We start from the raw sequence: 52,833 nt of genomic DNA, 5'->3' as shown, positions 1-52,833 counted from the left end.
TCACGGGTGCGCTCGATCTCGACCTTGGAGATGCCGGCCCGCTCCATGCCCTTGCTGAGCAGCTTGCGGATCGCGACGTCTTCGCCGACGTACGCCTTGTACAGCTTGTCGGCGTACCAACGCGACTTGTGGTCGGTGGAGATGCCGAGGCGGAAGCCGTTCGGGTTGATCTTCTGGCCCATTACTTCTTGGCCCCCTTCTTGGTCTTCGCTTCGACAACGTCGGCGGGCTGAACCGCGATGGTGATGTGGCTGGTGCGCTTGTTGATCCGGGTGGCCCGGCCCTGCGCACGGGGACGCCAGCGCTTCATCGTCGGACCCTCGTCGACGCGTGCCACGGAGACGACCAGGTCGCCCGTGGGCAGGCCCTCGGTGGTCTCGGCGTTCGCGACGGCACTCTGCAGCACCTTGAAGATCGTGGTCGACGCCGACTGCGGTGCGAACTGCAGCAGAACCAGGGCGTCGGCAGCGGGCATGCCGCGGACCAGGTCGATGACGCGACGGGCCTTCATCGGGGTGACCCGGACGTAACGCGCGGAAGCGTAGGCACCCGGCTCGTCGCCCAGGATCGTCTCCCGGCGCGCGCTGGTGCGGTGGCGCTCGGTGGTGCTCATCGACGGCGCCCCTTTCGGTCTTCCTTGACGTGTCCGCGGTAGGTGCGGGTCGGGGCGAACTCGCCCAGCTTGTGGCCGACCATCGAGTCAGACACGAAGACCGGAACGTGCTTGCGCCCGTCGTGGACCGCGATCGTGTGGCCGATCATCGAGGGGATGATCATGGACCGGCGCGACCAGGTCTTGATGACGTTGTGAGTGCCCTTGTCGTTCTCGGCGTCCACCTTCTTGAGGAGGTGGCCGTCGATGAAGGGGCCCTTCTTGAGGCTGCGAGGCATCTTTCAGTTCCTTCAGCGCTTGTTCTTGCCGGACTTGCGGCGGCGAATGATCTGGGAGTCGCTGGCCTTGCGCTTGCGCGTACGGCCCTCGGGCTTGCCCCACGGGGAGACAGGGTGACGACCACCGGACGTCTTACCCTCACCACCACCGTGCGGGTGGTCGACCGGGTTCATGACGACACCGCGGACGGTCGGGCGCTTGCCCTTCCAGCGCATACGGCCGGCCTTGCCCCAGTTGATGTTGGACTGCTCGGCGTTGCCGACCTCACCGACGGTGGCGCGGCAGCGCACGTCGACGAACCGCATCTCGCCCGAGGGCAGACGCAGCGTGGCGCGGGAACCCTCACGGGCGACCAGCTGCGCGCTGTTACCAGCGGAGCGGGCCATCTTGGCGCCGCCACCGGGGCGGAGCTCGACACAGTGGATCGTCGTACCGACCGGGATGTTGCGCAGCGGCAGGTTGTTGCCGGGCTTGATGTCAGCACCGACTCCCGACTCGACGCGCATGCCCTGGGTCAGGTCCTTCGGGGCCACGATGTAGCGCTTCTCGCCATCGGCGTAGTGCAGCAGCGCGATGCGGGCGGTCCGGTTCGGGTCGTACTCGATGTGAGCGACCTTGGCCGGCACGCCGTCCTTGTCGTAGCGACGGAAGTCGATGATGCGGTAGGCCCGCTTGTGACCGCCACCCTGGTGACGCGTGGTGATGCGTCCCTGGTTGTTGCGGCCACCCTTCTTCGGGAGCGGACGCGTGAGCGACTTCTCCGGCGTGGTGCGGGTGATCTCGGCAAAGTCGGCGACCGACGAGCCACGACGGCCCGGGGTAGTCGGCTTGTACTTGCGGATAGCCATCAGGCCTGACCTCCGAAGATGTCGATGCGGTGGCCCTCAGCCAGGCTGACGATGGCGCGCTTGGTGTCCTTGCGCTTGCCAAGGCCGTGCTTGGTCCGACGGACCTTGCCCGTGCGGTTGAGGGTGTTCACCGAGGTGACCTTGACGCCGAAGATCTTCTCGACCGCGATCTTGATCTCGGTCTTGTTGGCGTCAGGGCGCACGACGAACGTGTACTTGTTGTTGTCGAGGAGGCTGTAGCTCTTCTCGGACACGACCGGCGCGATCAGGACGTCGCGGTGGTCCTTGTGCAGGGTGCTCATGCTCAGGCCTCCTTCGAACCGGCACGCTTGAAGCCAGCGGCCTCGGCGTCCTCGGCGGACTTGAAGTAGAACTCGGCGACCGTGGCGTCGTACCACTGGCCGTCGGGCTCGTGGTAGAGGCCCGAGTCGGAGTTGCCCTTGACCTCGTAGCCCTTCGGCGCGCCGCCGCTCTTCAGCGGAGCCTTCGCGCCCGTGGGCAACTCGGCGGTGACGGCCTCGGCGTCGACGAGCGCAACCGGCGCCGCCTTGGCCTTGGAGGCCTTCTCAGCCTTGGGCGCGACCTTGGTCGACGCCTTGTCGCCCGAGACGAACGCCTCGAACGCAGCCTGGCTGAAGACGATGTCGTCGCTCGCGAGGACGTCGTAGGTGTTGAGCTGGTCGACAGCCACGATGTGCACCTCGGGCGCGTTGCGCAGCGAGAGCCAGGTGATGCTGTCGGTCCGCTCGAGCACGACGAGGAACTTGCGTCGGTCCGTCAGGGCCAGGAGCGAGGTGAGCGCAGCCTTGGTCGACGGCTTCTCGCCGGTGACCAGAGCGTCGACCACGTGGATCCGCTCGTTGCGCGCCCGGTCAGAGAGGGCTCCGCGCAGGGCGGCGGCCTTCATCTTCTTGGGGGTGCGCTGGCTGTAGTCGCGCGGGTGCGGTCCGTGAACGATGCCACCACCGGCGAACTGCGGCGCGCGGGTCGAGCCCTGACGGGCGCGGCCGGTGCCCTTCTGCTTGTAAGGCTTGCGGCCACCGCCGCGGACCTCGCCCCGACGCTTGGTCGAGTGCGTGCCCTGGCGCGCGGCTGCCTGCTGGGCAACGACGACCTGGTGGATGAGGGGAACGTTGACCTCGGCGTCGAAGATCTCGGCGGGGAAGTCAACGGAAACGGTCTTGGCCATGTTGATCAGCCCTTCTTCGCGGCCGTGCGGAGGACGACGACGCCACCCTTGGGGCCGGGAACGGCACCCTTGAGGAGCACGAGGCCCTTCTCGACGTCGACGGCGTGAACAGTGATGTTCTGCGTCGTGACCGTGTCGCTACCCATGCGACCAGCCATGCGCATGCCCTTGAACACGCGACCCGGCGTGGCGCACGCGCCGATCGAACCGGGCTTGCGGTGGTTGCGGTGGGCACCGTGCGAGGCACCGACGCCGTGGAAGCCGTGACGCTTCATGACACCGGCGAAACCCTTGCCCTTGCTGGTGCCGGTGACGTCGATGACCTGGCCGGCCTCGAACGTGTCGACGGCCAGCTCCTGGCCAACGGTGTACTCGGAGGCGTCAGCGGTGCGGATCTCGACCACGTGGCGGCGCGGCGTGGTGCCGGCCTTCGCGAAGTGGCCGGCCTGCGGCTTGTTGACCTTGCGGCCTTCGATCTCGCCGAAGCCGATCTGGATGGCGTTGTAGCCGTCCGGCTCGGGCTGACGGACCTGGGTGATCACGTTGGTGCTCGCAGCAATCACGGTCACCGGGACGACGCGGTTGTTCTCGTCCCACAGCTGGGTCATGCCGAGCTTGGTGCCCAGCAGACCCTTCACGTTGCGTTCGAATGTCATCTCAACAACCTCAGAGCTTGATCTCGATGTCGACACCGGCCGGCAGGTCGAGGCGCATGAGGCTGTCGACGGTCTTCGGCGTGGGGTCGATGATGTCGATGAGGCGCTTGTGCGTGCGCATCTCGAAGTGCTCGCGCGAGTCCTTGTACTTGTGCGGCGACCGAATGACACAGAAGACGTTCTTCTCGGTCGGCAGCGGCACCGGGCCGGCGACCTTGGCACCCGTGCGGGTCACCGTGTCGACGATCTTGCGCGCCGAGGTGTCGATCACCTCGTGGTCATAGGCCTTGAGCCTGATGCGGATCTTCTGTCCCGCCATAGGTCTCTCTCGTCCTTTTCGTGTCGTACGTACCGGGCCGGTCAAATCTGTTGGCAGCTCCGACCCCCGAGGTCGGGCGTGTCGCGCCGTTTTACCGACACACACATCGTTTCTTCGCCTTGCCCAGACCTGTTGGTGCTGAGTGCTGGCATGGAGAAGCGGAGCTGTTGTTACCTGAATCGGGTCTCACCCCCGAACTTCCTGGTGGAAGATCCGGTGGCGTGCGGTGCGACCAACGTCGACGACCGAAACACGCTCGCAGCGGCACAGACCGGATCAAGGATCCGATTCACTCCGCGTGGGAGACACGATTCAGAAGTCAAGGTGTTGCTCGCACCCCGACAAACCCATCGGGGCAACCGGAACATCTTGGCAGAGTCCCCCCGGCCCCACCAAATTTACGAGGCAGGTTGCCGTCGGAGCCCGTTCCACGCCGGATGCAAGGATGTCCGCACCGCCCGATCCACCGTGCCATCCGAGGGAGAACGATGACCGACGGCCCGTCGCAGTACCCGCCTCCGGGTGCCCCGCCGCCGGAAGACCCGCTGCCGAACCACGCTGGTTACGCGCCGCCGGGAGCCGCACCCGCTGCTCCCCCGGCGGGCGCCGCAGGTTCCCCCTGGGCGACGTACCCCACCGCGGGGCGGCCGGGCGCCCCGCTCCCGGGACTCGTGCTCGGAGCCGCCCACAAGCCCGGAGCGTTCCCGTTGCGGCCGCTCACCCTGGGCAGCATCTACGACGGCGCGTTCCGGATCATCCGGTTCAACCCGAAGGCCACGGTCGGCGCGGCCGTCATGGTCACCGCGGTGGCCATGGCCATCCCGGTGGCAATCACGGCGGTCCTCACCTTCACGATCGGGCTCACGATCGACGCCTCCGCTGACACCACGGTCGACAGCAGCGTGTCCGACTTCCTGGGCATCCTCGCCGCGTACGGGTCGCTGATCCTCTCGCTCCTGCTTGCCCAGATCGGGGTGATCCTCGTGACCGGCATGATCGCCCACGTCACCCGTGCGGCGGCGGTGGGTCGTCGGCTCGGGCTCCGTGAGGCGTGGGACGCCACCCGCGGCAAGCGGTGGCGCCTGATCGGACTCGCGACCGTCATCAACCTGGCGTTCTTGCTGATGACCGTCGCCTACATCTTCCTGTGGGCGATCGTCGTGATCCTGAGCCCCAACCCCTGGCCGATCCTGGCCTGGGGCGTGATCACGGTCCCGGCCTTCGTGTGTCTCTGCTGCTGGTTGTGGGTGCGCTTCTACTACCTGCCGGTGCCGGCCCTGATGCTCGAACCCGTCGGCGTCTTCGGCGCGATCGGCCGCGGTTGGTTCCTCACCGGGCGCCAGTTCTGGCGCACCTTCGGCATCGCGCTGCTGACGATCCTGATCACGCAGGTTGCCAGCAGCATGCTGACCGGTCCGGTGACGATCATCGGCCAACTCAGCGCGATCGCCTGGGTCGACTACGCCGCCCTGATCCTCGTCCTGACGCAGGCCATCGCGCTGATCATCAGCAACGCGTTCGTCGCGCCCTTCGTCGCCGCGGTCACCTCGGTCCAGTACGTCGACCTGCGGATGCGCAAGGAAGCCCTGGACGTCGAGTTGATGCGTGAGGCAGGAATCATCACCGGATGATCGCTGTGCTCGTGGTGCCGCTGATCGGTCGTCTCGACCCACCGCTCGACCCGAGCGGTGACGAGGCGCGCGGTCAGTTGCGCCGTGAGCTGGCTCGTCCGGAGTACTACGACGCCAATCTGCTGGAGCGGATCAGCAACTGGCTTGACCGGCTGATCGACGGCAGCGTCGGCGCCGCCTCGACCTCGCCGCCGCTGACCGTGGCGGTCGCGATCCTGGTCACGCTGCTGCTCGCGACAGGAGTCATCCTCATCGTCTCCCGCGCTCAACGGACGGCCCGCGCGGAGAGCGTGCCGACGGGCGCGCTGACGGACGAAGTCATCACCGCCGACGAACTGCGCGCCCGCGCCGAGGCGGCTCTCAGGGGCGGCGACCCGGTCGCTGCACTCATCGACGCGTTCCGGGCCACCGCCGTACGCCAGATCGAACGCGGCCGTATCGACGACGTCCCGCAGGCCACCGCCCACGAACTCGCCGGCGCGCTCGCGGCCACGTTCCCCGAACACGGCCCGGCGGTACGGCGCGGGGCCGACCTCTTCGATCAGGTCTTGTACGGCGACCGGCCGGCCACCGTCGAACAGGCGCGTGACCTGCTGGCCCTCGACGACGCCCTCGCCGGACGGGCGGCTCGCCGATGAAGCGTCGTCCCCCGGGCTGGGTCGTCTTCGCCGCCGCGCTGGCGCTCGCTCTCGGGGTGGCCGTGTGGACGACCAGTGACTCCGAACTCCATCCTGCCCCGCTCGACCCGCGCAACCCCTCGCCCATCGGCGCCCAAGCGCTCGCCGAGGTGCTGGCGGATGAGGGCGTCGAGGTCGACATCGTGCGCTCGGCCGACGCACTCGACGACGCCCGCATCGACGAGTCCACGACGGTGGTCGTCACCAACACGGGCGCCATGTCGCCGAGCGTCCTCGAACGCGCGCGTGCGGATGCCGCACCGGGCACCCTGATCCTCGTCGAACCCAGCTACGCCCTGCTCCAGGAGATCGACGAGGACATCGACACGCTGACCGTCACCGACGCCCAGGTGCGGGCCGACTGCTCCAGCGCGGTCGACGGCCTCACCCTGGAGGTCGACGAGCTGGTCAGTTTCACCACGGGCGAGGGGCAGGGCTGCTTCGACGCCGGGCCGGGAGTCGCGCTGCTGGAGGTGGACGACGCCGACCTCGTCCTCTTCGGTGCGGGGAACGCACTCAGCAACGACGAGGTGACCCGCGGCGACAACGCTGCCGTCGCCCTTCGGCTCCTGGGGAGCAACGACCGGCTGATCTGGTACGTCGCTGACCACGCCGATGCATCCTCCGACGAAGCGGTCACACTCGGCTCGCTGATCCCCCGCTGGATCGGTCCGGGCATCTGGCTCGGTGCCCTGGCGGTGATGGCACTGATGTTCTGGCGCTTCCGTCGGCTCGGCCCGCTGTCGACCGAACCGCTGCCCGTGGTGGTGCGCGCGGTCGAGACCGCACACAGCCGGGGCCGGATGTACCGCCGCAGCGGCGACCGTGGCCACGTGGCGCGTGCCCTGCGCCGTGCGGCACGCGCCGACCTTGCCGTACGGCTCGGCCTCGACCGACGCACGCCGCCGGGCGCCGTGATCGAGGCGACCGCCCTGCACCTCGACACCCGTGTCGAAAACATCAACGCCCTGCTGAACGATGACCAGTTCCCCCCTGCGACCGACCACGACCTGGTCGGGCTCGCCCAGGCGCTCACCCGATTGAGAAGAGAGGTACGACGCGGATGACCTCAACCGCTGGATTCCCGGCCCCGTCCCGAACCGACGACCAGGCGGTGCGCGAACGCCTCCTGGCCGTACGCCAGGAAGTGGGCAAGGCCGTGGTCGGCCAGGACGCCGCGGTGTCCGGGCTCCTCGTCGCCCTGCTCTGCGGTGGCCACGTCCTCATGGAGGGCGTGCCCGGGACGGCCAAGACCCTGCTCGTCCGCACCCTCGCCGCGAGCCTGTCGGTGGAGACCCGCCGCGTGCAGTTCACGCCCGACCTGATGCCCGGTGACATCACCGGTTCGCTGGTCATCGACTCCACGGCGGGTGAGCTGAGCTTCCGCGAGGGACCGATCTTCACCAACCTGCTGCTGGCCGACGAGATCAACCGGACGCCCCCGAAGACGCAGTCGGCGCTACTCGAGGCGATGGAGGAGGGCCAGGTCTCCGCGGACGGCGTCACCCGCCCCCTCCCCCGCCCGTTCCTCGTGGCCGCCACCCAGAACCCCGTCGAGTTCGAAGGCACCTACCCCCTGCCCGAGGCCCAGCTCGACCGCTTCCTGCTGAAGGTCGTGCTCCCGATCCCGCCGCGGGACGACGAGATCCAGATCCTGACCCGGCACGCGGAGGGCTTCGACCCCCGCGACGTCGCGGGCGCCGGCGTGGAGCCGGTCGCCAGCGGCGCCGACCTCGAGGCCGGCCAGGCCGCGGTCAAGCGGGTCCAGGTCTCCCCCGAGGTGGCGACGTACATCGTCGACATCGCGCGGGCCACCCGCCAGTCGCCGTCGCTGTCCCTCGGCGTCAGCCCGCGTGGCGCGACCGCCCTGCTGCGCGCGGCACGCGCCTGGGCCTGGCTCTCGGGCCGCGACTTCGTGACCCCCGACGACGTCAAGGCGCTGGCGCAGGCGGCACTGGTGCACCGTCTCGGCCTCCGTCCCGAAGCCGAACTCGAAGGCGTTGACGTCGCGCAGGTGCTGGCCTCCGCCATCGGCTCCGTCCCCGTCCCCCGCTAGGCAACCCATGGTCATCTCCGGGCGCGTACCGCTCCTGCTCCTGTTGGGGCTGGGAGCGGTGATGCTGCGCCCGTTCCCGAGCACGGTCACCCTGTGGCTCCTCGGCGTCCTGCTCCTCGTGGGGATCGACCTGCTCCTGACCCCGCGGCCGCGAGCCGTCGGCATCACCCGCCGCCAGCCGGGGACCGTGCGACTCGGCGACCCGGCCTCCGCCGGACTCGTGCTGACCAACGACGGCACCCGACGTCTCCACCTGCAGGTGCGCGACGCGTGGCAGCCCTCGGCCGGCGCGACTGCCAACCGCCACCGCTTCCGCCTGGCGCCCACCGAGCAGAAGCGGCTGACGACGCGACTGCTCCCCCGACGGCGCGGCGACCTCCGAGCGCAAGGCGTCACCATCCGGTCGTGGGGGCCCCTCGGCCTGTCTGCCCTGCAGAAGACGTACGACGTCCCGGGCGCAGTCCGCGCACTGCCACCCTTCGAGTCGCGCAAGCACCTGCCTTCGCGGCTCGCCCGACTCCGTGACCTCGACGGCCGCGCCGCCATCCGGGTCCGGGGACAGGGCACCGAGTTCGACTCACTGCGCGAGTACGTCCGCGGCGACGACGTCCGATCCATCGACTGGCGGGCGTCGGCGCGCACACCGCACGTCGTGGTGCGCACCTGGCAACCCGAGCGCGATCGCCGGGTGGTGATCGTGCTGGACACCTCCCGCACCTCCGCCGGTCGGGTCGCCCGCGAAGCCGGCGCCGACGACGCCGATGGCATGCCTCGCCTCGACGCCGCAATGGATGCCGCCCTCCTGCTCGGCGCACTGGCTTCCCGTGCCGGTGACCGCATCGACTTCCTCGCCGGCGACCGTCGGGTCCGGGCCCGCCAGCGGGTCCACGGGGCCCGCGATGTCGCAGTCCGCCTGCAGGAGCAGATGGCCGACCTCGACCCCGTGCTCGTCGAAGCCGACTGGGATGCGCTTGCCGGCGCGGTCCAGGGCTTCGGTCGGCAGCGCGCGCTCGTCGTACTCCTGACGGCGCTGGAGCCGTCCGCCATCTCCGACGGCCTGCTCCCCGTCCTCCCGGTGCTGACCCGCCACCACCGTGTCGTCCTCGCGTCGGTGCGCGATCCCGAACTCAACCGGCTCGCGACGCCGAACGAGGCGCCCACCGCTGACGACGTGTACGGCGCCGCGGCAGCCGAGCACGAACTCGCTCGCCGGACGAAGATGCGTGACGTGCTCGCTCGGCTGGGGGTCGACGTCGTCGACGCGGATGCCGCGCAACTACCGCCCGCGCTGGCTGACCACTACCTGCACCTCAAGGCCCAAGGGCTGTTGTGAGAAGCGCTCAGGCCTGGGTCGCGACCCGGTCCTCGAGCAGGTCGCTGCCGATGTCTCCGGTCGCTCCGCGTGCCGCAGCAGCGCGTCCAACGACGAACACGTAGGCCAGGAACAGCACCTCGGCGAGGATGCCGATGCCGATCCGCGCCCACGTGGGGAGCGGCGACGGGGTCACGAACGCTTCGACGATGCCGCTGATGAACAGCACGACGCCCAGTCCGAGGGCGACCGTGACGGCCGTGCGGCCAGCGCGCGCCAGGGAGGACGCCCGACTGACCTGACCGGGCTCGATCCAGGACCAGAACAACCGCAAGCCGACTCCACCGGCCACGAAGACGCAGGTGAGCTCGAGCAGGCCGTGCGGAAGGATCAGGCCCCAGAACAGTTCGCCACGGCCGTGGCGGGTCATGATCGAACCCACGATCGCGACACCGGCGATGTTCTGGAACAGCAGATAGATCACCGGGAACCCGAGGATGCCGAGCGCGATGCAGAGCGCGCTGACCCACGTGTTGTTGATCCACACCCGGGTCGCGAAGGCGCTGGCGGCGTTCTCGCTGTAGTAGCTCTCGAAGTCGCTGTTGACCAGCTGGTCGACTTCCTGCGGCGAGATCAGGCTCTGCTCCACCTCGGGGTGGTGCGCGAGCCACACCATCATGATCGCGATCACGACGACATTGCCGGCCAGACAGCTGAGCCACCACCAGCGCAACCGGTACAGCGCCGCCGGGAACTGGTCGGTGAAGAACCGCGCAACGCCGCGCCAGGTCGGCACCCGCGACGCCAGCATCGAGATCCGCGACCGTCCGAGCAGCGAGGACAGATACGCGACGAGCTCCCCATCGGGCGCCGACGTACGCACGACCGAGAGGTGGGTCGCGACCTGCTGGTAGCGGTCGACGAGTTCGTCGGCCTCGGCCCCGTTGCGCTTGCGGAGCGCGACCAGTTGCTCGAGGCGCACCCACGAATACGAATGGGCCGCGACATAGGCGTCGAGGTCGATGCGGGGCACGCGCACACTTTAGTGGGGTGTCATTAGGCTGACGCCGATGAGCACGTCCGACTTCGCCACCGTCACCGCCGATGACCTGGTCACCGGCGAAGGCGTCGCGCTCGATCTGCCTGCCGCCTCGCTCGGACTCCGGCTCGCGAGCGGCATCATCGACGTCCTCATCACGCTCGTCACGTTCATCGTCCTCTACATCCTGCTGATCGTCGCGACGCTGGCGGTCGGCGACGAGGCCCTGCTGGCCGCAGCCATCGTGCTGACGTCGGTGCTGACCTTCCTGGTCATTCCGACCACCGTCGAGACGCTGACCCGCGGCCGATCGTTGGGGAAGCTCGCCCTCGGCCTGCGCGCGGTGCGCGACGACGGTGGACCGATCAGCTTCCACCACGCGCTGGTGCGCGCCCTGATCGGCTTCGTCGAGATCTACGCCTTCACCGGCGCCCCGGCGTTCTTCTCGATCATGCTGAGTACGCGGGGCAAGCGGCTGGGCGACTACGCCGCCGGGACCTACGTCGTCCGTGCCCGGGTCCCCCTGCGTCTCCCCTACCCGCCGCCGATGCCGCCCGCCCTGGCGGCGTGGGCGAAGCGCACCGACCTCGGCACCCTGCCGACCGGCACCGCGCTGGCCGTACGCCAGTTCCTCGGCCGGCTGCCCACGATCGACCCGGCGTCCCGGGCACGGGTGGGTCAGGCACTGCTGGCCGACGTACTGCCTCATGTGGCGCCGGCGCCGCCGGCGGGTGCACCGCCGGAACTGGTGCTGGCAGCGATCATCGCCGAGCGCCGGGAACGCGACCTGGCCCGCCTCCGCCGGGACGAAGACCTTCGTACCCGACTCCTCTCTGGTGGGTGAAAGTAGGTTTGGCGCATGATCGAGGCCTTCGAGTCACCCGCCACGCAATCCGGCGCCCCGCTGACCGCCGTTGAACTCGAGCACGCGACCGAGGCGATCAGCCGCGTGTCGGAGGCATTCTCGAGTCGCGTCGTCGGGCAGCACCGGGTGCGGACCGCACTGCTGGTCACCCTGCTCGCCGAAGGCCACGTGCTCCTCGAGAGCGTCCCCGGCCTGGCCAAGACCCTCGCGTCGGCGACGCTCGCGCAGGCCATCAATGCGCAGTTCGCCCGGATCCAGTGCACCCCGGACCTGCTGCCGAGCGACATCATCGGCACGCAGGTCTACGACCCGCGGCGCCACGAGTTCGAGACCCAGCTCGGCCCGGTGCACGCCAACTTCGTACTGCTCGACGAGATCAACCGCTCCAGCGCCAAAACCCAGTCCGCGCTGCTCGAAGCGATGCAGGAGCGGCAGACCTCGATCGCCGGGACGATCCACAAACTGCCCGAGCCGTTCATGGTGCTGGCGACGCAGAACCCCATCGAGGAGGAGGGCACCTACATCCTCCCCCACGCCCAGATGGACCGGTTCCTGCTCAAGGAGATCGTCGACTACCCGAGCGAGGACGACGAACTGATGGTCCTCGAGCGGATCGACGACGGCACCCTCGGCCAGCACATGACCGACATCGAGCCGGTCGTCAGCACCGCCGAGATCGCCCGCATCCAGGGCCTCGTCCGTCGTGTGTACGTCGACCCGGCGATCAAGCGCTACGTCGTCTCCCTCATCCGGGCGACCCGCAACGTGGGCCCGTTGCTCGGCCCCGAGCTCGGCAACTACGTCGACATCGGGGCCAGCCCGCGTGGCTCGATCGCCTTCTTCCAGGCCGCGCGCGCGATGGCCGTGGTCCAGGGCCGCCACTACGTCATCCCCGAGGACGTCCGCGAACTGCGGCACAGCGTGCTGCGCCACCGCATCCACCTGAGCTTCGAGGCGCTGGCCGACCGGATCCAGCCCGAGACCATCATCGACGCCGTGTTCCGGGCCGTCCCGACCCCGTGACCCAGCCATGACGGCCCACCTGACCCGGATCAAGTCCCGCCTCTCGGTGCATGCGCACCGCAAGGTGCGGGGACTCCTCGACGGTGAGTACGCCGCGATCCACGTCGGTCGGGGCATCGACTTCAACGACCTGCGCGAGTACGTCCGCGGCGACGACGTGAAGGACATCGACTGGAAGGCGTCCGCGCGGAGCCGCCAGCTGCTGATCAAGCGGTACGTCGCCGAACGCAAGCACACCGTGCTGCTGTGCGTCTCGACCGGACGCAGCATGGCCGCCATGAACGACGCGGCGGTCTCCAAGCGCGAGCTCGCGGTCTTTGTCGCCGGCGTCATGGGCTACCTCGCCGTACAGCACGGCGACCTGGTCGGCCTCGCCCACGGCGACGCGGTCCGCCAGTCCGCGCGTCCTTCCGAGGGCAGCGAACTCCACCTCGAACGACTCCTGGGCACCGTCCACGACGCCATCGCGCCGGACGGCCCGGCCTCCGACCTGACCGCGCTCCTGCGGTACGTCGCCCGCACCGTCCGCCGGCGCACGATCCTCGTCGTCATCTCGGACGAGATCACGTTGCCCGAGGCCAGCGTGGACGTGTTGCGTCGGCTGACCGCGCAGCACGAAGTGCTGTTCCTGACCATCGGCGACCTCGACCCGACCATGCCCGCCGTCGCCGACCGCCGTCTGGTCGACGTCGATGCCGGTGCCGAGGTGCCGGGCTGGTTGCGCCACGACCGCGAACTGCGGGACCAGTACGCCACGCTCGTCGGCAGCCAGGAGCAGCAGTTGCGCCGTCGGCTCGAGCAACTCGGCGTCGTCCACGAACGGGTCCGCGACACGGAGTCGGCCATCAGCGCCGTCTACCGGCTGCTGGAAAGGCATCGCCATGCCCGCCGACGATGAGTTGCCCGGCGAGTTCACTGGTCCGGTCGAGTACGCCGACTGGTGGCTGTGGCTCGCTGCGGCACTCCTCGTCCTGCTCGTCGCCTACTACCTCGTGTCGTGGTGGGTCACCCGTGCACCGCGGGTCCCGACGATCGCGCGCCAGGACGTCGACGTACCGACTGCCCAGGAGGAGCACCTCGCCCGTATCGACCGGGTCGTCGCCCAGGTCCGGGCCGGCGCGCTGCCGCCGCGTGACGGGCACCAGCAACTCAGCGAGGTGGTGCGGTCCTATGTCGCGACGGTCACCACGCTGCCCGCGCGGACCATGGCGCTGGCCGACTTCCGCGAGCGAGCACCCCAGGAGCTCGTCGACGCCATCGAGGTGATGTACCCGCCCGAGTTCGCCCCCGACGCATCACTCGCCGAGGACGCCTTCGACACGGCCGTCACACAGGCCCGAAGCCTGGTGGGCGCATGGACATGACCTGGAACAGTGGCGGCAGCGAGTTCCGCTGGCCGTGGATGTTGCCCGTCCTCATCCTGCTGGTCATCGGCCTGCTCGGGTGGTGGGCACGGACGCGCAGTCGCCCGCCGGCTGGCGCCGCGTACGTCGCCCATGCCGACCGCCTGCGCTCCCTCCCCCGCTACCAGGCGTTGGTACGACGCCAGGTGATCCTCGGGACCTGCCTGACCGTCGCCGCGCTGCTCACCTGCGCGGGAGCCATCGTGCTCTCGGGCCGGGTCCAGGAACGCCAGACGACGCAGCAGGACGACCGGACCCGCGACATCATGCTGTGCCTCGACGCGTCCGGATCGATGGCCGAGGTGGACGCGCAGGTACTCCGCGAGTTCCGCACGATCGTCAACGGCTTGAAGGGCGAGCGGGTCGGACTCACGATCTGGAGCGGCGTCGCGATCACGGTCTTCCCGCTGACCGATGACTACGACTTCGTGATCGAGCAGTTGACGGAGGCCGAGGCCGCCTTCGGAGCCGGCGGCGTCTACAGCGACGCCTATGCCGTCTACACCGCCGGCACCGTCGTCGACTGGTCGATCCAGTCCCAGCTCGGCGACGGACTCGCGTCCTGCGTCCAGCGCTTCGACCGCAAGGACGAGGAGCGCAGCCGGGCGATCGTGCTGGCCTCCGACAACGAGCCGATCGGCGACGGTATCTTCGACCTCGAGGGCGCCGCCGAGTTCGCTGTCGACGAGGACGTCGTGGTCCACGGCATTGCGGCTCCACTGACCGCCGAACGCCCGAGCGCCCTGCAGTTCTTCGACGACGCCGTGACCAGTACCGGTGGGACCTTCGCGCTCCTCGGCGAGGACGGGAGCGCGGCCGCCGTGGTCGAGGCGATCGGCAACCTCGAGGCGCGCAAGATCGACCGCCCGCCGCTGGTGCAGGTCCTGGACCGGCCGGCGCTCGGAACGGTCATCGCCGGGATCGGCGTGGGTGGGCTGGTGACGGTGTGGATCGCCGAGAGCGCGATCGCACTCCGCGGACGACGACGCGAGGAAGCGTCATGAGCCCCTCAAGGGCCACTGCCCTGGTCGTCGCGCGCCGGATCGGCATCGCGCTCACCTTCGTCCTCGTCCTGTTGCGCCCCGGCGTCGGAGAAGCCGAGGCGCCGACCCAGCTCGCCGACGTCGACGTACTCGTGGTCCTCGACCGCACCCGATCGATGGCGGCGCTCGACTTCGGCGACCGCGAACCGCGCATCAACGGCGCGAAGGCAGACCTGGTCGCGCTGGCCGACGAACTGCCGGGAGCCCGCTTCGGGATGCTCACCTTCGGCGCCGATGCCCGATTGGTGCTGCCGTTCAGCACCGACGTCACTGCGTTCGAGTCGGCCATCGACACCGTTTACCTCGAAGGCCCGCAGGACGGCGAGGGGTCGCGGGCCGACCGGCCGGTGTCCGAGTTGACCGAGGTCCTCAAGCGCGCGGAGGAGCAGCGCCCCGAACGCCGCCGGGTCGTGGTCTACGTCGGCGACGGCGAGGACACCGCCGAGAACCCGGGCCGCACGGACCCGACGTTCGAGGACGTCTCCGACCTGATCGCCGGCGGCATCGTCCTGGGCTACGGCACCGAACAGGGCGCCACGATGCCGTCCTCCAGTGAGCTGAACATCGACGAGGGCTACGTCCTGGACCCCGAGACCAACCAGAGCGCGGTCTCCAGGGCCGACCTGGAGAACCTCGAGAAGATCGCCGACGAACTCGGGGTCGCGTTCGAGCACCGCACCAGCACCGCAGGCATCGGACAGATCGCGGAGTCCTTCGAGGCGTCGTACGTCGACGGAGAAGGTGGGGACACCCGTCCGGCCAAGCACGACCTGACCTGGCTGTTCGGCCTGATCCTGCTCGCGCTGGTGCTCGCCGAACTGCGGGCCGGATGGCGCGGCGTGTGGGCGGCGCGGAACACCCTGGTGTCGCCGCCCGCCAAGGGAGCGGTCCGATGAAGCGGCCCCCGAACCCGCGCCGACGACTGCGTCGCGTGCTGCTCGTCGCCGGCATCGTCCCGACGCTGCTGGTGCTGGCCTGGTGCCTCAAGGTCGGCCTCACCCTGCAGAACAACGCGGCGGGACGCGATGCCTTCGACGACCGGGACCTGGACGCCGCGGTGGCCGAGTTCGCGGACAACCAGCGCTTCAACTGGTTCGAGCCGTGGATCGCGTCGTTCAACGAGGGTGCTGCCCTGTACGTCGACGGCGCCTGGCCCGACTCGATCACGGCCTACGAATCAGCACTCGAGGACGTGCCTCACCGCGACGAGTGCACCGTGCGGATCAACCTCGCGCTCGTGCACGAGTCGGTGGGCGACACGGCCTACGTGGCCAAGAAAACCGATGAGGCGATCCTCGCGTGGCGGGCCGGCATCGACGCCCTCGCCGATGGCTCCTGCCTGACGGACGCCGGCCGCGGCGAGGAGCAGAGCGACGACGCGGTGACCGTCGACGATCGCCTGCGCAACAAGATCCAGGAGACCCAGCCACAGGAACCGCCTCCCCAGGACCCGCAGCAGCCGGACGACGAGGACGGCGGGGACGACGACGGCAAGAAGGACCCCCGGCAGGAGCGCCTCGAGCGCAACAACCAGGAGGGCCTGGACCAGCGGCGCGGGGAGCAGGAGTTGTACGACGACGACTACAACCGCCCCAACTCCTGGTGAGCACGCCGCGGGTTCAGCGCGGGGTGCGGCGCCAGCGCAGGTGCGGCAGCAGGGCGCGCGGTGAGCGTTGGCGCAGCGCACCCCACCAGACTCCGGCTCCGTAGGCGAGGTCGTCCAGACGATGCGCCAGTCCGTAGCGGAGCGGATCCAGGTCGGGATGCACCCGGGCCCGGTCGGCCACAGCTTCGGCAACCGCTGCGACCAGGAGGGCCCGCCGTCCGCGCGGTGATCGCAGCGCCCATACCGCCGCGATCGGCCAGTGGTGACGGGTGAGCGAAGAAGCGCTCTGCCAGCACGACGCCACCGCACCTTCGAGCGCGAGCGTGCCGGCGGTGGCCACGGGACGGTCGCTCGCACCGAGTCGGCGCGTCCCCTTCGCGGTTGCGTACGCGAGCGCGGCGGCCGCGACCGGGACCGACCATCGGCGCTGCGCCAGCAGGGCGACCGACAGCACGGCCGTCGTCGGCGTCAACACCACCGGAGCGACGGCCGAAGGATGGCGGGCCGCGAGTGGCGCAGCCGAGGTGCCGTAGAAGGCCTTGCGGGCCAACCAGGGCAGGAGCCGGGTGCGGTGGTCGTGCCGTACCTCTGCTGCCGGTTCGTACCGCACCCGCCAGTTCGCCTCGAGCACGCGCCAGACCAGGTCGACGTCCTCCCCGGCCCGCATCCGCTCGTCGAACGCTCCGCCCACCGCGGGGTCGTCGAAGGCTGACCGCCGGACGACCAGGAACGCGCTGGGCAGGTAGGCGACCGCGCCGTGGATCCGGACCGCGGCGGGGTGGGGCCCGAGGTCGAGGGAGGACCGCGCCTGTTCGTAGCGGTCGAGCCAGCCGTCGCCGGACGTCGGCTCCTGTCCCCGCACCCGCGGAGCGACGACCGCCACCGACGGGTCGGCGAAGTGGCGGTGCAGGGTGCCGAGCCAACCCGTCACAGGCAGGACGTCGGAGTCGCAGAACACGACGTACGGCGTCGTGGCGGCCCGGAGTCCGGCATTGCGGGCAGCCGCTGGACCGAGATTGACGGGGAGCCGGACCAACCGTGCGCCAGCCCGCGTCACCACCTGCGCGAGCCACGACGGGTCCCGCGACCCGTCGTCGACGACCACCACCGGAAGATGCGGCGGCAGTTCGGCGAGGAGCCGGGCAACGGCGTCTGCCCGGTCCCGCGTCGGGATGACGACCGTGACGTCGTCGACCTCGCTGTCGCGCTGCGGAGGCGACGGCCACCAAGGGTCGGCCAGGCCGCGATCGAGCAACAGCCGGGCGAGGTCACCGGCACGCCGGTCGCCGCCGATGCTCAACGGTGCCTGCTCCACGAGCCGCCGCGCGGCCGGGGCCAACCGGACCACCCGACCGTCGGCGACGAGTTGCGCGCCGTCGTCACAGATCCGCACCCGGGAAGCCAGGGCGAATCCGAAGCCGGTGGGCAGGGTCACGTCCATGTCAGCCTCCCCTGGCTGCCGACGTCGAGGGCGGTCAGCTCGACGACGAGGCGGTCCACCATCTCCGCCAGGATGCGTCGACCCGCCGCTGCCGTCGCCGTCGTCGGATCACCGAGGACGCCGGTCGGCGAAACAGCGCGCACGCCCTCGCTCCGCAGCCGCGGCATGAGGCTGGCGACGGGGTCCGTGCAGCCGGGCACCAACCTGTCCCGGGCGACGGTGTCGGGTGCGAGCGCCAGCATCAACGACGTCTCCGATCGGCCGGCGTGGGCGTCGAGATCGCTCGCCCGACACGACGTCCAGGCGACGCCTCGACCCTCCTCGCGCAACTGGGTCACCGCACTCACCAGCGAGGCGACGTTCCCGCCGTGCCCGTTGACGAAGACCACGCCGGGCGCCCAGCGGCTCGCCGATCGGCCCAGCTCCAGCAACATCAGGTGCAGCGCCTCGTGGCCGATCGAGATGGTCCCCGGGAAGTCCTCGTGCTCACCGCTGGCGCCGTACGGAACGGTGGGTGCGACCACGAACGACTGGTCACCCTGGTCCAGTTCCGTGGCAGCGCGCCGAGTGACGTGCGCCGCGACGAGGGCGTCGGTGGCCAGCCCGAGGGCTGGACCGTGCTGCTCCAGCGATCCCACCGGGACCAGCACCACGTCCGGCTCGACCTCCGGCCACCGCATCGTGGCGAGGAGCCTCATGACCTGGTCATCCCACGGCGCGGCCGGGAAGGAGCGGGTTCTCGTCGCACGGACTGGAGAGACGGGTGGGTGTCAGCTCGAGTGGCACCGGTGCATTGCGCACCGGACCCTTGTGCGAGTGGTCCTGCGAACTGCCGGGGCGCTCCCTCTCGGCGGCATTCAGCGAATCCGCATGTCCCTTGACGCACTCCGGATCGGGGCCGTCGAGCGGCAGGCCGGTGAAGAACTTCGCGGCCATGCACCCACCCCGACAGGTGTCGAACGCCGAGCAGGAACTGCAGGCGCCGCCCGTCTGCGGGCTCCGCAACTCCTCGAACAGGGCGGAATGCTTCCAGACCTCGTCGAACCCTCCGGTCGACCGGACGTTGCCGGCCAGGAAGGTGTCGTGGATCGCAAAGGGACAGGCATAGACGTCGCCGATCGGGTCGACCAGGCAGACCACCCGACCCGCGCCGCACAGGTTCAGGCCGGGAAGCGCCTCGCCGTACGCGGAGAGATGGAAGAAGGAGTCACCGGTGAGCACCTTGTCGCCGTTGGCCACCAACCAGTCATAGAGCTCGCGCTGCTGCTCGGGGAGCGGGTGCAGGTCGTCCCAGACGTCGGCACCGCGGCCGGACGGACGGAGTCGGGTCAGGCGCAACTGCGCGCCGAACTTGTCCGCAATGGCCTTGAAGTCGTCGAGCTGGCTGATGTTGTGCCGGGTGCACACGACCGACAGCTTGAAGTCCGTCATCCCGGCGGCCTGCAGGTTGCCCATCGCCTTGAGCGCGGCGTCGTACGTGCCTGCACCGCGGACGTGGTCGTTGACCTCGGCCGTGGCCCCGTCGAGCGAGATCTGTACGTCGACGTAGTCGGTCGCCGCGAGCATGGCAGCCCGCTCGGGGGTGATCCGGAAGCCGTTGGTGGAGAACTTCACCCCGACGTCGTGCTGGACCGCGTAGTCGAGCAACTCCCAGAAGTCAGGCCGGATCGTCGGCTCGCCGCCGCCGATGTTGACGTAGAAGATCTGCATCCGCTGGAACTCGTCGATGAGCGCCTTGCACTCCTCGGTCGACAGTTCCCGCGGATCACGCCGGCCCGACGAGGACAGGCAGTGGAGGCACGCCAGGTTGCAGGCGTAGGTGAGTTCCCAGGTCAGACAGATGGGTGCGTCGAGGCCGTGCTCGAACTGGTCGACCAACTTGCCGACCACCGGTCGGCCGGTCGATGCGGGACGGGTCGGGGTCAAGGTCATGGGGTCTGCTCCTCGATCAGGCCGCCGCTGGCCAGTCCGGCCAGGGCAGCGATGTAGGCGGGGCGTTCGTCGTCGGCGACCTGGGCGTCCGTGAGGGCGATCCCGACCGTGGGACTGTCGCCGAGGCGTCGTACGACGTCGACCAGCGTCGGCGTCTTGAGGAAGCTCAGGCGACGGGTCGAGAAGTCATAGGCCAGTGCGCCGAACGGCTCGGGGCGCAGTGCCACCGAGCCGCTCAGGCGCCAGGCCCCGTCAACGGTGACGGGAGTGGCGGACATCAGTAGACGCCGCACATGCCGTCAATCGATACGTCCTCGACGAGCGATTCCTCGACGAGTACTTCGTCCAACTGAACTTCCACTTTCGGGTCCATCACAGCCTCCTACGGGTCGGGTGTCCTTCCCCTCGAACGCTACGAACACCGCAGCCCGGGCACACCCCTCACGAGCACGGCCCCACCTGTCGGAACGGACAGGTGCCGCCCTCCCCCACCGTCGTGTTTCCGGATCCTCGTCTGTTGCCGCGTCCATCGGACTGCCAGCGTCGATGAGGTCAGCACTCACCCCGCCCGGAGGTATCCAACGATGCAAGTCGACGAGCTGCTCAAGCCCTTCCCGATCAAGGAATTCCACCCGTTCCCGCGTGCCCTGATGGGGCCGGGGGCGCACGAGATGATCGGCCCCGAGGCCCTCAAGCTGGGGTTCCGCAAGACCCTGGTGATGACCTCGGGCCTGCGTGGCACGGACATCGTGCACAAGATCGTCGAGTCGATGAAGTACCACGGCCTCGAGGTCGTCGTGTACGACAAGGTCGAGTCCAATCCCAAGGACTACAACGTCATGGACTCGGTGAAGCTCTACCAGGAGAACGAGTGCGATTCGTTCGTCTCCATCGGTGGCGGCTCCTCCCACGACGCCTGCAAGGGCGCTCGGGTCTCGGTCGCCCACGACGGCCGGAACGTGAACGAGTTCGAGGGCTTCAACATGTCCGAGAACCCGAAGAACCCGCCGCACATCGCGGTCTCCACCACGGCCGGCACCGGCTCGGAGACCTCGTGGGCCTACGTCATCACGGACACGACGACCGACCCGGACAACCCGCACAAGTACGTCGCCTTCGACGACGCCTCGATCACCAGCCTGGCGATTGACGACCCGGTGCTGTACTTCGACTGCCCCACGGACTACACGGCCCAGTGTGGATTCGACGTCCTCGCGCACGCCAGTGAGCCGTACGTCTCCCGGATCAACTTCGAGCCGTGCCTGGGCAACGCGTTGCACGCCATCAAGCTGACCTCCGAGCACCTTCGGGCAGCGGTGTGGAACGGCCAGGACCTCAAAGGACGCGAGGGCATGATGTACGCCCAGTACATCGCCGCCCAGGCGTTCAACTCCGGTGGTCTCGGCATCATCCACTCGACGTCGCACGCGGTGAGTGCCTTCTACGACACCCACCACGGCCTCAACAACGCCATCGCACTCCCCCGCGTGTGGGCGTTCAACATGCCGGCGAACTACGGCAGGTTCGCCGACATCGCGGAGGCCATGGGCATCGACACCCACGGCATGACCAAGCCGCAGGCAGCCGACGCAGCGCTCGCTGCCTCGATCCGCTTGCTGCGCGATGTGGGGATCCCGGAGAAGTTCACCGACATCACCGCGGACAGCTACTCGAAGAACCGTCTGGGCCAGGGCCCGACGCCCTTCTACGAGAACGCCAAGGTGATCAAGGGCGACAAGGAAGACGTGGACCGCATCACCAACCACGTCCTCGGCGACGCCTGCACGCCGGGTAACGCGAAGGAATGCACCTTCGAGACGGTCCGCCCGGTCATCGAGCACTGCATGAACGGCGACCTGGACGACCTCATCTCCTGAGGCCGGTCGCGCTCTGACCTCTGGGCCGGGTGGCGAGGCAATATCGCTGCCCGGTCCGGACACCATCCCCCTTCTGCACATCATCTTCCCCCCCATCCTCGAGGGAGCATCGCGTGACCACCGACCCGCGCAACGCAGCCGGCGAAGGCGAATTCGACAACGTCCACCATGCGCTCGAGCGCTTCCGCGACGCCGGATATCTCGCCGACGACCGTCTCGCCACCACGGTGTTTCTCCAGACCCGACTGGGCAAGCCCGTCCTGCTCGAAGGCCCGGCCGGCGTCGGGAAGACCCAGTTCGCCACGAGCCTCGCGGCCGTCACGGGCCGGCGACTGATCCGGCTGCAGTGCTACGAGGGACAGGACGAGACCAAGGCCCTCTACGAGTGGGACTACGGCAAGCAGATGCTGTACACCCAGATCCTGCGCGAGAAGATCGGCCAGGTCGTCGAGGACGCCGTCGATCTCGACGAGGCCGTCGAGAGGATCGCCAAGCAGGACAGCGTGTTCTTCTCCGAGCGGTTCCTGGCACCACGTCCCCTCCTCGAGGCCATTGACTCCGAGGATCCCGTCGTCCTGCTCATCGACGAGGTCGACCGCGCGGACGAGGCCCTGGAGGCCGTGCTCCTGGAACTCCTGTCGGAGTACCAGATCTCCATCCCCGAGGTCGGCACCGTGAAGGCACGACAGTTGCCGTATGTCGTCCTCACGTCCAACAACTCCCGCGACCTGTCGGCGGCGCTGAAGCGACGCTGTCTGCACCTGTTCCTGGACTACCCCGAGGCCGAACGCGAACTCGAGATCATCAACTCCAAGGACACCGGCCTCAGCGAGGCGCTCGCCGTACGCCTGATCGAGATCGTTCGCGGACTGCGTGAGCTGGAACTACGCAAGGCACCCAGCATCTCCGAGACGATCGACTGGGCCCGCACCCTTGCCGTTCTCGGCGTGAGCGAACTCAGCGCCGACGTGCTGTCGTCGACGCTGAACGTGGTGGTGAAGTACGAGCGGGACCTCAAGAAGGCGCTGGCCGCGATCCCCCGCCTGGCCGACCCGAACGCCACGGTGCCGGACAAGCAGGACCACGGACACGGACACGGCCATGGCCACGGACACGGCCACGACGCCGATCACGGGCACGAGGACGGCGACGCGAGCGGCAAGGAGATCCGCGCCGCCAAGGACCAGCCCGGCCGACACGGCAACACGTACGGCGGTCCGGCGAACCCGGATGCCGCAGCGCCGGCGAAGGCCGTGACCGCAGGTCAGGGCGAACGCTCCTTCGCCGCCCGCTCCGCACGCAAGCGTCCGGTCTGAATCGATGGAAGGCGCCGTCCACCGGTTCATCAGATTCCTGCGCCTCAACGGCGTGCGGGTCAGTACGGCGGAAGCGATCGACGCGATGCACGCCGTCGCCCAGGCCGGTGTACTCGGCGAACGAGAGGTACTTCGTTCTGCCCTGACCGTGAGCCTGGTCAAGGACCGGCGTGACCTGGCGACGTTCGACCGGGTCTTCGACCTGTTCTTCGGCCTGCGACCGGTCTTCGTCGAGGACGTCGGCCACGGCCACTCCCACGACGACCTGACCGACGACGGCGAGGTCGAGCAGTTCACGATCTCCGACGAACCCGGCGACGTCCCCGACGACGGCCACTCGCACGGCAAGCCCGACGACATCAAGGAATTCTTCAAGCCCGAGGACATGGCGCAGCAGTTCAACCTCCACCAGGAGGCGAACAAGATCGACATGGCCGCACTGACCAACGAGATCGTGCTCTCCAACGACACCGACGGCAACGCGGGCGAGGCCGCGCGGGTGCAGATCTCCACCCAGCGGATGCACAACCCCGGCGCTCCCGGCGACCTGATCACCAGCCCCGGCATGGAGCTCGACGTCGAGCTCACCGTCGCCCAGGAGATGGCCCTGCTGAGCTGGCTCGAGGAAGCCTTGCCGGACAACGACGACGAGGACCGGGGAGCCTCGCTCGCCGCACTGCGCGCAGCCCTCGCGCCCCTCCTGACCGGCCTGCCCGAGCGCCTCAAGCAACATCTCGAGAAGCTGATGCAGGTCGAGCGCGAGATCGAGACGCGCGAAGTCCAGGCAGCCCAGACCGACCAGCTCCTCGAACACGAGCGCGCCGAACTCGAACAGGCCCTGCGCCGGTTGCTGCGCTCACTGCACGGCGCGCCGCGCCCGCGCCGCAAGGCAGCCACCCGAGGAGTCGTCGACGGAGCACGCACGATGCGCGCCAACATGAAGTACGACGGCGTCCCGTTCCGCCCGATCACCGTGAGCAAGGTCGAGGACCGCCCGAGGCTGCTCGTGCTCTGCGACGTCTCGCTGTCGGTGCGTTCGGCAGCCCGCTTCACACTCCAGCTGGTCCACAGCCTGCAGTCGCTCGCATCGTCGGTCCGCACGTTCGCGTTCGTGAAGGACCTCGTCGAGATCACCGACCTGTTCGCCGAGCACCATCCCGAGGAGGCCCTGTCCCTGGTGATGTCCGGACTGCCGGCCGGCGGGGTTCTCGATGTCGACGCGGATTCCGACTACGGCTCGGCGTTCGGAGACTTCCTCGAGGAGTTCGGCTCCGCCGTCACCCGTCGTACGACGGTGCTGGTGCTCGGCGACGGACGCAACAACGGCCGCGACCCCGGACTGGGCGCCTTCGCCGAGATCGCGCGTCGGGCGCGCTCCACGATCTGGTTGACGCCTGAACCCCGCTACTCGTGGGGTCTCGGCGGCTGCGACCTCCCGCTCTACTCCGAGCACTGTGACCGCGTCGAAGTCGTGCGGAACCTGCGCGGGCTGGACCGGATGTCGACCGCAGTGCAGGTTCCCTGATGACGACCACCGGGGAGATCGATCCGCTCGGCGCCGCGATCGGTGGCGTCTACCGCGATGCCATGGTCGAGGTCGTCGCGCAGCACGGGCTGATCTCGCGACGCGAACTGCACATGGTGCGCACGCCCCACTTCGACCTCACCTCGGCCGGACACCGGATTGCTCTCACGCACCGGCTCGGTGGTGACGAGATCGATGACGACCTTGCCGGACTGTTGGCCGAGGAACTCTTCCAACCGGGCTGGCTGCGCGGGACGGAGCTCTTCGAGCGCCTCTTCACGGGCATCGTGCTGAGCACGGACGCCGATCCCTTGATCGCCTGGGAAGGCTTCTACCGCAACACCCTCGACCGGGTGGGGACGACGCTGTCGTCGGCCGTCCCGGGGAGCGCCCACGGCACCATCGCCGACTACGCGCCCGTCTATGCGCATGCCGAGCGGCAGCTTGTTCCCGGGAACGTGCTCGAACTGGGCTCCTGCTTCGGATTCCTGGCACTCCGCCTGGCGCTGGCCGGGCGCGACGTCGTGGCCTCGGACGTTTCTCCGGGCACCGTGGCCTTGCTCGCCGCCGTGGCTCCCCGGCTGGGCATCGCATTGACGACCAGGGTCGCGGATGCCGGCCGAGTGCCGGCCGCCGACAGGTTCGCCGACAACGTGCTCGCCATCCACCTGCTCGAGCACCTCGACCCTGACCACGGCGATCGCGTGGTCGCCGAGGCCATCCGGCTGGCCCGTCGCCGCGTGGTGGTGGCCGTGCCACTGGAGGACGAGGCGGACGAGACCTGGGGCCACGTGCGCACCGTCTCGCTCGACGACCTCGCTGCCTGGGGTCGCCGTACGGGACTACCCCACCAGGTGTTCCGCCACCACGGTGGCTGGCTGGTCATCGACGTCGCCACCGCTTGAACACCCCCTGAACCCGACCGAATCGCACCCCACCACCCAAGGAGAAGCTCATGACCACCACCGCAGAGACCACGGCAGCACCGCCCTTGACCGACGTCGCCTGGGGCGACCCTTTCCCGCTCGGCCTGGCGAGCTTCGGCATCTCCGCGCTCGTGCTCGCCAGCGTGATGTCGGGGCTGATCGATGCCGCCGCGACCCCCGCCGTCCTCTCGCTCGCCCTCGCCCTCGGGTTCACGACCGAGCTGATCGCCGGCGTGATCCACTTCCGGCGCGGGGAGACCTTCCCCGGCATGGTGTTCACGGCGTACGCCGGCTTCTGGCTCAGCTACGCGCTGCTCGTGCAGTTCTACGCACCGCAGGTCACCGCCGACGGTGCCGCGATCACGGGCATGTTCCTGCTGGCGTGGGCGATCTTCTCGACGTACATGTTGTTGGCGGCACTGCGCACCAACAAGACCACGATCGCGATCTTCGCGCTGCTGACCGCGGTGTTCTACCTCGCGTCCTTCGGTGCCTTCCTGGAGAGCACCGGACTGGGTGAGCTCGCCGGATACCTGCTCATCCTCGATGCCGCCCTCGCGCTGTATGCGTCGGCGGCCATCATCGTGAACACGACGTGGGAGCGGACCGTCCTGCCCGTTCCGTGATGGCTCCCTGACCCGTTGGTCGAGCTTGTCGAGACCCGGTCTCGACAAGCTCGACCAACGGGTTCTCAGATGAAGCCCATCTTGGACGCCTCGTAGACAGCCTCGGCCCGACGGGACACACCCAGCTTGCGCAGGATGTTGCCGACGTGGAACTTGGCCGTGGTCTCCGAGATGTAGAGGCGGCCGCCGATGTCGCGGTTGGACAGCCCGCGGGCGAGCAGCCCCAGGACCTCGCTCTCCCGCGACGTCAACTTCTTCTCCTCGCCAGCCGGCGGCGCCCTGAGGCCGCGCACCATGGCCGCTGCGGAGCGGGCATCGAAGGCACTCTCGCCGCGGGCCACGTCGCGAATGGAGCGCACCAGTGCGGTCATGTCGACGTCCTTGACGACGTACCCGCGGGCACCGGCCCGCACCGCGCGCAGCACCAGTTGCTCCTCGAGGAAGGTCGTGAGGACGAGGATCGCCAACTCCGGGTACCGCGCCACGAGCTGCTCGCACAGGTCGAGCCCCTCCGTGTCGGAGGACGTCGACAGCTTGAGGTCCAGCAGCACGATCGCAGGACAGGCACGGCCGACGACGGCCAGGGCCTCCGCCGCGCTCGACGCCTCGGCCACCACGCGCAGGTCGGCCTCGCGTTCCAGGATCGCGCGCAGTCCCTGTCGAACGATCGCGTGGTCGTCGACCAGCATGATGTCGACCGTGGCTCCTGGATGATCGATCCTGCCCGGTGCCATCACCGGTGTCAGTGCCGCCATGGTTATCCCCTTCTGGGCTTGTTGATCGCTGGCCCGGCTCGCACCAGGCCAGCGATGATCCCTGGGCGCTGCGCGCCCAGCGGCAGTGGAATCCGCATCTCCACACGGACCCCGCCGATACGGGCGCGCCGGAACGCGATCGAGCCACCGAGCTCGGTGACCCGGCACTCGATGTTGACCAGGCCACGATGGCGGCCGTCGACGGACGGGCCACGCTCCATCCTCAGTAGGCGCGCCAGGACCGTCGGGTCTCCCCCGCCGTCGTCGGCCACGCTCACAAAGAGCTCATCGGGCCGATACCTCAGGCGTACGACGGCCCGGCTCGCATCCGCGTGCGTGGCGACGTTGAACAGCGCCTCCCCGACGGCGCGGGCGATGTCGTGGTCGGCGTCGGCAGACAGCAGGATCGCGTCCCCCTCCACCCGGACCGTGACGAGCAGGTGTGGCCGATGGTGCTCCGACACCTCCTGCAACAACTCGGGCAGGGAACGGACGACGTCGCTCTGCGGCTGGTGGAGGGCATAGATCGCCCGACGCAGCTGATCGACGGCCCGGGCGCTGAGGTCCTTGGCGGTCGCGAGCGTCCCCTCGATCTCCCCGCGGCCCTCGTCGGCGGCGATTCCCCGTGCCAACTCGACCGACATGCCGGCGGCGAGCACGTATTGGGTCACGCTGTCGTGGAGCTCTCGCGCGATCCTGTGCCGTTCGTGATCGAGCAGTTCGCGCTGGTGGGCGACCTGCAGGCGCTCCTCGGCCAGACGCAGCTCGGTGGTGCGCTGGGCGAGGTCACGTGCCTGGGCGGCCGTTTCGTCGTACAGGTGCTGGGCGCGCCGATGCAGGGCGAGCCCGGCCTGGTACTGCTCGGAGGTGTGCAGTGCCACCGCGGCCTCGTTCGCCAGGATCCGCAGGACCGACAGGTCTCCCGGCTCGGGGTCGTCCTGCAGCCCGTGCAACCCGACGAGACTGCCGATCCGCTCCCCGGACAGGGTCATCGGCACCCGGACCCAACTCGCGTCGTTCGGGGCTCGCGTCGCGTGGCCGGCGCGGACCGCACCCAGCTCGCGGCGGACGTTCGCGGGCAGCCGGGCCTCGTCGTCCACGACAGCATCGGCGACACCGTCGACGACGAGGAAGCGGGGGCGAGCCGCCGGCAGCTGGCCGTCAGCGAGGCCGAGGATCAGCCAGTCCGCGGTGAGATGCTCCGCGGCCGCTCGAGCGACCTGCTCGAGCAGCCCGCGCGGGCCCTCCACCGTGCGCACCAGGCCACGCGAGATCGAATCCATCGCGCGCACCGCTCGCTGCATGCGTTCGTCGGAGCGGACGTAGGCGCGGTAGTAGGAGCGCTTTCCGGACCGCACGCCGGTGAGGGTCGCGAGGTCGTGGTCGGTCGGCGGCGCCGGCGCCTCGCCGGGGCTCACAACGCCTCGAGGAACAATCGCGTGACGTCCTCGAAGGTCGCGGCCCGGGGGTTGGTCGTCAGGCAGGCGTCGTCGAGGGTGGTGCCCGCCAGGCGCGGGATGTCGGCCTCGGTGACACCCAGTTCCCGCAGTCCCTTGGGCACGCCCACGTCATCGGCCAGGCGGCGTACGTGGTCTGCGAGGAGGTCCGCAGCGGCGATGCCGGGAATGCCGTCCACGTCGATCCCGACGGCGGCCGCCAGGGCCACGAACCGCTCCGGCGTGGCACGGGCGTTGTACCGGATCACGTGCGGCAGCAGCACGCCGTTGACGACGCCGTGCGGAGCATCCAGCAAGCCGCCGACCTGGTGACTCATGGCATGAGTCGCTCCGAGGATCGCGTTCGAGAACGCGAGTCCGGCCTGGAGGCTGGCCTGCGCCATCTTCAGGCGGTGCTCGGTGTCGAGCGGAGACGTGATCGTCGAGCGCAGGTGCCCGCACACCAGTTCCACTGCGTTGAGCGCGTGGGTGTCGGCCAGCGGGTTGTGAGCCAACGAGACGAACGCCTCGATGCCATGGGTGAGCGCGTCCAGCCCGGTCGCCGCATTGAGCAGGTCCGGCATGGTGACCAGGAGCCGCGGGTCGGTGATCGAGATGTCGGGCACGAGCGCCCGCCCCATGATGGTGACCTTCACCGATCGGGCCGTGTCGGTGACGATGCAGAATTGGCTCACGTCGGCACCCGTACCCGAAGTGCTCGGAATGATGAGCAGCGGAGGGATCGGCCGGGTCACCTGGTCGACGCCGCGGTAGTCAAGGATGTCGCCGCCGTTGCCGGACAGCACCGCCACGCCCTTGGCCGCGTCCGCACACGAACCGCCACCGATTCCGATGATCACGTCGCAGTCCCACTCGAGGTAGTGGGCGAACGCTGCCCGCACCTCGTGATCGCGCGGGTTCGGCGTCACGCTCGACCAGACCACGGGGTCCAGGCCGGCGTCCCGCAGATGGCCGAGGAGTTCGTCGACCCATCCGGCCTCGATGATGCCGGGATCGGTGACCACCAACGGTCGACGAGCGCCCAGCCGGGCGGCAGCGAACCCCGCCTCGCTGAGCGACCCGACACCGAACACGATCTCGGGGGCATGGAATTTCACCAGGCCGGTCGGTTCGTGGTCCGGGCAGGTTCGTCCGCGGGTCCGCAGCGGTGTTGCCATGAGCGTCATGCAGGTCCCTTCGACGTGTGACGGACACCACACTGCTCAGGGAAGGTTGCATGGACGTTCGCCGGCACCTGTCCGTTCGGAGAGGTACGACGTCACGCCGATGCCGAGACGTCAGCCGGTGTGCCGCCCGTCGGCCGCAGCCAGAGCCGGCACCGACGAGCCGAGGTTGCGCAGGAACCCGTCCGGCAACAGCACGTCGTCCGGCCCCAGATCGTGCACCGATGCCTTGCCCATGCCGAGAAGCGCCGAGTCGATGCCTCCACGCAGCACGTCAAGGACGTTCTCGACGCCGGCCTGGCCACCCGCACCAAGACCCCACAGGGAAGCGCGGCCGATCATCACTGCCCGGGCGCCGAGTGCGAGCGCCTTGACCACATCGCTGCCGCGCCGGATGCCGCCGTCCATGACCACCTCGATCTCGTCACCGACCGCCGCAGCAATCGACGGGAGTACGCGGATCGGTGCCGGCGTGCCGTCGAGGTTGTTGCCGCCGTGGTTGGAGACCGACACGGCGGTCACGCCCGCGTCGCGGGCCGCCTTGGCGTCATCCACCCGGCAGATCCCCTTGAGCATGAACGGCCCGCCCCATTCCTTGACCATCCAGGCGACGTCGTCCCAGGTCGGCGGAGGGGTCTGCGCCCACTCCCCGTACGCACCGAAGAAGGTGGGTGCCTCCGACTCGCGGCCCGGGTCGACGAGGTTCGGCGTCTTCAGGTCCGGCAGGTCGCCGGAGCGCGCGAACTCGTAGAGCCACCGTGGGCGGCGCAGCACCTCAGGGGCGAAGCGGGCCATCGCGCGGAGGTCGAGCTTCTCCGGGATGGCCGGGCTCCCCCAGTCGCGGCCGTAGGAGAAGGACCAGTCCAGGGTGGCGATCATGCCCACGCAGCCCGCGGCACGAGCCCGGTCGAAGCGGCGCGCGATGGCGTCGCGATCACCGAGCCAGTACGACTGGAAGAACACCTGTGACGACGCCTGGGTGACCTCTTCGACCGGCTTGCTGGCGAACGAACTGAGGCCCATGGCGATGCCCCGCGCGGCCGCCGCCCGGGCCATGGCGACCTCGCCGTCGGGGTGCACGGCCTGCACTCCCGTGGGCGAGATGATCACCGGCATGGAGACCGATTGGCCCATCACGGTCGTACTCAGGTCACGCTCGGCGGACAATCCGGCGACGTGCGGTGCGAGGCCGATCTCTGCGAACGCACGGGTGTTGTCGTCGTACGACGTCCCGACCTCGGACCCTGCGAGGAGCGCACTGTACACCGACGCGGGCAGCCTCTTCTTCGCCCTGCGCTGCGCCTCGGCAACCGTTTCCATCCATGACATCCGGGTTCCTCCTCGACTCGTTCCGTCCCCTGTCGACGCTAGGAGGCGGAGGAGCCGACCGACACTCCCCGATCGGAGGGGAGGACCTGTTGGGACAGCGAGGCCGCCGCGGATGAGCCCGCGAACCCGCGGCCACGCCGAAGGTTGAGGAGCGCCGCTCACTCGCGAAGCGAGGGAGCGACGCGTTTCGAAACCCGGTCGCGAGCGTGAGCGAAGCAGCCGGGCCGTTCGCCTCCGGACAGTACGGCGCATGGCCATGGGCGAACACCGACTCGGAAGGCACCACGCCATCGTCCCGCAACTGGAGGCCCGCGGCGCCCGAGTTTCCGGTGCGCACTCGGCGGCAAGAGGGTGCGCTCGTCAGTAGGGTCGAGGCATGGGTTCCTTCACCGAGGTTTGTCTGTCGTTCGACTTCGTCGAATCAGCGCCAGAGCACGTCCTTGCTGCCTTCTCCGCGTTGGCCGAGGAGTCTCCCGGTGCGCCCGATCTCCCCGCACCGGTTGTTGAAGGCTGGGAACTGTGGGAACCGGACTGGCGCTACGCGGGTTTTGAGGAGAGGGATCCGTACGAGCATGAGCCGTGGCGTCACGACTGGGCGAACGCTGTCAGCATCGAAATGAGCGGCGGCACCACGGAGCATGGAGTCCTCGCTTGGACGGGGAGCAATTGGAACCTCGACTGCCGTTTCTCCTGGAAGATGGGCGCGGAGGAAGCCAGCGAGGCACTTGAATGGTTGGCACCGTTCGTAGAACCGCGCTTAGGCGAGTACGTCGCCGGAAGGAACGACACGGGCGGCTATGACTGGACGCCGAACCCGACACTGGTGGGATATGCCCTCGATGAAGGCCTTCCCCGGCCCTTTCTGTTCTGGATGAGGGACGGACGCTGGGAGCTGGAGGACCTCAACCCGGACGACGAGTTCCGCGACGGCTAAGCGTCAACCCGAACGCACCCAACTCGACACGACCGAGCGGATCGCGGCATGAGCGCGAATGGCTCAGGACTGTGCCGCGAGGATGGCTCGACCGAGGGTCGTTGCGCGAACCCACAGGCCACCGTCATTCCACGACCCAACCTGGTTGATGAAGTCCTGCATCTCCATCCATCGGAGTTGGCGAGTCAGCTGGACCTTGTTCAAACCACAAGTGTCGAGCAGATGCGCACCGCGTGCCTCGCCACCGCACTCCACGACCGTAGCCAGGATCTCGGCGACCTTCGAGGTCACAACTGGCTCAAAGGGCACGCGCCCATGTTGCCGTGGGAAGGCCTCGCGGCCAACTGGGTTTGCGTCTCTGCATGCCGCGTCGTGGTCGGTTAGCCCGCGCCCTGCCAGCGGCATGGTTGAAGCCGGCAACTCAGCGCCCGACAGATCGCACGGAGGGGTCGCCGCTGTGCCGAAGATGGCGACGCTTCCGGTTCATACGTCGCCGCATGAACTCGCTCGCCGCGGTCAGTACAAGACCGAAGGCCAGTAAGAGGCGCGCCCGCCACAGCAGCACTGGCTCTGTGACTTCGCCGAGCGGGACAAAGAGCAGTCGCAGCAGCGCGGCGAACGAATCCCCGCGTCTCGGCGTCCCCATGTCAACTGCAGGCAGAGTGAAGGCGAGCGCCAGCGCGCATGAACCAAGACCAAGGGCACGCAGGGCACGCAAGCGGCGACGTGCGATGCGTTCTCCTTCGGCTGTTGGCATGCCTCGAGATTCCCACACAGCATCAGTCGGCTTCATCGCGGCCTCGCGCGCCACCTCAGCACGGTCGTGAACTCGGTGCGACCACGCGCTCCGAGCGGCGCGGTCGGGCGTTCCGCTCCGACCGCGGCATGTCAGTGCGATTCACCCGGGTGCGGCAGTCCTGCCTTAGCTGGTGGATAGCCGGCGCGTGGCGCCAGGGAATCACCAGTTAGGCGCTGCCCTGCTGGGTGCTGCCGCGCACGACCATCGGCAGGAGAGGGCGTTTCCGTAAGCGTGCATTGGACAGGTTGCGAGGTGGCGCGAGCTCCGCTGGTGGGCGGGGTTCGGGGCACCGACATCACGACGCGCTGCGGCACCACCTGTGGAGAACCTCAGCGCGGCGTGAAGATCCAGCGCAGGATCGTGCGGCTCACGACGTAGCCCACACAGGCACCGATGATCACCAGGACGTTGGTCAGCCAACTCGGGCCGTCGATGGCCTTGCCTGCGAAGTAGGCCAGGCCGACGAACACGGCCAGCGTCAGGACAGGCACCAGCCCGGCCACGAGCGGCGAGACAGAACGGGCGTCTGGTTCAGGGGAGCTCACCGCGCCATCATCGCCCACTGGTCGCGGCGGCGCTGGTTCATCCGCGCCCAGCCCGAAAACGCCACAAGGCCCCCGCCGAAGCGGGGGCCTTGCAGAGGATTGCCGTGGAGGCAGGACTCAGAAGTCCATGCCACCCATGCCACCGGTCGGGTCGCCGCCACCAGCGGCAGCCTTCTCCGGCTTGTCGGCCACGACGGCCTCGGTGGTGAGGAACAGCGCGGCGATCGACGCGGCGTTCTGCAGCGCCGAGCGGGTGACCTTGGCCGGGTCGATGATGCCCGCGGCCAGCAGGTCGACGTACTCGCCGGTCGCAGCGTTGAGGCCCTGGCCGGCCGGGAGACCGGCGACCTTCTCCGCAACGACGCCGCCCTCGAGGCCGGCGTTGATCGCGATCTGCTTCAGCGGGGCCGAGAGCGCGACGCGAACGATGTTCGCACCGGTGGCCTCGTCACCCTCGAGCTCGAGCTTCTCGAACGCGGTCGCGCCGGCCTGGACCAGTGCGACACCGCCACCGGGCAGGATGCCCTCTTCGACGGCAGCCTTCGCGTTGCGAACGGCGTCCTCGATGCGGTGCTTGCGCTCCTTGAGCTCGACCTCGGTGGCCGCGCCGACCTTGATGACGGCCACGCCGCCGGCCAGCTTCGCGAGGCGCTCCTGGAGCTTCTCGCGGTCGTAGTCGGAGTCCGACTTCTCGATCTCGGCACGGATCTGGTTGACCCGACCCTCGATCTGGCCAGCGTCGCCGGCACCTTCGACGATGGTGGTCTCGTCCTTGGTGATGACGACCTTGCGGGCCTGGCCGAGCAGCTCGAGACCAGCGGTCTCCAGCTTGAGGCCGACCTCTTCGGAGATGACCTGGCCGCCGGTCAGGATCGCGATGTCCTGCAGCATGGCCTTGCGGCGGTCGCCGAAGCCGGGAGCCTTGACGGCAACCGACTTGAACGTGCCACGGATCTTGTTGACGACCAGGGTCGACAGCGCCTCGCCGTCGACGTCCTCAGCGAGGATGACGAGCGGCTTGCCCGACTGCATGACCTTCTCCAGGAGGGGCAGCAGGTCCTTGACGTTGCTGATCTTGGAGTTGGCGATGAGGACGTAGGCGTCCTCAAGGACCGTCTCCATGCGCTCGGGGTCGGTGACGAAGTAGGCCGAGATGTAGCCCTTGTCGAACCGCATGCCCTCGGTGAGCTCGAGGTCGATGCCGAAGGTGTTCGACTCCTCGACCGTGATCACGCCCTCCTTGCCGACCTTGTCCATCGCCTCGGCGATGGCGTCACCGACGGTGGCGTCGCCGCCGGCGGAGATGGTGGCGGTGGCGGCGATCTGCTCGCGCGTCTCGACGTCCTTGGCCAGGGCGAGCAGCTGCTCGGTCACGGCCGTGACAGCCGCCTCGATGCCGCGCTTGAGGCCCATCGGGTTGGCGCCGGCAGCAACGTTGCGGAGGCCTTCCTTGACGAGGGCCTGAGCGAGCACGGTCGCGGTGGTCGTACCGTCACCGGCGACGTCGTCGGTCTTCTTGGCGACCTCCTTGACCAACTCGGCGCCAATGCGCTCGTAGGGGTCCTCGAGGTCGATCTCCTTGGCGATGGAAACACCGTCGTTGGTGATCGTGGGGGCGCCCCACTTCTTCTCCAGGACGACGTTGCGGCCCTTGGGGCCGAGGGTGACCTTGACGGCGTCGGCGAGCGTGTTCATGCCACGCTCGAGCCCGCGCCGGGCCTCTTCGTTGAAAGCAATCAGCTTCGACATGTCTCTTGCGATCCTTCGCAGGTGCGTTCGTGGTGAGCCGGGCCGAAGGGCCGGTCCGGATTGGCACTCTGATCTTACGAGTGCCAGCCTCATGTTTAGCACTCGACCCCTGCGAGTGCAAGGAAAAGACGTTCAGCGAGGGTCGGCGAAGCTCCCGACCGGCACCTCTTCGCCGGGCTCCCAGCCCGTGATCCGCGAGACCCTGCGCAGATCCGCCGTGCCGACGCGCCAGGCGAGGATCCGCATCGCGTTCGAGCGGGACTGGAACAGCACCGTCTCGTCGTCGAGCCAGCCGATGACCGGGCAGCAACCCTTCCAGCGGCCGCTGTCCGGGCCGGGCATGACCAGGAGGTGCACGTTCTTGCCCTCGGTCGACCCGACCCGCGCTGCCAGCGCATCCAGGCCGCCCATCGCGCCGTCCGGGCCGCTGGCCACGTCGGCCAGGAACATGCCCTGCGCCGCACCGTCGCGATCCGAGAGCCGCACCGGCCCCCACGGCTCGTCGGAGGTGTCCCACACCCGGGGGACGTCCGGGACGCCCGAAGACGAATCGAGGCCGGACCCCGTGACGTCGTACGTCGTCCCGACACCGTCGGGCGCGCCCAACTCACCGGGCGTCCAGACCTCGGCGGAGTTGATCCAGAGGGCTTGCTCCCCCATCCGGGGCACGATCTCGTAGGTGGCCCAGGTGCCCGTCGTCAGGTCGTACACCTCGAGCGAGCTCTCCTGGATGAAGAACACGTGCCGCCCGTCCGGCGCGAGACTCTCGGCCGTCAGCGGCGACAGGACATTGCCCTCCTCGTCGGTCACGGGGTCCAGGCGCCCGACGTCGAGCGCGTGCGTCAAGCCGTCGTGGCCCACGATGACCACCCGCCCCGGCCGCGGGCCGTCGCCAGACAGCTCGTACACGGCGTGCGCCGGGACTCCGGCCGAATGCGGGGGCAGGTCGGGGGCAAGGCTGATCTCGGGCGGGTACGGCAACGATTCGAGCTCCGGCAGGTCCCCCTCCGCCGTGTCGACCGGCGCCCACCAGGTCTTCGCGCCGCGGTAGTCGCGGCCGGGTTCGACCGACGAGGACTGGACGGACTGTTCGGTGGTCGGCGTCGGGGCGGGATCGGCCGGCTCCCCACCATCGCCCTTCGTGAGGACAAGGCTTCCCGCCACGACCGCAACGGTCGCGACGGCAGCGCTCGCCACCACGGTGATCCGGCGCTGCCGAATGCGTCGCGCGCCTGCCCACGCAGCCGCGGAACGATCGGTGGATTCGAGGTCGGCCACCTGCTCGTGGAGCAGGTCGCGCAGTCGCTGGTCGGTCATCTCAACTCTCCTCTCGCAGGAGTTCGGCGAGCTCGGGCGCGGCTTCGCGCAACCGGGACAGCGCGAGGTGGGTCTGGCTCTTCACGGTGCCGACGCTGACACCGAGCGCTTCGGCAGCGGCCCGCTCGGTGAGGTCGTCGTAGTAGCGCAGCACGACCACCGCACGTTGCCGCGGCGTCAGCGTGGCCAGTGCCTCGTCGAGCAGCAGTCGGCGCTCGGAGGCAGCCGTGTGGTCGGGTACGACGACGCGTGGCACCTGGTCGACCACGACCTCACGGCGCCGCTTGCGCCAGGCCGAGATGTTGTCGCGCACGATGATCTGCCGGGCGTACCCCTCGGGGTTGTCGTCGCGCAGCCGGCGCCAGCGCAGCGCCACCTTCGTCAGCGCCTCCTGGACCAGGTCCTCGGCCCGCTGCCGGTCACCGGTGAGCAAGGTCGCCGTCCGCAGCAACGCGAGCTGACGCTCCCCCGCCCAGCGGCGGAACGACTCCTCATCGGTGCTCATACCCCATCAACGCACACCGGTGCCGAAAGGTTGGAGGGGCGCGTCAGTCGGCTACGAGATCTCGCGGCTGGTGGTGCCCGAACGGCACGGTCGCCTCGTGACCCAGTGCGAGCAGCACCGACGGCACCAGTGCCTTGGCCGTCCGCTTGTAGCCCAGCGCGCTCGGGTGGAACCGGTCCAGGCTGAACATCTCGTCGGGGTTGGTGATGAAGAACGGCCCGACGACGTGCGCGAGCGACACCGCATGCGCGCCGCTGCGTACGGCGACCTCCGCCTGCGCTGCCGCGAGCTGCTTCGACATCCGGGAACCGAGCGAACGCAGCGGTTGCGGCACCGGCCGCAGCGCGCCGAGGTCCGGGCAGGTGCCGACCACGACCGCCGTGCCCTCGACCCGCAGCCGGAGGATCGCCTCCTCGAGTTGCGCCGCCGACGTGCTGACGGGCACCCGGTGGGTGACGTCGTTGCCGCCGACCACGATCACGGCGACATCGGCGACGTAGCCCGGCGCCAGTCCGTCCAGCTGGCCGGCCAGCGCCGACGTCTCCGACCCCACGACCGCCGCGGTGTGCAGCGCCACCGGCCGGTGCAGCCGCTTCGCCAGGTCCCGGGCAATCCGGGCGCCCAGGGTGTCCTTCGGGCGTTCGGCCCCGAGCCCGGCGGCGATCGAGTCACCGAGGACCAGCAGGTGGAGAGGCGCACCGCCGTACGTCTTCTTCTTCCAGGTCTTGTCGGCGGCCAGCGCGTCCTCGCCGAGCGGCTTGCCGATCCGGGCACGGGCGATGGCGGCCTGTCGGCGCAGCAGTTCGCGACCACCTCCGGTGGTCACCCCGACGCCGGCCGCCAGGGCGCCGACAGCCAGCAGGGCGCTACGGGTGCGGCTCATGGAACCAGTTGAAACAGACCCGGCTGAACGGACAGTGGCGAGACCATGGCGAAACGCCGGACGATCCGCACCAATTCCTTTACTGTCGCCGCATGCTCCAGCGCCTTGCTCCCCTCCTGGTCGCCACCGCGCTCCTGGCGGGAGGCTGCGCAGGCGAGTCCACGTCCGACGCGGAGAAGATCCTGATCGAGTCGTCGTCCTCTCCATTGGGCCCCACGGGAGGCAAAGGAACGGCGAAGGACAAGCCCACGGCATCGACAAAGGAGAAGGAGCCCAAGCGCAAGCGGATCGTCGCCCGGCAGTCAGGCATCAGCTTCCTCGCGCCGGTGGGTGCTGCGGGCATGACTGACGGATCAGTCTCGTTCGCCGCTGACAGTCCGGAAGGCAAGGAATTCGCGAAGCGTCTGGGCATCACGGTTGAGCAACTCCGAGGGTTCCTGGCCACGTCCGACGTCTACCTCTCGGTCTTCGCCGGAGTCATCAGCGTGGGCCCGTGGGACCAGAGCGGCGTGTTCCCGACCCGGGAGAGCATCGAGTCCGAGATCGGCGACCTGGGCTACACCGTCGATGACGTCGAGGACGTGCAGACCCCGGTCGGAGACGGTCGGATCATCGCCTACACACAATCCGACTCATCGGGAGAGGCCCGCGGCGTTTCCCTCTATCTGCTGAACGGCAGCACCGTCGTCGACTTCGGCGTCATCGGCGCCGACGCACGCGCCATTCGTGCGGTCATCGACGAGATCCTTCCGACCCTCAAGCGAGCCTGATCTCCGGTTCGTGCAGCACCGGGAAGTTCACGGACGCCGCGATGAAGCAGTTGCGGCTGGCCTCACCGTGGATCTCCCGCGCGAGATCCACGTGGGCGGGATCGGTGATGGTCACCCGCGGACGCAGGGTGACCGAGGTGAAGTGCCCACCGTGACCTGACTGTTCCATCACCCCGACCGGGCTGTCGTCGTACGCGGTCACGACGATGCCGTGCAGCACGGCCGAGTGCAGGTAGGACAGCAGGTGGCACTGGGCCAGCGCGGCGAGCAGCATTTCCTCGGGATTCCAGCGGGTGGCGTCGCCGCGGAAGGTCGGATCGGCCGAGCCGAGCAGGTCCGGCTTGCCGGCCGCCCGCAGCGTCACGTCGCGGCCGTAGTCGCGGTAGCCGCTGGTCCCGGACCCGCGGTTGCCCTGCCAGACGAGATCCAGCGCGTAGTGGTGGTCGGTCACCGGACCATTCTCCCCCGAACCGCTAGCGAGAACTTGTTCTAGTTTGGCATTCTTTGCGGTGTGACCCCCACCACAGAGACCGCCGCCCGTCCGATCAACCTCGCCGATGTCATCGAGGTGATGGCGGACTCGGTACCGGACCGACCCGCGGTGTTCACCGCAGACCGCGTCTGGACGTTCGCGGAGGTCGACGAGCGGTCCACGCGACTGGCCAACCACCTGGTCGGCCTGGGCATCCAGCCGGGCGAGCACGTCGCGGTCCACGCCACCAACCGGATCGAGTGGGTCGACGCGCTCTACGGCTGCCTGAAGGCCCGCGCGGTCCCGATCAACATCAACTTCAAGTACCTGCGCGACGAGCTGGCGTACCTCTACGACAACGCCGACTGCGTCGCCGCCATCATCGCGCCGGAGTACGTCGACGCACTGGCCGAGCTGGACACCCCGACCCTGCGGCACCTCGTCGTGCTCGGTGAGGAGTACGACGCCGCGCTGGCCGCCGCGTCGCCCGAGCGCCAGATCACCGGCCGCACGGCCGACGACCACTACGTCCTCTACACGGGCGGCACGACCGGCAACCCGAAGGGCGTCGTGTGGCGCAATGAGGACCTGATCCGCGCGGCCCTCAACGCGGCTCGCTACGGCGCCCCGCTCGACTCGGTCGAGCAGTTGGCGACCGAGGCGATTGCCGTCGAGAACCCGATGGTGCTGCTGGCCTGCGGCCCGATGATGCACGGTGGCAGCCAGTGGATCCTCGGCAACGGGCACGTGGCAGGACAGACGATCGCGCTCTACACCGAGCCCACCTTCGACGCCGCGAAGATCCTCGACCTGGTCGAGAAGGCGAAGGTCGTGTCGATGACCTTCCTCGGCGACGCGATGGGGCGACCGGTGGCCGAGGCGATCCTCGCGGAGCCCGACCGGTGGGACCTCTCGAGCCTGGCGGCCGTGTCCAACGGTGCCGCTCCCCTGTCCGAAGGCGTGCGCGCCGAGATCCGCCAGGCCCTTCCCGGCCGCTTCATCCTCGACTCGTACGGCGCCTCGGAGTCCGGCGCGACCGGGTCCCGGATCGACGACGGCACCGAGGGCGCCGTCGGCGCACCCCGATTCACCGTCGATGACCGCGTGCAGGTCTTCGACACCGACCTCAAGCCGTGCCCGCCGGGAGTCGACGGCATGCTGGGCCGCTCGGGCCCGGTGCCGCTGGGCTACTACAAGGACCCGGTGAAGACGGCCGCGACGTTCAAGGAGATCGACGGCGTGCGCTGGGCGATCCCGGGCGACTTCGCGCGCCGCGAGGAGGACGGCACGGTCACCGTGCTCGGCCGCGGTTCGGTCTGCATCAACACCGGCGGCGAGAAGGTGCACCCCGAGGAGGTCGAGGCGGTGCTGCTGCGCCACGAGGACGTCTTCGATGCCGTCGTCGTCGGCACCCCGCACGAACGCTGGGGCCAGCAGGTGACGGCACTGGTGCAGCGCCGCGACGGCTCCACGATGTCCGAGGACGACGTCCGCGACCACTGCCGCTCACTCATCTCCAACTACAAGGTGCCCAAGACGGTGCTGTTCATCGACGAGGTGCCGCGCACCCCGGTCAGCAAGGTCGACTACCCGGCGAGCGCCGTACTGGCGGCCGAACTGCTCGGCTGAAAGTTTTCCGAGCGCTGTCGATTGACCGCGTGCTCGCCCGTCATACCGGTGACAGACTCCCCACCACGCCCCACAAGGAGATTCACCATGACCGAGTACGCCGTCCTGCTGACCGCTGACGAGAACCTCTGGGAGAACGCGTCCGACGAGGACAAGGTCGCAATGTTCGGCCGGCACGAGGAGTTCTCGCGCCTGCTCGCCGAGCGCGGTCACACCGTGACCGCCGGCGCCGAACTGACCCACTCGCGCCAGGCGAAGTTCATCCGTCGCGGTGCCGACGACGCCATCACCGTCACCGACGGCCCGTTCGCCGAGTCCGTCGAGCAGCTCGGCGGGTTCTACTCCGTGCAGAGCGACGACCTCGACGACCTGCTCGAGATCTGCTCCGTGCTCGCGGACGGGACCACCACGGTCGAGGTCCGCCCCGCCGTCGACCACTCGGCAGCCAGCTGACCAGCCCGGACGTATCGGCCGCTCTCGAGCGGCTGCTGCGCGACGAGTGGGGCCGACTGATCGCCCTGCTCGTCGCGCGCTACCGCCGCCTGGACCTCGCCGAAGACGGGCTGGCGGACGCGTTCGAAGCCGCGGCGCGACGTTGGCCTGCCGACGGCGTTCCCGACAATCCCCCGGCCTGGCTGCTGACCACCGCGCGGCGCCGGATCCTCGACCGGCTCCGGAATGAGTCCGTCCAGGCGACCAAGCTGCCCCTGCTCGAGGTCGATGCACGCGTGAGCGAGCGGGATCAGCACGTGATGGCGGACGGAGGCGACGTGCTCATCGACGAACGACTGCGCCTCGTCCTGCTCTGCGCCCACCCCCGCCTGTCGCGGGAGGCCGCCGCAGCGCTGACCCTGCGGCTGGTGATGGGTGTGCCGACCGAGGAGATCGCCCGCCTGTTCCTGGTGCCCACGGCCACAATGGCCGCGCGGCTGACCCGCGCCCGCAAGAAGCTCGCGGGCGCGGAGTTCACCATCCCGCCGCCGTCCGCCCTCGTGGCGCGCGTCGCGGTCGTGGCCGACATCGCCTACCTCGCGTTCACAGCCGGGTACGCCCCCGGCTCCGGCGCCGACGTACTCCGTCCCGAGCCGGCAGGCGAGGCCCTCCGGCTGGTGCGTGTCCTGCGGTCGGTGCTCCCTGCGGACGTCGACAGATCCGAGCTCGACGCCCTGCTGGCACTGATGATCTTCCAGCACGCACGCCGCGACGCACGCGTGCGGGACGGCGAACTGGTACTGCTGCCGGATCAGGACCGCGGCCGCTGGCACTTCGACGAGATCCACGAAGCCATGGCGCTGCTGACCCCACTGACGGCGGCGCCCGCCGCGCCGTACCTCCTGCAGGCGCTGGTCGCCGCCGAGCACTCGATCACCGCCTCCGCCGAGGAGACGGCCTGGGACCGGATCGTGCAGCGGTACGACGAACTGCTGGCCCTCGCCCCGACGCCCGTCACGCGGCTCAACCGCGCCGTCGCCGTCGCCGAGCGCGATGGCCCGGCGGCAGGACTGGCAGCTCTGGAAGGCGTTGCCCTGCCCGGGCACCGGCTCCCCGCCGTTCGGGCGGAACTGTTGCTGCGATCGGGCCGTCCCGCCGAGGCGCTCAAGGCGTACGACGCCGCGATCGCCCTGTGCCGCAACGAAGCCGAGCGCACCCATCTCCGGGCGCGGCGCGACCAAGCGATTTGGTGAGCCGCTCCGAATCACGGGCATGAACGCATCCGGAAAGTCCGCCAGGCCTCTTCCGAGGCACCTGCTCTCACCCCAGGAGATCGCACGATCGGCGGTCGAGAGCCGCGACGCCGACCTCACCCGCCACCACGGACAGGGCAACGGCGTGCAGGTCCACGCGGCCTACTTCGCCGCTGTGTCCCTGGTCGCCCTCGTGGGGCTCATCATTGCCGTCGCCGTGGCGACGCGCATGATGTAGCGGTCAGCAGCCACCCGCGACAGCGGGGATCACGGAGATCTCGGCGCCGTCCGGCGTCGGGGTCGCGAGGTCCTGCTCGAAGCGCACGTCGTCGTTGTTGACGTAGACGTTGACGAAGCGGCGAAGCTTGCCGTCCTCGTCCACGATCCGGCCCTTGATGCCAGCGAAACGGCCGTCGAGGTCATCCAGGATCTCGGCGACGGTGGCGCCGGTGGCGCTCACCTCGGAGTCGCCGCCCGTGTAGGTGCGGAGGATGGTGGGGATCCGGACGCTGACGCTCATGGTGTTCCTTTGCTGCGCGTGATGGGGGGACTCAGAGACCAGTGGCCTTGAAGGCCGCGTAGGTCGGAGCAATGGTGGCCGCCGCGCTGACCTGGCCGGAGATCGCGTCGAGCGTCTTCAGTCCGTGGCCGGTGTTGATCACAACGGTCTCGAGGTTGGGGTCGAGCTGGCCGGTCTCGACCAGCTTGCGGGTCACCGCGACGGTGGTGCCGCCGGCGGTCTCGGTGAAGATGCCCTCGGTGCGGGCGAGGTCGACAATGCCCGTACGGATCTCGTCGTCGGTGACCTCCTCGACGCTGCCGCCGGTGCGGCGGGCGATGTCGAGGACATAGATGCCGTCGGCCGGGTTGCCGATGGCCAGGCTCTTGGCGATCGTGTCGGGCTTGACCGGACGGATCGCGTCGACGCCGGCCTTGAAGGCGGTTGCGACGGGGCCACAGCCCTCGGCCTGGGCACCGAAGATGCGGTAGGGCTTCTCCTCGACGAGGCCGAGCTTGATCAGTTCCTGGAAGGCCTTGTCGACCTTGGTGAGCTGCGAGCCGGACGCGACCGGGATGACGATCTGGTCAGGCAGGCGCCAGCCGAGCTGTTCGGCGATCTCGTAGCCCAGCGTCTTGGAGCCCTCGGCGTAGTAGGGGCGGACGTTGACGTTGACGAACGCCCAGCCCTCCTCTTCGCCCGCGATCTCCGAGGCGAGCTTGTTCACGTCGTCGTAGTTGCCGTCGACCGCAACGAGGTTCTCGGTGAAGATCGCCGAGTTGACCTGCTTGGGCTGCTCGAGGTTGCTCGGGATGAAGACGACCGTCTTGATCCCGGCACGGGCGCCGGCGGCCGCGACCGCGTTGGCCAGGTTGCCCGTGGACGGGCAGGCGAAGACCTTGGCGTCGAGCTCGCGGGCCGCGCTCAGGGCGCAGGCCACAACACGGTCCTTGAAGGAGTTGGTGGGGTTGGTGGAGTCGTCCTTCACCCACAGGTTCGTGATGCCGAGTTCGCGTCCGAGGTTGTCGGCCTTCAGCAGGCGGGTGTAGCCCGGCTCGGTGTTGGGGCTGTCCTCGATGTCGGTCGGGACCGGCAGCAGGGCCTTGTAGCGCCAGATGTTGGCCGGGCCGGCCTCGATCTCCTCGCGGGTGATGGCCGGGAAGTCGTAGGCGATCTCCAGCGGGCCGAAACACTCCGGACAGGCGTAGAACGGGCCGAGCTCGACCTTGTGACCGCACTCGCGGCAGGCCAGGTTGGTGGCGTGGCCAAAGGCGCCAGCGCGAAGTCCGGGCTTCGCCGTCGGCTCGCTGGATTCAGCTGCTTCAGTCAGAACACTCATGGGAAATCCTCCTTCTCATCTGCCCGCGCGACTCTCGCGACGGTCGGATTTGGCACCGTTTCCGCGACGTACACACCTGCTTGCCTTCACTGACAGCTGGTGCGTACGGGGATTCGCGGCGGTTGCCGGGACTTCTCAGGGCCGTTCCCTCAGTCCCTCTGGATGAGCAGGTACAGCGTAGGGGCGAGGCGTCTGCCGGGCCGAATCGAGATTCCAACCAATGAGACGAAGGTCCACCATTTGAGATCTAGCGACGTGCGCGGGCGTCTCTGGCGAAGGTCTGGAGGAGGTCGAGTACGCCGGCCGGGCCATGCACCACGACGTCCGACATGCCGATCAGGGCGCTCTCCTCGTGCGACGCCGAACAGACGCGCAACGCCGCCATCCCCTGCTTCTCGAGGTCGTCGAGCGCCTCGAACGCCTCGACGTCGCCGAGGTCGTCACCCGCGAACAGGAAGCCCTCGGCATCGAGGACGGCCGACAGGCGCTGGACGACCATGCCCTTGTGGGAGCCGGCCGAGCGAACCTCAATCACCGAGCGGCCCGGTTCGAGGACCAGTCCGTGCACGCGGGCGAGCTCGCGCAGCGGCGGGAGCAGCCGGTCGAAGGCAGCGTCGGCGTCGGGCAACCGCCGCGTGTGCACGGCCACCGCGAGTCCCTTGTCCTCGACGAACGCGTCGGCCGCGCCCGCCGTACGCAGAGCACGGGGCAGGTCGCGCTCAAAGGTCGCTAGGCCCCGTGGGGGGCGCGCGCCCAGGATCCGGCGGCGACCCGAGCTCCACCGTTCGTTGCCGTACTGGCCGAAGACGAAGAGTTCCTTGCCCGCGGCCTGCAGGATGTCGCCGACCTCTTCGAGACCACCGAGGTCGAGGGCCTGGCGCGCAGGGCGACCGGTGATGACCGCGATGGCCGCGACCTCCTCGGCCAGTTCCACCAGGACATCCGGAGCGTCCGGGTGGATGTGGGCCTGAGCAGGGTCGTCCACGATCGGGGACAGGGTGCCGTCGAAGTCGAGCCCGACGACGGTCCGCGAAGCGACGCGCAACAGCGCGTCGTACCTCTGTTCACCCTCGATCGAACGGAACTTCACGCCTCCATCCCACCACGAGCATGATCGCGGCTGGTGTCGGGTGAGTGAACTCTCAACCGAATTGGGCGGGATGGAGCTCAGCCGGCAGCGTGGCGGGAGCCGCACGACCGGCAGCTTGCTGCCGCCATCGCGGCGGAGACACGCTCGGCCAATTCACTCAGAGGTCGCCGGTGAGGATCAGCGTGAGGTTGGTCGAACTCATGTCGGCGTCGGTGTCGGCCGGCTTGATCCGGGCCACGCCGAGGTCGAGGGCGAGGAGCTGCGCGGCAGCCTTCTTGCCCTTCGGGTAGTAGACCGTCGTGGCCGGCACGGTGCCGTACCAGTTGTCGGCGGCAGAGACGGTCCAGCCGGCGTCCTTGACCTTCTCGGACACGCGGGCGGCGAGGCCCTTGATCGAGGTGTTGTTGAAGACGACGACCGGGTGATCGTTGCGAACGACCGGCTTGGGCTTCGGCTTCTCCTGGACCGGCGTGGTCGGAGTCGACGAGGCGCCCGCCGAGGTCGCGGTGTCGCTGGGCGTCGCGGCGGCCTTGGTCGCGGAGATGTCGCGCTCAGCGGGCTCGCCGCCGCGGGTGGCGACGAAGGCAATCGCGGCCAGGGCGACGGCAAGGATGCTGAGCAGCACCACCGGAGACGGGAGGACGGCGCCGCGCTGGGTCCGGTGGCTGGTCATTACAGTTCGAAGCCGAGGCGACGCGCGGAACGCTGGCGCTGGCGCTGCGAGCGAAGGCGGCGCAGGCGACGAACGAGCAGCGGGTCGGCGGCAAGCGCCTCGGGACGGTCAATGAGGGCGTTGAGCACCTGGTAGTAGCGGGTCGCGCTCATGTCGAACTGCTCGCGGACCGCGCTCTCCTTGGCGCCGGCGTACTTCCACCATTGGCGCTCGAACTCGAGGATGGCGGCATCGCGCTCGCTGAGGCCCGCGTGGTCAACTGCGGGGACAGCCGAAGTGAGGTCGGCCCCGTGGGGGCTGCGCTCGGCGTTCATGGCGTCTCCTCGACGGTGGGGCGTACCTGCTTGACACCCACTGTAACGGGTGAATCACACGCATGTCATTCGGTCCGGCCCGGCGGGTCTCGGCATCGCACCCAGCCTCCCGCGCACAGCAGTAGGGTCGCGACCATGGCTGAAAGCGCCGACGTCATCGGGTGGGGCATTCTCGCGACCGGAAAGATCGCGCGCACCTTCGCCACCGACCTCGCCCAGGTCCCGGGAGCTCGCCTCGCTGCGGTCGGCTCCCGCGCGATCGCCCCTGCCCGTGCCTTCGCCGACCAGTACGGCGACGACGGGACCCGCGCCCACGGGACCTATGCCGACCTACTGGCCGACCCCGCGGTCGACGTGGTCTACATCGCCACCCCGCACGCGCTCCATCTCGACGGGGCACGGGCCGCCTTCGAGGCCGGCAAGCACGTGCTGTGCGAGAAGCCACTGACCCTGCGCACCTCCGATGCGGAGGAGATGGTCCGACTCGCGCGGACCCACGACCGGTTCCTGATGGAAGCGATGTGGATGGCCTGCCACCCGGTCGTGCGACAACTGCAGGGCGAGCTCGCCTCCGGCCGGTTCGGCGCGCCACGCCACCTCCAGGCCGAACTCGGATTCCGGGTCGACGCACCGCTGACCGACCGGATGTTCGCTCCGGAGCTCGGTGGCGGAGCGCTGCTCGACATGGGCATCTACCCCCTGACCCTCGCCCACCTGATGCTCGGCGAGGCCGAGTCGCTGTCCGCGGAGGCGGTCATCACGGAGACCGGCGTCGACCTCGACATCGCGATCGCCGGGCGCTACCCCGGCGGGGCGCTGGCCACGATGAACGCGTCGATGACGTCGTGGTCCTCGCGTCGCGCCGCGATCGCGACCGACCTGGGCCGGATCGAGATCGGGCCGCAGTTCCACCACCCCGAGCAGGCCGTCTTCGTCCCGGGCGCCAGCAGCGCGGAGCCGACGGTGCTGACGGGGATCGAACCGGTCCTCGGCGTCGGATACGGCAACGAGATCCTCGAGGTCGGCCGGTGCCTGCGCGAGGGACTGAGGGAGAGCCCCCTGGTCCCCCACGCGCAGACGCTCACGCTGCTGCGCCAGATGGACGCGCTGCGCGCGAGTTGCGGGATCCGTTATCCCGACGATCCCGCCTGACCTGCGCGGAGGAATCCCACCACCGCCAGCACCCGGCGGTGCGACTGGTCGTCGTCCGGCGAGAGGCCGAGCTTCGCGAAGATCCGTTGGGTGTGCTTCTCGACCGCACCCAGGGTGACCGTCAGCGCCTCGGCGACAGCCGCATTCGACCGGCCCTCGGCCATCAGCGACATGACCTCCCGCTCGCGCGGGGTCAGGGCCGTCAACGGGTCGCTGCGCCGGTTGAGCAGTTGGCGCACGACCTGGGGGTCCAACGCCGTGCCCCCGTCGGCGATCGCCGCGACGGCGGCGAGGAACTCCCCCACCTCACTGACCCGGTCCTTGAGGAGGTAGCCCACGCCGGCCTCGCCCGTCGCCAGCAGGTCGTCGGCATAGGACACGACGACGTACTGCGACAGGACCAGCATCCGCGCCTCCGGCCAGGCCCGTCGTACGGCGACAGCGGCCCGGAGGCCTTCGTCGGTGTGGCTCGGAGGCATCCGCACGTCGACGATGCCGACGTCCGGTCGCTCCCGCAGCATCGCCTCGACGTACGACGGCCCGTCGGCCACGGACGCCACGACGTCGTGCCCCGCCTCGGCCAGCAACAGTTGCAGCCCTTCGCGGAGAAGGACCGAGTCGTCGGCGACGACGATCCTCACAGGGCGACCTCGGCGCGCAGCCGGGTCGGCCCGCCGTGGGGTGAGGCGACGTCCAGCGAACCGTCGACGCCGTCCAGTCGCTGCCGCAGGCCGTCGAGTCCACGTCCTGCAGTGACGTGGGCACCGCCGCGGCCGTCGTCGTCCACAGTGATGACCAGCCGGTTCCCCGCCGCCTGCACGCCGACGTGCGCCCGCACGGCCTGGCTGTGCTTCGCGATGTTCGTCAGCGCCTCGGCCACAACGAAGTAGGCCGCCGTCTGGACGGTCAGCGGGAGGTCGTCGGGAGCTTCGACGGTGACCTCGACGGGGATCTGCTGCCCCGACGCCATGTCCCGCAGGGCGGCATCGAGGCCGCGGTCAACCAGCAACGGCGGTGCGATGCCCCGCGACAGCGCCCGCAACTCCTCGACCGCCTCGCGTGTCTGGGCCACCGCAGAGTCCAGCGTTGCCGCCGCCGTCGCCGGGTCGTCGGCCAGCTGGAGCTTCGCCCGGCCCAGGTCCATGCCCAGCCGGATCAGTCGCTGCTGCGGTCCGTCGTGGATGTCCCGCTCCAGTCGGCGCAGCGAGTGCGCCTCGGCCTGGTGGGCCGACTCACGACTGGCCTCGACCCGGTCCACCCGGGTCAGCAGTTCCGCCCGACCGCACAGCATCACCCGGGCAACCGATGCGTGCAGGGCGGCCGCAGCACGCACGACGAGCGGCAGGGCGATCAGGGCGACCACGCCGATGGCCAGGTTGAGCAACGACTCCGGCGTGCGGCCCTCGCCGAAGCCGAGGATCTCCGCGAGGCCCTTGCTCTCCTCGTCGAAGGTGATGTAGCGCTGCCAGAACCAGTAGGTCAGCCCGCCGAAGGTCAGGGACCACCACGCGACCGTCACCACGAACGCGAACACCCCGGTCACGAATCCGACCAGGCACCACAGCACGTCCAGCCAGGTCTGCACGTCACGCAGCGGCGTCAGGAACGCGCGGATCCTTCCGTCACCTGCCACCGGACGGAGGTACGACGGCTGCGGGGCCGCCACCGCGAGCATCGACCGCAGCCGGATCCGCTCCACGGTCGCGAATCCGCGGGCGACGTACGACGTCCCGACGAGGATCGCGAGGCCCACGCCCGCGACCACCAACGTGCCGACACCGGCGGCCAGCCCCGCGATCACCAGGCTGAACGCGGGGACCACGAGCAGGGGGGACGTCAGCGCGTAGCCGGAGTCGAGGAGGAGCCGTCGGAACAGGTTCATGGGCTCCACGCTAGGAACGTACGCGGCGCGCCACCATCCAGCCAGCCCGACACTTCGTGCTCCCCCACTAGGGTTGCCACGTGGCCCATGACCTCGTGATCGTCGCCAACCGCCTTCCGGTGGACCGTGTGACCGAGCGCGACGGGAAAACGACGTGGCGTCCATCGCCCGGCGGCCTCGTGTCCGCGATCGAGCCGGTGATGCGGGCCCATGACGGTGTCTGGGTCGGCTGGTCCGGCGGTTCCGAGCAGCGCCTCAAGCCGTTCAAGGTCGACGGCCTGCAGTTGGTGCCGCTGGCGCTGAGCGCCGACGAGATCGAGGAGCACTACGAAGGCTTCTCCAACGGAACCCTCTGGCCGCTCTACCACGACCTCGTGGCGAAGCCGGAGTTCCACCGTGAGTGGTGGGACTCCTACGTCAAGGTCAACCGTCGGTTCGCCGAGAAGACCGCTGAGCTGGCCGCCAAGGGCGCGACCGTCTGGGTCCACGACTACCAGCTGCAGCTCGTGCCGCAGATGCTCCGCGAGCTGCGGCCCGACCTCCGGATCGGCTTCTATCTCCACATCCCGTTCCCGCCGGCCGAGCTCTTCCAGCAGCTGCCGTGGCGGCGCCAGATCCTCGAAGGCCTGCTCGGCGCCGACCTCGTCGGCTTCCAGTTGCCGGGCGCTGCCCAGAACTTCATCCGCCTGGTGCGCCAGCGCGTGGGCCACAAGACGCACCGCGACCTCGTCTACCTGCCTGACGGCCGCACGGTGCGGGCCGCGGCCTTCCCGATCTCGATCGACGCCGCCGGCTTCGAGGAACTCGCCCGGTCCGAGGCCGTCACCGAACGTGCGGCCGCGATCCGCGACGCGCTCGGCAACCCGAGCCGGATCTTCCTCGGCATCGACCGCCTGGACTACACCAAGGGCATCTACGCCCGGCTGCGCGCGTTCGGTGAGCTGATCACCGACGGCCACCTGACCGTCGACGACGCCGTCTTCGTCCAGGTCGCCGTGCCGTCGAGGGAACGGGTCGAGCACTACCGCAACCTGCGTGACGACATCGACCGTCTGGTCGGACGGCTCAACGGCGACCTCGGCCGGATCGGTACGCCGGCGATCAGCTACCTGCACACGTCGTACCCCCGCGAGGAGATGGCCGCGCTCTATCGAGCCGCCGACATCATGGTCGTGACGCCGTACCGCGACGGCATGAACCTCGTCGCCAAGGAGTACGTCGCCTGCCGGACCGAGGAGGACGGTGCCCTCGTGCTCTCGGAATTCGCCGGGGCGGCCGACGAGTTGCGCCAGGCGTGGCTGGTGAACCCGTATGACATGAACGGGATGAAGGCAGCGCTGCTGGAGGCCTACCAGGCCGAACCGAAGGAGCTCACGCGCCGGATGAAGGCGATGCGCAAGCAGATCGCCCAGCACGACGTGAAGGCCTGGGCCGACAGCTTCATGATCGAACTCGCCGAGGACGGACAGCACTCGAAGTCGGTGCTGCCCGCCACGCGTTCCTGACGGGCCTGTCAGCCGAGTACGTCGGGCCCGGCGCCTTCGTCGTCGATCCAGTCGCTGCCGTCATCGAAGAGGTCGCGCTCGCGGCCCTCCTCGTCACGGCCCTTGCGTCCACGACCGCCCGCGCCGGCGCCCGCCGCTCCGCGGGCGCCACCGGCACCGCGACCACGGCTACCGGCCGTACCGGGAGCGCCGGCACCACCGCGACCGCCGCCTGCTCCCCCAGGTCGACCGCCACCGCGGCCGGCCTGACTGCCCGGCGCGGCGCCAACGCCGCCGGGGCGGCCACCGAGCGTGCCCGTGCCTCCGGTGCGGGTCGTCGATCCGATGGTTCCGTTCGTGGAGCCGAGGCCGCCCCGTCCGCCGAGGACACCCTTGACCGCCTTGACCAGGCCGGGGCCACCGAAGACGCCGGCCGCGAGGCCGCCGCCGATGATCGGGTTGATGCCGAGTCCGCCACCCCCACCCGAAGGAGGACCGGAGCCGGGATTGCCCAAGGTGCCGCCCACCGGCCCCGGGGAGTGCAGATCGGGGTCGGTGCCCGGTCCGGGGCCAGGTCCGGGGCCAGGTCCGGGGCCAGGTCCGGGGCCAGGTCCCGGTCCGGGGCCAGGCCCGGGCGGGTGGGGCTCCGGGAACGGCGGGCGAGGACCACCGGTCGGACCGACCGGGAACCCGCCAGGGCCCGGGTCTCCGGGCGGCGGGAGATCCTCGGGGTAGACCGGCTCACCATGGATCTTCGCGAGCACCACCGAGGCTTCGGCGTACGCAGTGTCGAGATCCTGGAGCTTCACGCGCGCCTTCTCGTCGGCGTCGGCGTAGGCGGAGACCGCAGCATTGTGCGAGGTCACCTGGTTGTTGTAGATGCGCTGGGCACGGACCGCTTCGGCTTCGTCCTCGGTGCCATAGGACGAGGGTGGCGTCGGCCGGTCGCCAGGAGGGGACTCAGGCATGTCGGCGCGGATGTTCTCCGCCGCGCGCAACTTCTGGGCAGCGATCCGGAGGGCATCGCTCGCAGACTTCATCTGGTCGCGGCGCGGAATCACGACGTCGTCCCGCAGGGTCTCGAACGCCAGACGGCCCCGAGCCGCGGTGCCTTCTTCGTCAACGGCCACGCCGTCAGCGAAACCTCGCTCCACCTCGCTTGCGGTGGTGTTGAGCGTCTCGCTCAAGATCCTGAGTGCAACGAATCCGTCGTGCCAGGCTTCCTGGGAAGCCAGCACCTGCTCGTGGCTCGACGAGGCCGTCGCCGCCAGAAGCTTCCGCACGTGCTGACCAGTCATCGGTCCTCCTCCGGGTCCAGGATCTTTCCGCCGACCGGAGTCCCCACTCGAGCGGGAACCTCCTCGCCGTGCGGGTTCTCCTCGGTGGGCACCGCGTCGGCCTCCGTGTGGACAGCCTGGTTGTAGTACTCGTCGCTGGCGTTGCCCGTCGTTCCCTCGGCGAGGACACGCGCAGCCAGCAGTCGGGAATCGTCACCAGCCTGGACATCGGCTCCGGTGATCAGTGCGCGAGCCTCGACGCAGGCAGTCCGGAACCTCTCCAGGTCCTTCTTCACGCCGATCAGGGTCGTCTCGATCACGGCGTGCGCTCGCGTGTGGTGGAGTGCGAGCTCGGGCGACCGATCCGCTGCCCCGAACGCAGACACGGGAATGAAGCCGTCGGCGCCGAACGTCTGGTGATCGAGGTTCACCAACTGGTCGTCAATCGACCTGACCGCGGCGTTGATCGCGTCCTCGACGATCGTCAGCCCTGTGGGCGACGCCTTGACCGCAGCAGCAGTGAAGGCTGCGAACTGTTCGGGCAACACGTGGGCAATCCCTCCATCCGAGAACCGCCGAAGGTGGCGGCGTCATCGCGGACATACCCGCGACGACGACAGGCAAACACTTGCCCGTCCAGATTCTAGGCCTCGCTAGGGTGATCTCGACATCTCGGAAGGTGGTGCACCGTGCTCACTCGACTCGTACTCGCTCTGGTCCTGACATCAAGCCTGCTCCTCGCAGGCTGCAAGAGCGCCGAGCGACCGGACCCTGGCACCAGCGACTCGCCGGCCACCTCGCCGTCCACGGACAGCACCCCATCGGGCTCACCATCCAGCGAGAGCACGGGCGTGGAGCCAGCAAGCGGCACCCTCGTCGAGAGCGACGAGTTCTCCTACCGGCTGCCCGCAGGTGTCGAATGGAACCTC

The 52,833-nt window shown here is 69.3% G+C and carries 60 protein-coding genes, 1 pseudogene and 1 riboswitch (2 of these 62 only partly in view); of the genes and pseudogenes, 28 read left to right on the top strand and 33 right to left on the bottom strand.

Annotated elements, in window-relative coordinates; all coding sequences use genetic code 11:
- The 8 genes in view from rpsC to rpsJ are tightly spaced (at most 12 nt apart) and all read right to left on the bottom strand, a layout consistent with a single transcriptional unit that may run on beyond the window.
- Window positions 1-182 carry the start of a 30S ribosomal protein S3 gene (gene rpsC, locus HRC28_RS08900; RefSeq protein ID WP_056708015.1) on the bottom strand. It extends 652 nt beyond the left edge of the window, so the window shows 182 of its 834 coding nt (coding positions 1-182); its start codon is at window positions 180-182; its stop codon lies beyond the left edge, outside the window.
- Window positions 182-613 (bottom strand): 50S ribosomal protein L22, encoded by a 432-nt coding sequence (gene rplV, locus HRC28_RS08895; protein WP_182379747.1) that lies wholly within the window; start codon window positions 611-613, stop codon window positions 182-184. The genes rpsC and rplV overlap by 1 nt, the downstream gene beginning before the upstream one ends.
- Complete coding sequence (gene rpsS, locus HRC28_RS08890; RefSeq protein ID WP_056708017.1) at window positions 610-891, bottom strand: 30S ribosomal protein S19; 282 nt, start codon at window positions 889-891, stop codon at window positions 610-612. The genes rplV and rpsS overlap by 4 nt, the downstream gene beginning before the upstream one ends.
- Before the next feature lie 12 nt (window positions 892-903).
- Window positions 904-1,740: a 50S ribosomal protein L2 gene (gene rplB / locus HRC28_RS08885; RefSeq protein WP_056708018.1), complete on the bottom strand. Its 837-nt coding sequence runs from the start codon at window positions 1,738-1,740 to the stop codon at window positions 904-906.
- Window positions 1,740-2,042: a 50S ribosomal protein L23 gene (rplW, locus tag HRC28_RS08880; protein ID WP_056708020.1), complete on the bottom strand. Its 303-nt coding sequence runs from the start codon at window positions 2,040-2,042 to the stop codon at window positions 1,740-1,742. The genes rplB and rplW overlap by 1 nt, the downstream gene beginning before the upstream one ends.
- A gap of 2 nt (window positions 2,043-2,044) precedes the next feature.
- Window positions 2,045-2,929: a 50S ribosomal protein L4 gene (rplD, locus tag HRC28_RS08875; RefSeq protein WP_182379746.1), complete on the bottom strand. Its 885-nt coding sequence runs from the start codon at window positions 2,927-2,929 to the stop codon at window positions 2,045-2,047.
- A gap of 5 nt (window positions 2,930-2,934) precedes the next feature.
- The gene (gene rplC, locus HRC28_RS08870; RefSeq protein ID WP_182379745.1) at window positions 2,935-3,585 is read right to left on the bottom strand and encodes a 50S ribosomal protein L3; all 651 of its coding nucleotides are present in this window, start codon (window positions 3,583-3,585) and stop codon (window positions 2,935-2,937) included.
- A 10-nt stretch (window positions 3,586-3,595) separates the two neighbouring features.
- Window positions 3,596-3,904, bottom strand: coding sequence for a 30S ribosomal protein S10 (rpsJ, locus tag HRC28_RS08865; RefSeq protein WP_007078637.1), 309 nt, complete (start codon window positions 3,902-3,904; stop codon window positions 3,596-3,598).
- Window positions 3,905-4,392: 488 nt separating this feature from the next.
- Between rpsJ and HRC28_RS08860 the strand changes: the two genes are divergently transcribed.
- From HRC28_RS08860 to HRC28_RS08840, 5 genes are read left to right on the top strand one after another with little or no spacing between them, the layout of a single operon-like run.
- Window positions 4,393-5,535 carry a hypothetical protein gene (locus HRC28_RS08860; RefSeq protein ID WP_182379744.1) on the top strand — a complete coding sequence of 381 codons (1,143 nt, stop codon included), beginning with the start codon at window positions 4,393-4,395 and terminating at the stop codon, window positions 5,533-5,535.
- Complete coding sequence (locus tag HRC28_RS08855; RefSeq protein WP_182379743.1) at window positions 5,532-6,173, top strand: DUF4129 domain-containing protein; 642 nt, start codon at window positions 5,532-5,534, stop codon at window positions 6,171-6,173. Before HRC28_RS08860 ends, HRC28_RS08855 begins: the two co-directional genes overlap by 4 nt.
- Window positions 6,170-7,279 (top strand): DUF4350 domain-containing protein, encoded by a 1,110-nt coding sequence (locus HRC28_RS08850; RefSeq protein WP_182379742.1) that lies wholly within the window; start codon window positions 6,170-6,172, stop codon window positions 7,277-7,279. Before HRC28_RS08855 ends, HRC28_RS08850 begins: the two co-directional genes overlap by 4 nt.
- Window positions 7,276-8,268 (top strand): MoxR family ATPase, encoded by a 993-nt coding sequence (locus HRC28_RS08845; protein WP_182379741.1) that lies wholly within the window; start codon window positions 7,276-7,278, stop codon window positions 8,266-8,268. Before HRC28_RS08850 ends, HRC28_RS08845 begins: the two co-directional genes overlap by 4 nt.
- 7 nt (window positions 8,269-8,275) lie before the next feature.
- On the top strand, window positions 8,276-9,601 hold the full coding sequence (locus HRC28_RS08840; protein ID WP_182379740.1) for a DUF58 domain-containing protein: 1,326 nt from the start codon (window positions 8,276-8,278) through the stop codon (window positions 9,599-9,601).
- A gap of 7 nt (window positions 9,602-9,608) precedes the next feature.
- On the opposite strand, the gene HRC28_RS08835 is transcribed toward HRC28_RS08840, so the two are convergent.
- A complete protein-coding gene (locus HRC28_RS08835) occupies window positions 9,609-10,613 on the bottom strand; it encodes a stage II sporulation protein M (RefSeq protein ID WP_237111759.1) in 1,005 nt (334 codons plus the stop codon).
- Between the two features lie 37 nt (window positions 10,614-10,650).
- Here HRC28_RS08835 and HRC28_RS08830 point away from each other — a divergent pair, with 37 nt between their 5' ends.
- From HRC28_RS08830 to HRC28_RS08800, 7 genes are read left to right on the top strand one after another with little or no spacing between them, the layout of a single operon-like run.
- Entirely contained in the window at window positions 10,651-11,463 is an 813-nt protein-coding gene (locus tag HRC28_RS08830; RefSeq protein WP_182379739.1) for an RDD family protein, read from the top strand.
- Window positions 11,464-11,478: 15 nt separating this feature from the next.
- Entirely contained in the window at window positions 11,479-12,507 is a 1,029-nt protein-coding gene (locus HRC28_RS08825; RefSeq protein WP_182379738.1) for a MoxR family ATPase, read from the top strand.
- A gap of 7 nt (window positions 12,508-12,514) precedes the next feature.
- Entirely contained in the window at window positions 12,515-13,405 is an 891-nt protein-coding gene (locus HRC28_RS08820) for a DUF58 domain-containing protein (RefSeq protein WP_182379737.1), read from the top strand.
- Window positions 13,389-13,871, top strand: a complete 483-nt coding sequence (locus tag HRC28_RS08815; RefSeq protein ID WP_182379736.1) for a hypothetical protein — start codon at window positions 13,389-13,391, stop codon at window positions 13,869-13,871. The genes HRC28_RS08820 and HRC28_RS08815 overlap by 17 nt, the downstream gene beginning before the upstream one ends.
- Window positions 13,868-14,914, top strand: a complete 1,047-nt coding sequence (locus HRC28_RS08810; protein ID WP_182379735.1) for a VWA domain-containing protein — start codon at window positions 13,868-13,870, stop codon at window positions 14,912-14,914. The genes HRC28_RS08815 and HRC28_RS08810 overlap by 4 nt, the downstream gene beginning before the upstream one ends.
- The gene (locus tag HRC28_RS08805; protein ID WP_182379734.1) at window positions 14,911-15,849 is read left to right on the top strand and encodes a VWA domain-containing protein; all 939 of its coding nucleotides are present in this window, start codon (window positions 14,911-14,913) and stop codon (window positions 15,847-15,849) included. Before HRC28_RS08810 ends, HRC28_RS08805 begins: the two co-directional genes overlap by 4 nt.
- Window positions 15,846-16,559 carry a hypothetical protein gene (locus HRC28_RS08800; RefSeq protein ID WP_182379733.1) on the top strand — a complete coding sequence of 238 codons (714 nt, stop codon included), beginning with the start codon at window positions 15,846-15,848 and terminating at the stop codon, window positions 16,557-16,559. The genes HRC28_RS08805 and HRC28_RS08800 overlap by 4 nt, the downstream gene beginning before the upstream one ends.
- 13 nt (window positions 16,560-16,572) lie before the next feature.
- On the opposite strand, the gene mftF is transcribed toward HRC28_RS08800, so the two are convergent.
- From mftF to mftA, 5 genes are read right to left on the bottom strand one after another with little or no spacing between them, the layout of a single operon-like run.
- A complete protein-coding gene (mftF, locus tag HRC28_RS08795) occupies window positions 16,573-18,000 on the bottom strand; it encodes a mycofactocin biosynthesis glycosyltransferase MftF (protein WP_182379732.1) in 1,428 nt (475 codons plus the stop codon).
- On the bottom strand, window positions 17,991-18,698 hold the full coding sequence (gene mftE, locus HRC28_RS08790) for a mycofactocin biosynthesis peptidyl-dipeptidase MftE (RefSeq protein WP_182379731.1): 708 nt from the start codon (window positions 18,696-18,698) through the stop codon (window positions 17,991-17,993). The genes mftF and mftE overlap by 10 nt, the downstream gene beginning before the upstream one ends.
- 7 nt (window positions 18,699-18,705) lie before the next feature.
- Complete coding sequence (gene mftC / locus HRC28_RS08785; RefSeq protein ID WP_182379730.1) at window positions 18,706-19,932, bottom strand: mycofactocin radical SAM maturase; 1,227 nt, start codon at window positions 19,930-19,932, stop codon at window positions 18,706-18,708.
- Window positions 19,929-20,210: a mycofactocin biosynthesis chaperone MftB gene (mftB, locus tag HRC28_RS08780; protein WP_182379729.1), complete on the bottom strand. Its 282-nt coding sequence runs from the start codon at window positions 20,208-20,210 to the stop codon at window positions 19,929-19,931. The genes mftC and mftB overlap by 4 nt, the downstream gene beginning before the upstream one ends.
- The gene (gene mftA / locus HRC28_RS08775) at window positions 20,210-20,305 is read right to left on the bottom strand and encodes a mycofactocin precursor MftA (RefSeq protein ID WP_182379728.1); all 96 of its coding nucleotides are present in this window, start codon (window positions 20,303-20,305) and stop codon (window positions 20,210-20,212) included. Before mftA ends, mftB begins: the two co-directional genes overlap by 1 nt.
- Before the next feature lie 211 nt (window positions 20,306-20,516).
- Here mftA and mdo point away from each other — a divergent pair, with 211 nt between their 5' ends.
- The 5 genes from mdo (at window position 20,517) to HRC28_RS08750 (ending at window position 26,202) form a co-directional block, all read left to right on the top strand.
- Complete coding sequence (mdo, locus tag HRC28_RS08770) at window positions 20,517-21,809, top strand: NDMA-dependent methanol dehydrogenase (RefSeq protein WP_182379727.1); 1,293 nt, start codon at window positions 20,517-20,519, stop codon at window positions 21,807-21,809.
- 113 nt (window positions 21,810-21,922) lie between these two features.
- Complete coding sequence (locus HRC28_RS08765; RefSeq protein WP_182379726.1) at window positions 21,923-23,125, top strand: MoxR family ATPase; 1,203 nt, start codon at window positions 21,923-21,925, stop codon at window positions 23,123-23,125.
- 4 nt (window positions 23,126-23,129) lie between these two features.
- Complete coding sequence (locus HRC28_RS08760) at window positions 23,130-24,650, top strand: VWA domain-containing protein (protein WP_182379725.1); 1,521 nt, start codon at window positions 23,130-23,132, stop codon at window positions 24,648-24,650.
- Window positions 24,650-25,555 carry a mycofactocin oligosaccharide methyltransferase MftM gene (gene mftM, locus HRC28_RS08755; protein WP_182379724.1) on the top strand — a complete coding sequence of 302 codons (906 nt, stop codon included), beginning with the start codon at window positions 24,650-24,652 and terminating at the stop codon, window positions 25,553-25,555. The genes HRC28_RS08760 and mftM overlap by 1 nt, the downstream gene beginning before the upstream one ends.
- Before the next feature lie 50 nt (window positions 25,556-25,605).
- A complete protein-coding gene (locus HRC28_RS08750; RefSeq protein ID WP_182379723.1) occupies window positions 25,606-26,202 on the top strand; it encodes an acetate uptake transporter in 597 nt (198 codons plus the stop codon).
- A 65-nt stretch (window positions 26,203-26,267) separates the two neighbouring features.
- Here the strand turns inward: HRC28_RS08750 and HRC28_RS08745 are convergent, their stop codons facing one another.
- From HRC28_RS08745 to mftD, 4 genes are all read right to left on the bottom strand, one after another.
- Window positions 26,268-26,957, bottom strand: a complete 690-nt coding sequence (locus HRC28_RS08745; RefSeq protein WP_237111758.1) for a response regulator transcription factor — start codon at window positions 26,955-26,957, stop codon at window positions 26,268-26,270.
- 2 nt (window positions 26,958-26,959) lie between these two features.
- Window positions 26,960-28,375: a histidine kinase gene (locus HRC28_RS08740; RefSeq protein ID WP_237111757.1), complete on the bottom strand. Its 1,416-nt coding sequence runs from the start codon at window positions 28,373-28,375 to the stop codon at window positions 26,960-26,962.
- Window positions 28,372-29,580, bottom strand: coding sequence for an iron-containing alcohol dehydrogenase (locus HRC28_RS08735; RefSeq protein WP_182379722.1), 1,209 nt, complete (start codon window positions 29,578-29,580; stop codon window positions 28,372-28,374). Before HRC28_RS08735 ends, HRC28_RS08740 begins: the two co-directional genes overlap by 4 nt.
- A gap of 111 nt (window positions 29,581-29,691) precedes the next feature.
- Entirely contained in the window at window positions 29,692-30,906 is a 1,215-nt protein-coding gene (mftD, locus tag HRC28_RS08730; RefSeq protein WP_182379721.1) for a pre-mycofactocin synthase MftD, read from the bottom strand.
- Window positions 30,907-31,282: 376 nt separating this feature from the next.
- Between mftD and HRC28_RS08725 the strand changes: the two genes are divergently transcribed.
- On the top strand, window positions 31,283-31,840 hold the full coding sequence (locus HRC28_RS08725) for a hypothetical protein (RefSeq protein ID WP_182379720.1): 558 nt from the start codon (window positions 31,283-31,285) through the stop codon (window positions 31,838-31,840).
- Window positions 31,841-31,888: 48 nt separating this feature from the next.
- Entirely contained in the window at window positions 31,889-32,224 is a 336-nt protein-coding gene (locus HRC28_RS08720) for a hypothetical protein (RefSeq protein ID WP_182379719.1), read from the top strand.
- 744 nt (window positions 32,225-32,968) lie between these two features.
- Here the strand turns inward: HRC28_RS08720 and HRC28_RS08715 are convergent.
- The 5 genes from HRC28_RS08715 to HRC28_RS08695 form a co-directional block, all read right to left on the bottom strand.
- Complete coding sequence (locus HRC28_RS08715) at window positions 32,969-33,184, bottom strand: hypothetical protein (protein WP_182379718.1); 216 nt, start codon at window positions 33,182-33,184, stop codon at window positions 32,969-32,971.
- A 117-nt stretch (window positions 33,185-33,301) separates the two neighbouring features.
- Window positions 33,302-34,933: a chaperonin GroEL gene (groL, locus tag HRC28_RS08710; protein ID WP_182379717.1), complete on the bottom strand. Its 1,632-nt coding sequence runs from the start codon at window positions 34,931-34,933 to the stop codon at window positions 33,302-33,304.
- Window positions 34,934-35,065: 132 nt separating this feature from the next.
- Window positions 35,066-36,250, bottom strand: coding sequence for a hypothetical protein (locus HRC28_RS08705; RefSeq protein ID WP_182379716.1), 1,185 nt, complete (start codon window positions 36,248-36,250; stop codon window positions 35,066-35,068).
- A 1-nt stretch (window position 36,251) separates the two neighbouring features.
- A complete protein-coding gene (locus HRC28_RS08700) occupies window positions 36,252-36,755 on the bottom strand; it encodes a SigE family RNA polymerase sigma factor (RefSeq protein WP_182379715.1) in 504 nt (167 codons plus the stop codon).
- Between the two features lie 43 nt (window positions 36,756-36,798).
- Complete coding sequence (locus HRC28_RS08695; RefSeq protein WP_182379714.1) at window positions 36,799-37,638, bottom strand: SGNH/GDSL hydrolase family protein; 840 nt, start codon at window positions 37,636-37,638, stop codon at window positions 36,799-36,801.
- Between the two features lie 92 nt (window positions 37,639-37,730).
- Here HRC28_RS08695 and HRC28_RS08690 point away from each other — a divergent pair, with 92 nt between their 5' ends.
- Entirely contained in the window at window positions 37,731-38,408 is a 678-nt protein-coding gene (locus HRC28_RS08690; protein ID WP_182379713.1) for a hypothetical protein, read from the top strand.
- Here HRC28_RS08690 and HRC28_RS08685 read toward each other — a convergent pair.
- Window positions 38,395-38,859, bottom strand: coding sequence for an OsmC family protein (locus HRC28_RS08685; RefSeq protein WP_182379712.1), 465 nt, complete (start codon window positions 38,857-38,859; stop codon window positions 38,395-38,397). The genes HRC28_RS08690 and HRC28_RS08685 overlap by 14 nt on opposite strands.
- Window positions 38,860-38,919: 60 nt before the next feature.
- On the opposite strand from HRC28_RS08685, the gene HRC28_RS08680 reads away from it, so the two are divergent.
- The 5 genes and pseudogenes from HRC28_RS08680 to HRC28_RS08665 all read left to right on the top strand — a co-directional run bounded on the left by HRC28_RS08680 (window position 38,920) and on the right by HRC28_RS08665 (window position 42,432).
- A complete protein-coding gene (locus HRC28_RS08680; protein ID WP_182379711.1) occupies window positions 38,920-40,509 on the top strand; it encodes an AMP-binding protein in 1,590 nt (529 codons plus the stop codon).
- 87 nt (window positions 40,510-40,596) lie between these two features.
- Window positions 40,597-40,962 (top strand): YciI family protein, encoded by a 366-nt coding sequence (locus HRC28_RS08675; protein ID WP_182379710.1) that lies wholly within the window; start codon window positions 40,597-40,599, stop codon window positions 40,960-40,962.
- Window positions 40,890-41,180, top strand: a pseudogene (locus HRC28_RS25745) (sigma factor); the annotation flags it as partial. The gene HRC28_RS08675 and the pseudogene HRC28_RS25745, both read left to right, overlap by 73 nt.
- A gap of 57 nt (window positions 41,181-41,237) precedes the next feature.
- A complete protein-coding gene (locus tag HRC28_RS08670; RefSeq protein ID WP_237111756.1) occupies window positions 41,238-42,194 on the top strand; it encodes a DUF6596 domain-containing protein in 957 nt (318 codons plus the stop codon).
- Between the two features lie 19 nt (window positions 42,195-42,213).
- Window positions 42,214-42,432 (top strand): hypothetical protein, encoded by a 219-nt coding sequence (locus HRC28_RS08665; protein ID WP_182379709.1) that lies wholly within the window; start codon window positions 42,214-42,216, stop codon window positions 42,430-42,432.
- Between the two features lie 3 nt (window positions 42,433-42,435).
- On the opposite strand, the gene HRC28_RS08660 is transcribed toward HRC28_RS08665, so the two are convergent.
- From HRC28_RS08660 to HRC28_RS08640, 5 genes are all read right to left on the bottom strand, one after another.
- A complete protein-coding gene (locus HRC28_RS08660; protein WP_182379708.1) occupies window positions 42,436-42,714 on the bottom strand; it encodes a MoaD/ThiS family protein in 279 nt (92 codons plus the stop codon).
- Window positions 42,715-42,745: 31 nt separating this feature from the next.
- Window positions 42,746-44,032 (bottom strand): threonine synthase, encoded by a 1,287-nt coding sequence (thrC, locus tag HRC28_RS08655; RefSeq protein ID WP_182379707.1) that lies wholly within the window; start codon window positions 44,030-44,032, stop codon window positions 42,746-42,748.
- A 12-nt stretch (window positions 44,033-44,044) separates the two neighbouring features.
- A riboswitch (SAM riboswitch) is annotated at window positions 44,045-44,201 on the bottom strand.
- A gap of 78 nt (window positions 44,202-44,279) precedes the next feature.
- On the bottom strand, window positions 44,280-45,122 hold the full coding sequence (gene otsB, locus HRC28_RS08650) for a trehalose-phosphatase (RefSeq protein WP_182379706.1): 843 nt from the start codon (window positions 45,120-45,122) through the stop codon (window positions 44,280-44,282).
- Between the two features lie 157 nt (window positions 45,123-45,279).
- Window positions 45,280-45,795: a LytR C-terminal domain-containing protein gene (locus HRC28_RS08645; RefSeq protein ID WP_182379705.1), complete on the bottom strand. Its 516-nt coding sequence runs from the start codon at window positions 45,793-45,795 to the stop codon at window positions 45,280-45,282.
- The gene (locus tag HRC28_RS08640; RefSeq protein WP_182379704.1) at window positions 45,795-46,109 is read right to left on the bottom strand and encodes a DUF3263 domain-containing protein; all 315 of its coding nucleotides are present in this window, start codon (window positions 46,107-46,109) and stop codon (window positions 45,795-45,797) included. The genes HRC28_RS08645 and HRC28_RS08640 overlap by 1 nt, the downstream gene beginning before the upstream one ends.
- A 135-nt stretch (window positions 46,110-46,244) precedes the next feature.
- On the opposite strand from HRC28_RS08640, the gene HRC28_RS08635 reads away from it, so the two are divergent.
- Complete coding sequence (locus HRC28_RS08635; protein WP_182379703.1) at window positions 46,245-47,261, top strand: Gfo/Idh/MocA family oxidoreductase; 1,017 nt, start codon at window positions 46,245-46,247, stop codon at window positions 47,259-47,261.
- Here HRC28_RS08635 and HRC28_RS08630 read toward each other — a convergent pair.
- Window positions 47,240-47,902 (bottom strand): response regulator transcription factor, encoded by a 663-nt coding sequence (locus HRC28_RS08630; protein ID WP_182379702.1) that lies wholly within the window; start codon window positions 47,900-47,902, stop codon window positions 47,240-47,242. The genes HRC28_RS08635 and HRC28_RS08630 overlap by 22 nt on opposite strands.
- Window positions 47,899-49,143, bottom strand: a complete 1,245-nt coding sequence (locus HRC28_RS08625) for a sensor domain-containing protein (RefSeq protein ID WP_182379701.1) — start codon at window positions 49,141-49,143, stop codon at window positions 47,899-47,901. The genes HRC28_RS08630 and HRC28_RS08625 overlap by 4 nt, the downstream gene beginning before the upstream one ends.
- A gap of 80 nt (window positions 49,144-49,223) precedes the next feature.
- On the opposite strand from HRC28_RS08625, the gene HRC28_RS08620 reads away from it, so the two are divergent.
- Complete coding sequence (locus HRC28_RS08620; RefSeq protein ID WP_182379700.1) at window positions 49,224-50,648, top strand: trehalose-6-phosphate synthase; 1,425 nt, start codon at window positions 49,224-49,226, stop codon at window positions 50,646-50,648.
- Between the two features lie 8 nt (window positions 50,649-50,656).
- Here the strand turns inward: HRC28_RS08620 and HRC28_RS08615 are convergent, their stop codons facing one another.
- Complete coding sequence (locus tag HRC28_RS08615; RefSeq protein ID WP_182379699.1) at window positions 50,657-51,925, bottom strand: hypothetical protein; 1,269 nt, start codon at window positions 51,923-51,925, stop codon at window positions 50,657-50,659.
- Window positions 51,922-52,452 (bottom strand): hypothetical protein, encoded by a 531-nt coding sequence (locus tag HRC28_RS08610; protein ID WP_182379698.1) that lies wholly within the window; start codon window positions 52,450-52,452, stop codon window positions 51,922-51,924. The genes HRC28_RS08615 and HRC28_RS08610 overlap by 4 nt, the downstream gene beginning before the upstream one ends.
- Before the next feature lie 141 nt (window positions 52,453-52,593).
- On the opposite strand from HRC28_RS08610, the gene HRC28_RS08605 reads away from it, so the two are divergent.
- Window positions 52,594-52,833, top strand: partial view of a hypothetical protein gene (locus tag HRC28_RS08605; protein ID WP_182379697.1) — the 5' portion only. 351 nt of this gene lie beyond the right edge of the window; the window shows 240 of its 591 coding nt (coding positions 1-240); its start codon is at window positions 52,594-52,596; its stop codon lies beyond the right edge, outside the window.

It is taken from the genome of Nocardioides sp. WS12 (genome assembly GCF_014108865.1).
In the GTDB taxonomy this organism is placed as follows: domain Bacteria; phylum Actinomycetota; class Actinomycetes; order Propionibacteriales; family Nocardioidaceae; genus Nocardioides.
The sequence above is the reverse complement of the archived record's forward strand: the minus strand, read 5'-3'. Positions and strand labels throughout refer to the sequence as shown.

Coding starts and splice junctions, on each gene's coding strand:
- mftE (WP_182379731.1), bottom strand. CDS start 18,698: ATGAGGCTCCTCGCCACGATGCGGTGGCCGGAGGTCGAGCCGGACGTG.
- mftD (WP_182379721.1), bottom strand. CDS start 30,906: ATGTCATGGATGGAAACGGTTGCCGAGGCGCAGCGCAGGGCGAAGAAG.
- HRC28_RS08760 (WP_182379725.1), top strand. CDS start 23,130: ATGGAAGGCGCCGTCCACCGGTTCATCAGATTCCTGCGCCTCAACGGC.
- mftB (WP_182379729.1), bottom strand. CDS start 20,210: ATGTCCGCCACTCCCGTCACCGTTGACGGGGCCTGGCGCCTGAGCGGC.
- HRC28_RS08735 (WP_182379722.1), bottom strand. CDS start 29,580: ATGACGCTCATGGCAACACCGCTGCGGACCCGCGGACGAACCTGCCCG.
- HRC28_RS08820 (WP_182379737.1), top strand. CDS start 12,515: ATGACGGCCCACCTGACCCGGATCAAGTCCCGCCTCTCGGTGCATGCG.
- groL (WP_182379717.1), bottom strand. CDS start 34,933: ATGTCGAAGCTGATTGCTTTCAACGAAGAGGCCCGGCGCGGGCTCGAG.
- HRC28_RS08860 (WP_182379744.1), top strand. CDS start 4,393: ATGACCGACGGCCCGTCGCAGTACCCGCCTCCGGGTGCCCCGCCGCCG.
- HRC28_RS08645 (WP_182379705.1), bottom strand. CDS start 45,795: ATGACCAGCCACCGGACCCAGCGCGGCGCCGTCCTCCCGTCTCCGGTG.
- rplD (WP_182379746.1), bottom strand. CDS start 2,929: ATGGCCAAGACCGTTTCCGTTGACTTCCCCGCCGAGATCTTCGACGCC.
- HRC28_RS08830 (WP_182379739.1), top strand. CDS start 10,651: ATGAGCACGTCCGACTTCGCCACCGTCACCGCCGATGACCTGGTCACC.
- thrC (WP_182379707.1), bottom strand. CDS start 44,032: ATGAGTGTTCTGACTGAAGCAGCTGAATCCAGCGAGCCGACGGCGAAG.
- HRC28_RS08705 (WP_182379716.1), bottom strand. CDS start 36,250: ATGACCGACCAGCGACTGCGCGACCTGCTCCACGAGCAGGTGGCCGAC.
- HRC28_RS08640 (WP_182379704.1), bottom strand. CDS start 46,109: ATGAACGCCGAGCGCAGCCCCCACGGGGCCGACCTCACTTCGGCTGTC.
- rplW (WP_056708020.1), bottom strand. CDS start 2,042: ATGAGCACCCTGCACAAGGACCACCGCGACGTCCTGATCGCGCCGGTC.
- HRC28_RS08840 (WP_182379740.1), top strand. CDS start 8,276: ATGGTCATCTCCGGGCGCGTACCGCTCCTGCTCCTGTTGGGGCTGGGA.
- rplB (WP_056708018.1), bottom strand. CDS start 1,740: ATGGCTATCCGCAAGTACAAGCCGACTACCCCGGGCCGTCGTGGCTCG.
- HRC28_RS08850 (WP_182379742.1), top strand. CDS start 6,170: ATGAAGCGTCGTCCCCCGGGCTGGGTCGTCTTCGCCGCCGCGCTGGCG.
- HRC28_RS08660 (WP_182379708.1), bottom strand. CDS start 42,714: ATGAGCGTCAGCGTCCGGATCCCCACCATCCTCCGCACCTACACGGGC.
- HRC28_RS08695 (WP_182379714.1), bottom strand. CDS start 37,638: ATGAGCCGCACCCGTAGCGCCCTGCTGGCTGTCGGCGCCCTGGCGGCC.
- HRC28_RS08625 (WP_182379701.1), bottom strand. CDS start 49,143: ATGAACCTGTTCCGACGGCTCCTCCTCGACTCCGGCTACGCGCTGACG.
- HRC28_RS08845 (WP_182379741.1), top strand. CDS start 7,276: ATGACCTCAACCGCTGGATTCCCGGCCCCGTCCCGAACCGACGACCAG.
- rplV (WP_182379747.1), bottom strand. CDS start 613: ATGAGCACCACCGAGCGCCACCGCACCAGCGCGCGCCGGGAGACGATC.
- HRC28_RS08700 (WP_182379715.1), bottom strand. CDS start 36,755: ATGAGCACCGATGAGGAGTCGTTCCGCCGCTGGGCGGGGGAGCGTCAG.
- HRC28_RS08815 (WP_182379736.1), top strand. CDS start 13,389: ATGCCCGCCGACGATGAGTTGCCCGGCGAGTTCACTGGTCCGGTCGAG.
- HRC28_RS08675 (WP_182379710.1), top strand. CDS start 40,597: ATGACCGAGTACGCCGTCCTGCTGACCGCTGACGAGAACCTCTGGGAG.
- mdo (WP_182379727.1), top strand. CDS start 20,517: ATGCAAGTCGACGAGCTGCTCAAGCCCTTCCCGATCAAGGAATTCCAC.
- mftM (WP_182379724.1), top strand. CDS start 24,650: ATGACGACCACCGGGGAGATCGATCCGCTCGGCGCCGCGATCGGTGGC.
- mftC (WP_182379730.1), bottom strand. CDS start 19,932: ATGACCTTGACCCCGACCCGTCCCGCATCGACCGGCCGACCGGTGGTC.
- HRC28_RS08690 (WP_182379713.1), top strand. CDS start 37,731: ATGCTCCAGCGCCTTGCTCCCCTCCTGGTCGCCACCGCGCTCCTGGCG.
- HRC28_RS08800 (WP_182379733.1), top strand. CDS start 15,846: ATGAAGCGGCCCCCGAACCCGCGCCGACGACTGCGTCGCGTGCTGCTC.
- HRC28_RS08805 (WP_182379734.1), top strand. CDS start 14,911: ATGAGCCCCTCAAGGGCCACTGCCCTGGTCGTCGCGCGCCGGATCGGC.
- HRC28_RS08745 (WP_237111758.1), bottom strand. CDS start 26,957: ATGGCGGCACTGACACCGGTGATGGCACCGGGCAGGATCGATCATCCA.
- rplC (WP_182379745.1), bottom strand. CDS start 3,585: ATGACATTCGAACGCAACGTGAAGGGTCTGCTGGGCACCAAGCTCGGC.
- HRC28_RS08635 (WP_182379703.1), top strand. CDS start 46,245: ATGGCTGAAAGCGCCGACGTCATCGGGTGGGGCATTCTCGCGACCGGA.
- rpsJ (WP_007078637.1), bottom strand. CDS start 3,904: ATGGCGGGACAGAAGATCCGCATCAGGCTCAAGGCCTATGACCACGAG.
- HRC28_RS08615 (WP_182379699.1), bottom strand. CDS start 51,925: ATGACTGGTCAGCACGTGCGGAAGCTTCTGGCGGCGACGGCCTCGTCG.
- rpsS (WP_056708017.1), bottom strand. CDS start 891: ATGCCTCGCAGCCTCAAGAAGGGCCCCTTCATCGACGGCCACCTCCTC.
- HRC28_RS08855 (WP_182379743.1), top strand. CDS start 5,532: ATGATCGCTGTGCTCGTGGTGCCGCTGATCGGTCGTCTCGACCCACCG.
- HRC28_RS08810 (WP_182379735.1), top strand. CDS start 13,868: ATGACCTGGAACAGTGGCGGCAGCGAGTTCCGCTGGCCGTGGATGTTG.
- HRC28_RS08665 (WP_182379709.1), top strand. CDS start 42,214: ATGAACGCATCCGGAAAGTCCGCCAGGCCTCTTCCGAGGCACCTGCTC.
- HRC28_RS08720 (WP_182379719.1), top strand. CDS start 31,889: ATGAGCGCGAATGGCTCAGGACTGTGCCGCGAGGATGGCTCGACCGAG.
- mftF (WP_182379732.1), bottom strand. CDS start 18,000: ATGGACGTGACCCTGCCCACCGGCTTCGGATTCGCCCTGGCTTCCCGG.
- HRC28_RS08825 (WP_182379738.1), top strand. CDS start 11,479: ATGATCGAGGCCTTCGAGTCACCCGCCACGCAATCCGGCGCCCCGCTG.
- HRC28_RS08750 (WP_182379723.1), top strand. CDS start 25,606: ATGACCACCACCGCAGAGACCACGGCAGCACCGCCCTTGACCGACGTC.
- mftA (WP_182379728.1), bottom strand. CDS start 20,305: ATGGACCCGAAAGTGGAAGTTCAGTTGGACGAAGTACTCGTCGAGGAA.
- HRC28_RS08725 (WP_182379720.1), top strand. CDS start 31,283: ATGGGTTCCTTCACCGAGGTTTGTCTGTCGTTCGACTTCGTCGAATCA.